Here is a 54,725-nt window from a genome sequence, read left to right as displayed (position 1 = left end):
AAGGCAATCCGACGAACCCGTTCGGCGGTGGCTACGGGGGCGGCTTTGGCGGCGGTCCCGGCGGGCAGCGTGGATTTGGCGGCGGCTTCGGCGCAGAAGACGGTATCGATCTGGAGGACATCTTCGGCGGTATCTTCGGCGGCGGCGCCGGTGGACGTGGTGGCGGCATGGGGGGCATGGGCGGCGGACGCGGCCGTGCGGCCCCGCGCGGCGCGAATGTGAACTACCGGCTTGCCGTGTCGTTGACCGACGCGGCGGAGCTGAAGCCGCAGCGCATCACCCTCTCCGACGGCAAGACGATCGACCTCAAGCTGCCAGCCGGTGTGGAGGACGGAACTCAGATGCGGCTGGCCGGCAAGGGCGAGCCCGGGCCCGGCGGCGCTGGCGATGCCACTGTCACCATCCAGGTCCAGCCTCACGCCTTCTTCAAGCGCGATGGCGACGACCTTCGCCTGGACCTTCCCGTCACCCTGGATGAGGCGGTGGCCGGGGCCCGGATCAAGGCTCCGACCGCGTCCGGCGCGGTGATGCTGTCAGTTCCGGCCGGCGCCAGTTCCGGCAAAGTGCTGCGCCTGAAGGGTCGCGGCATGACCCGCAAGGACGGCACGCGGGGCGACCAGCTCATCACCCTCCAGATCGTCCTGCCGGAGGCGGCGAGCGAAGCGGCAGCCGATCTCGCCCGCCGTCTCGAAGGCTGGCAGGACACGCGCGACGTACGCGGAAAACTTGGCGTCTGACGCGCCGACGCGCGCCGCCCCGGCGGAGCATGAACGCACCGACGCTTTGCGGCGGAAGCTGAAACACAACATTCGCCGCCGGGCCGGGCCGGGGACGCGCGTCTTTCGGGTAGTGATGCGCATTGCCGGCGGCACGTGGGACGACGGCTTCATTCACGCCGGGAACCTTGCCTACATGTCGCTGCTGGCGCTGTTTCCGTTCTTCATTGCCCTTGCCGCCATCCTGTCCGTGCTGGGAGAGCAGGACCAGATGGGCGCTTCCATCGACACGATTCTCCACACCCTGCCGCCGCGTGTCGCCGACGTGCTGCGGCCGGTGGCCTACGACGTAGCCGCAGCGCGGCACGGCTGGCTGCTGTGGATCGGCGGCTTTCTCGGCCTGTGGACGGCGGGCAGTCTGGTGGAGACGATCCGCGACATCCTTCACCGTGCCTACGACGTGAAGAAGCGCCTGCACTTTTGGCGCTCACGCCTCGTGTCAAGCGCGGTCATCTTCGGATCCGTCCTGCTGCTGCTCATCTCCCTGTCCTCGCAAGTGCTACTTTCCGCCGCCGAGACGATCCTTGCCACGCTTTTCCCAAGGCTCGGCACTCTTTCGGACCAGATGGCGGTCTCGACGGCAGTCAGCGCGGGCGGCATCTTCGTGTCGATTTACCTGCTGTTCTATCTGCTTACCCCATCCGACTATCAGGGGCGCGGCTACCTCAAATGGCCCGGCGCGGTCTTCGTGACAGCCTGGTGGCTGCTCGTCGCCTGGGCCCTCCCGAAAGTCCTGCAGAGCTTTCTCATGTATGACCTGACATACGGAAGCCTTGCCGGAGTGATGATCGCGCTTTTCTTTTTCTGGCTTGTGGGACTAGGGATGGTCATAGGCGCCGAACTTAACGCGGCGCTTGCGCAGGCAAACGAGGCGACAGTCGGCCCCGCAAGCCCGCCATCGACGGCCGACACGGCCTCACGGCCCAACGACGAATAGTTTACAGGAAGAAACGAATGACCGGTCTGATGCACGGTAAGAGGGGCCTCATCATGGGCCTTGCCAACGACAAGTCGCTGGCCTGGGGTATTGCGAAGAAGCTGCACGAACAGGGCGCCGAACTGGCGTTCTCCTATCAGGGCGACGCCCTCGCCAAGCGGGTGAAGCCGCTGGCCGCAAGCCTTGGCTCCGATTTCCTCATCGACTGCGACGTGTCGAGCATGGAGGCGCTCGACGCGGCCTTCTCCACCCTGGCGGAGCGCTGGGAGACAATCGACTTCGTCGTTCACGCGATCGGCTTCTCGGACAAGAACGAGCTGCGCGGCAAGTACGTCGACACCAGCCTCGACAACTTCCTGCTTACCATGAACGTCTCGGCCTATTCGCTGGTAGCCGTCACCAAGCGCGCGATGGCGATGATGCCGAACGGCGGGTCCATCCTCACGCTGACCTATTACGGCGCCGAGAAGGTCGTGCCGCACTACAACGTGATGGGCGTGGCCAAGGCCGCCCTCGAATCCTCGGTCATGTACCTTGCCAACGACCTTGGCCCGCAGGGCATCCGCGTCAACGCGATCTCGGCGGGACCGGTCAAGACCCTGGCGGCCAGCGGCATCGGTGATTTCCGCTACATCCTGAAGTGGAACGAGCTGAATTCGCCACTGCGTCGCAACACCACGATCGAAGACGTCGGCGGTTCGGCACTCTACTTCCTGTCCGATCTTTCCTCGGGCGTGACGGGTGAGACGCACCACGTCGATTCGGGGTACCACCTCGTCGGCATGAAGCAGGAAGACGCGCCTGACATTGCACTGGCCTGACCGGCGCCACCACGACGAAAGGGCCGGAGGGAAACTTCCGGCCCTTTGTTTTTCTGATGACGCTCTACGGGGTCTCCACGGCCCGGGCGGGGGCGATCGCCTCGATCTTCACCTTCTCGGGCGCTGTCGCCTTGACGAAGAGCTGCCACGACGAAATCGCGAGCACCGCCGCCAGCAGGGGCTGCAACACGCGGTCCGGGGCGTGCGTGGACAGATAGCTGCCAACCACGACGCCCGGGATCGAGCCGATCAGCAGGTTCGTCAGCAGGGTTCCGTCGACGTCCCCCATGATCCAGTGCCCGGTGCCGGCGATCAGCGCCAGCGGGACGGCGTGGGCGATGTCGGACCCCACGATCCGTGCGACCTGAAGCTGCGGGTACAGCACGAGCAGCACGGTAACGCCGATTGCACCGGCGCCCACGGAGGAGATTGAGACGGCAAGGCCGATGAGCGCGCCGAGCACGATCGTTCCGCCCACTTCTCGGCCCGCGGATCGGCGGGCGCTGCAATCATGGGCATGGCGAAAAAGCCACTTTCGCCCAATGACCGCCAGCGAGGTCAAGGCGAGAAGGCAGGCCAGCGATACCAGAATGATCTGCTCGGTTGATTCGCCCACCTTGCCGATCAGGGCCAGGGCCACCAGCGTGACGAGAGCGGCGGGGATGCTGCCAAGTGCCATGCGCCTGACGATCGTCCATTCCACCGTTTCCCGGGAGCCGTGAACGGCCGAACCGGCAATCTTGGTAAGGGCGGCAAAGAGAAGGTCGGTGCCGACTGCGGTCTTCGCGCTGACGCCGAACAGGAGCACCAGCAGCGGCGTCATCAGCGAGCCGCCGCCTACGCCGGTAAGGCCGACGAGGCCACCCACGAACAGCCCCGCGATAGCATGGTAGATGTCGATCGTTTCGGTTACGCCCAAGGCTCGCCCCTCCCGCACAGGGACATGCGCAGGGATGCGCCCGCTTCATGCCCCTTACCCCCGTCTTGCAGCCGGTTCCCCAACACAAGACAAGCAGGTTTAGCGTTTCAGCCGGGCAAGCCCAGCTTACTTGCGGGGTGACTCGCCCGGAGGAGGAAGCGGTGCGTCAGTACCTCCTTCGGCGGTGTCACGCTCAGCCTGCTGGCGCTGCTGCTGCTCGAAATAGGCCTGCTCGGCCTCTTCGACCCGGGCCTGCTCCGCCGCGGCCTGAGCGTCGATCGTCGAGAGCCGCTTCTCACGCTCTTCCTCGATCAGTTCGCTGAAGCGCACTTCCGAGCTGTTCGCCCTTTCGGCGAAGGCGCGGTTCACGAGCTGCTGCGTGCAGCCGAGAGAGCCGCCCGCCCCGACCGGGGAACAGCTGAGCGTCCCGAAGCGGCCCACCGTCTCGTAAGCCTGCACCTTGTTTGCCCAGGCTTCCGATTGAGGCTTGTCTATGCCTCGTAGCGGCTCGGGTATACGGTAGCGCTCTTCCTCCGGCTTGCGGGCACAGACGGTGATCTCCCCGGACGCCGACGTCGGGCACGGATCGTCACCGTAAACGATGAGCTGGTTCACCTTGTCACCGCCGGGATCGACCATCGCGCCTTCCTGGGCGAAGGCAGGCGCGGCCGCCAGCGAGAGAGCTACGATAGCGGCGGAAGCGAGGCGGCGGGTCATCGGTTGCTCCAACAGGTCAGATCGGCGATTTTTCCGCCCTGCCATAGGGAAGCGGCGGATTGAATGACAGCTTAAGGGAAGAACCCCGGGACGATCATATCCGTTCCGAAAGCTTTATGGCGACCCGGCAGCCCAAGCGGATGGCGTTGAACAGCACCGGGTAGGCCGGCGCCTTCTCCGCTCCGGCGGCAAGCGCGGCATCGCGATGCTCCCGCTCCTCGTCGCGGAACTTGCGGATCGTTGCGCCGAGTTCGGGATCTTCATCGCCCAACTCCTCAAGCTGTTCGGTGTAGTGCCGGTCGATCTCGGTCTCGATCGCCGCCGTACAGGCCATCGCCGCTTCGGGTCCGATCAGCGCGGTCGCCGCGCCAAGGACGTACCCGGCGGCAGACCAAACCGGCTGGAGCAGTGTCGGGCGCACGCCGCGCTCGGCGATCATGGCATCGAATTTGGCCTGATGCTCCGCCTCCTGCGAGGCCATGCTGGCGACTTCGGCCGAGTGCGGCGCGCGGGATCCCATCACCGCCAGCTGGCCCGCATAGATCCGGGTGGCGCCGTATTCACCCGCCTGGTCCACGCGAAGCATGCGCTCCTTGGTCTTGCTCATTGCCTTCACGTCATGCCTTTCCTTCACTGCGGGCGATGAGGCCGAAGATGGCCAGGGCGCCGGCCGTTGAGAACAGGAAGTTCCATCCTGCCAGAGAGACGCCCAGGACGCTCCAGGGTGCCACGTCGCAACGAATCACCGGCGCACTCATGATCGCATCCAGCGGATCGCCACCGGCCGCGAAGGTATCTGCGGTGCAGGCGCTCATCCCCTCCCACCAGCCGTATTCCACGCCGGCATGGAAGCCGCCGATCAGGCCGGAGGCCAGGATCGCCAGCGCGGCCACGGCCACGAGGGGCCGGGCCGGGCGCCAGAAGAACGCCAGCCCCGCCAGTACGATCGCAACCGCATGCGGGTAGCGCTGCCACCAGCACATCTCGCACGGATAAAGCCCGAAGACGTATTCGCTCACCAGGGCACCGCCGAGCAGGCCGACGGACAGACCAAGGGCGAGCGCGCGGGCGGCGCGCACGGGTGCGGCAACCGGAATAGGCATTCGCGACCCGACCGTCAGTTCTTCGTCGCGGCGGCGAAAGCGGGTTTGCCGCTGGTGCGCTGGAGCGTGCTGATGGCGTAGTGAAGCTGGAAGTCCTTGATACCCTGCTTTTCGAGCTCGGCGGCCGTGACCTTGAAACGGGGGTCGTCCTGCTTGTCGGTCTCCAGATCCTTGTCCTTGATCGCCGCCTCGTTGATGAGATGACCGCGCAGATCGGATTCGCGCACGGCACGCTCCGCCCTGGCCCGCGCATCCGGATCGGAAAGCTGGGGCACCTTGATATCGGGCGTGATGCCGCCTTCCTGCACCGAGTGGCCGGCGGGCGTGAAGTACCGCGCCGTGGTGAGCTTGATCGCGCTTTTCGAATCGAGCGGCAGGAACGACTGGACCGATCCCTTGCCGAAGGTACGCTCACCCATCACGACCGCGCGGCGCTGGTCCTGCAACGCCCCAGCCACGATTTCGGAAGCGGATGCGGAGCCGGCGTCCACCAGCACCACCACCGGCAGATCCTTGGCCGCATCGCCGCGGAACATGGATTCGGCGCGGTAGAACTGGTTCTCACTGGGATTGCGGCCACGTTGCGAGACGATATCCCCCTTTTCGAGGAACAGGTCGGACAGGGCCACTGCTTCGTCCAGCGAACCGCCGGGGTTGGAGCGCAGGTCGAGCACGAGGCCAGCCAGCTTGCCGCCGCCCTTCACCGCCGCCTGCTTCTTCAGGTCGGCGATGGCGGTGTTCACGTCGTTGCCGACATCGCGTGAGAACTCGTTCACGGAGATGACGCCGACGTTGTCCTTGTACTCCCACGTAACGGGTTCCAGCTCGATCACGCCGCGCGTGACCGTCACGTCGAAGGGCTCGTCGCGGCCGGGGCGGAAGATCGTCAGCCGGATCGACGTTCCGGCCTCTCCGCGCATCTTCGATACGGCTTCATCCAGGTCGCGCTCGTAGTAGAGCACGCCGTCGAGATGCGTGATGTAGTCTCCGGCCTTCAGCCCGGCCTTCTCCGCCGGGCTGCCCTTGAAGGGCGACACGATCTTCACGGCTCCGTCATCTTCCACGACCGAGAGGCCGAGGCCGGTGTACTTACCGTCGATCATCGTTTCCAGACGCTGAAGCGACTGGCCGTCCAGGTAGTTGGAGTGAGGATCGAGGCTGGCAAGCATGCCGTCGATCGCACCCTTGAGCAGCTTGTCGTCATCCACCTGGTCGACATAGTTGTCCTTGACGATCTGATAGATCGTGAAGAGCTTGTCGAACTCATGGCTGGTGCGCGAGTCCACCGCCGCAAGGCCGGATGTCGCGACGGGCACGACGGCCACGGCCGAGACCAGCAGCGCGGCGCGAAGGAAGGGGGCGATCTTCATCAGGCTGATGCCTTCTTCTTATTCGATCCGGCGCAAGACGCGCCGATCCGGTGTCATAGTTCCATCCTATCGCCCGTTGACCTTGAACGCCAGCGGAACGGCGGTGTCGCGGCACATATAGGAACGGCTCCGGAGGATGTCCTGAGGCTAGGAGAAGAATTCTGCGCCGCCCCCGCAGATGCGCCTGGTCAGCGCAAATCACAGCGATCGGACATACTGCAACGGGTTCACCGGCATCCCATCGTGCCGCAGCTCAACCATGACCCGCGGCGATAGCGGTCCGGCGGTCCCGATCGGAGAGCCGGCGACGACGCTTTCACCCACCTCCACCGCCGCCCGCGCAAGACCTGTGACAAGCGATGTCCAGCCGCTCGCATGCTCCACGATGACGATGCTGCCATAGCCGCGATAGGGTCCTGCGAAGGCGATCCGTCCGGCCGCCGGCGCAATGACCTGCGCATGCGCGCGCGGGACCAGCACCAGCCCTCTTGAACGCGCCTCCCCGGGAGCATCCTCTCCGAAACCGGTCAGCACACGGCCCGTCACGGGCAGCACATAGCTGGAGAGCCCTTCCGGCAAAGCATCGAAGTGTCCCGACCCTATGACCCGCGCCTCCTCCGGGCGAGCCGGACGCAATATGGGGCCGGGCAGAGCGGCGAGTTGCGCCCGTAGTCGCCCCTGCTTGCCTACTTCGGTCACGAGATCGCCCAGATCCCGCGCCTTCTCCGCAAGGGCAAGCGCACGCTCGCTCTCTCGCGCCGCGATGCCGCTCACCTTGCGCCCGTCGAGACGCTGGCGTGTCTCGATCGCGGCAAGCTGCTGGCGGCGTTCGCGCAGGACTGATTGCGCACGCACCAGACCCGCAGCGGCCGCCTTTGCCTGCTGCTCCAGGGCCCGCCCCTGCTCGATCGAGGCGCGAAGGCTTCGGGTACGCCGCTCCACCTCGGGCAGCATCGTGTCCAGCAGCGCGCGCATGTAGACCGCGTCCCTGACCGAACCCGGCCGCAGAACAGCGAGCAGCGGCGGCCGGCGGGAGAGGCGCTGCAACGAGGCCGTCAGCCGCGCCAGAGGTTCCTGCTTCTTCGCCAGCTGCCGCCGCAGGACGGCGCGCTGGGAGGTGATGAGGCGTAACTGCGCGTCCTGAACCGCGATCTGCGCATCGGCTTCCTGGATACGAGCGGCGACGGCAGCCGCTTCCCTGGCGGTGGCGTCCGCCTGCCGGGAAACGGCACGCGCCCTGTGCTCCAGTTTCTCGGCCCGGACGCGAGCGGCCGCCCCTTCCCGCTGCGCCGCGAGCATATCCTGCCGCGCCTGCCCCGCGCTTACGGACGGGTCGAGGACGACGAGCCCGCCCGGCTGCGTCATCGCCCGTGTGCCGAACACCACGCAACCGGCGACCGCAAGAGTCAGGACGAGGCGGGCGGCAGACTTCACGCCGCGTGATTAGGGCAGGCCGACTCGCCCGAAAAGAGAGGAAATGGAAATAGCGCTGCCATCAGCGTGGATGACGGGCCGCCAGAGCCACGCCGGCAAGGTTCTGCGCGCGGCGCACCCAGCGTATGCGAAACGGCGGCAGTTCACGAGCCAGCGCCACGAGCCGCGCCGCATGCGGCTGCGGCCCTCCCCCGGTCTTCAAAGCATGGTTGGCCTGCCGGACCACTTCCAGAGCGTCTCCCACGAAGTCCACCTCGCCGAGATTGTGGTCACGGCTCAGTTCGAGGGCGTGGATCAGTGCGCACCATTCCGCATCGCTGTTCGTACCATCCGCCAGACCGGTGAACACATGGGCGGTGCCGCGGATCACCACCGCAACCTCCACCGGCCCCGGGTTGGGGCGGCAGCCGCCATCGAAGTAGATCTTGAGCCTTCGTCCCACGCTTTCGCCCCTGGGTTTCACGTTGCGATTGGTGCGCGTCAGCCGGAACGGTGGTAGGGGTGCCCGGCGAGAATGGCCGTCGCCCGCCACAGCTGCTCGGCCAGCATGGCGCGGGCCATGAGATGGGGCCATGTCATCCGGCCGAAACACAGAAGATGGTCGGCACGGGCGCGGGCTTCGTCGCCGTGCCCGTCCGCCGCGCCGATCAGGAAGCGGCATTCCCGCACCCCTTCATCCCGCCAGCGGCCCAGCAGAGCGGCGAACTCCTCCGAGCTCATCGCCTTGCCGCGCTCGTCGAGCAGCACTTCGCGTACGGGGGTTTGAGTGGGGGGCGGCACCTTGCCGCCGACGTCCGGCAGTTCGCTGTGCCGGAAGGGCCATGTGATGCGCTTCGCATACCGATCGAGCAACTCGCCCTCTGGCGAACGGGCGATCTTCCCGCGAGCGATGATGTGAAGCAGCATAAGCCAGGACGCGGGGACGGAGCAGTGTCGCCCGCGTGGTTTCCTTTCAAAGACCGGCCGCGCCAGCAGCCGGGCAGGAGAATCAAACGCGTTCCCTTGCGGCGATCAGGCCGCGCCGGACGGTCCGTCGAAGCCCCACATCCGCTCAAGGTTGTAGAAGCTGCGCACTTCCGGACGGAAGAGATGTACGACCACGCTGCCAGCGTCGACGAGGACCCAGTCCGCAGCGGGAAGGCCTTCCACGCGCGGGTGGCCGAAGCCTGCGTCCTTCAGGCGTTCGCCCAGCTTCTGTGCCATCGCGGCAACCTGTCGGGTCGAACGGCCCGAGGCGATCACCATGAAGTCAGCGATGCTGGATTTGCCCTCGAGGTCGATAGTGACGAGTTCCTGTGCCTGGTCGTCATCAAGAGACCGAAGCACGAGGTTGAGCAACGGATCGTCGCTCTCGACTATCGCCGCGGGCGGGGTGGCGCCGGTTGAGTCCGGCTGTATCTGTGCCTGTGGCATTTGGGTTAGGTTCTGCTCCTTTCAAAATCGGCGAGACAGGATGGAAGCCACCCTGCCGCGTTCGATCGTATGCCGTGTAAGCCGGATATGCGGTAAGAAGGCCTGAAGGCCGTTCATTCCGCCGTCCCGGGGATGGGGTGGTGCGTGACTGCGTCCCGCGAAGGCCCTTTGCCGAACCTCCGTGCCCAGTCCGGATCTGCTCGGCGTAGTGCCGTGGCAGACCGCGTATCGGGGTCAAATCGCAATGTCACAAGCGCTGGTGCGCTCCACCTTTCCGGACCGCGAAGACTGGTCAGGGGTCTCCGGAATCTCCCCAGCCAGGCCATCGCGGGGCTCGCGAGGGCGACGCCATCATACCCCGGACGCGCGATTACCGCAATCGGCATGAGTCGGGCCAGATTCCGCCAGTCTCTCCAGCGGTGCAACTGAGCCAGATTGTCGGCTCCCATGAGCCAGATGAAGCGGCGTTGAGGGTAGCGGCGAAGAAGCGCGCGAAGAGTGTCTACGGTGTAGCGCGTGCCCAGTTCCCGCTCGATCGCGGTTGGCCGGATGCGGGCACGACGCGCCTGCGCGCGGGCGGAGGCGACGCGTGCCGGCAGCGGCGCCATGCCGGCCGCCGGCTTGAGCGGGTTCCCCGGTGACACCAGCCACCACACCTCGTCCAGCGCCAGCGCCTTCATGGTGAAAAGGGTGATTCGGCGGTGCCCACCGTGCGCGGGGTTGAAGCTGCCTCCCAGCAGACCCGTCACCGGGCCCCTGCGGATCTTTCCTGTCCTGTTCAACGATGGCCTCAGGGGCGGGTCTGGCCCGCACCGCGCACCTGCCACTTATAGGTGGTCAGTCCCTCCAGCGCGACGGGTCCGCGAGCGTGCAGCCGTCCGGTGGCGATGCCGATCTCCGCCCCCAGGCCGAACTCCCCGCCGTCAGCGAACTGGCTGGACGCATTCACCATCACGATCGCGCTGTCCACTTCGGAAAGGAACCGTTCGGCCGTTTCCGCATCGTCCGTCACGATCGCATCGGTGTGATGCGAGGAGTGCGCCGCGATGTGCTCCAGCGCTGCCTCCACCCCATCGACCACGGCGACGGACAGCACGGCATCGAGGTACTCGGTGTCCCAGTCCTCGCTCGCGGCGGGCCGGACGCGCGGATCGAGGGCCTGCGCCCGCGCATCGCCGCGCAGCTCGCAACCGGCGTCGATGAGACTGGCGATTACCGTCTCACTTGCGGGAAACTGGGTATCAAGGAGAAGCGTCTCCATCGCGCCGCAGATACCGGTACGCCGCATCTTGGCATTCAGCGTGACCTGGCGCGCCATCTCAGCATCGGCGGCGGCATGGACGTAAGTGTGGCAGATGCCATCGAGGTGAGCCAGAACCGGCACGCGCGCATCCGCCTGCACCCGCGCTACGAGGCTCTTGCCCCCGCGCGGCACGATCATGTCGATGAGGCCGGCGGCAGTCAGCATGGCGCCGACGACCGCGCGATCCTGTGTGGGTACCAGCTGGATCGCCGCAGGCGGCAGTCCGACGCTCTCCAGCCCTTCGGCAAAGGCGGCACGGATCGCGCGGTTGGAATTGAGCGCTTCGCTGCCGCCACGAAGGAGAACCGCATTGCCCGAACGCAGGCACAGCGCGGCAGCGTCGGCAGTGACGTTGGGGCGGCTTTCATAGATGATGCCGATGACGCCGATGGGGATGCGAACCCGCGACAGCTTCAACCCGTTGGGCCGTTCGCTCGCCGACAGCACTTCACCCACCGGATCGGGAAGGGTCGCCACCTGGTCGACCGCGTCAGCGATCCCGGCAAGGCGCGCGGGATCAAGGCGCAGCCGGTCGAGGAGCGCGGCCGAGAGGCCCTTCTCCTCCCCGGCGGCGATGTCTCGGGCGTTGGCGGCAAGGATGTCGCCCTCAGCACGGCGCAATGCCGCTGCGGCGGCGCGCAGGGCCGCTGCCCTTTCGGCATCGCTGAGCCGCGCGAGGACGCGCTGCGCCGCGCGCCCGTCCCGGGCAAGTTGTTCCACGAGCGCCTCCGGGGAGAGCGGCGCGGCGGTATCGGCGAGCGGAGCGATCGTGGTGGTCATAACGATCGGGTAGCATCGGGAAACGCGGCTGTCACCGACGCTTGGGTGGCCACCTGCGCGAGCCGCCCCCCGAGTCCCAACGAGCAGTTTTGACCATTACTCGAGAAGCCGGAAAGCACTTCGCAGCACCACAACGGATGTTTCCCTCAATTCACCCGACGACTACCGCGTTTCGGCGCGAAACAGCACTGGTTCGAGGCCAACCGATTCGCGTTCGATTTACACCGCTGCTAGCTGCGCGCCAAATTCACCACAGACAATTTGCCAGCGGGGTCGTTTTGCAGTTCACATCAGCCGGGATGCTTTTGCAGCGTCTCCGGACAGCATTCCCTGAACGTGAATTCATCATGCGTTCGCAGGGTCAGGTCCGTTTCCTTCGTGTCTCTCCACGCAGCCAGATGATCGCGGCCGGCGCCGTGCTGGGCCTTGCGGTTGCTAGCCTCGCTTCAGCGGCGGTGTCGCAATACTCCGCCCGAAGTGCCCTTGCCGACCTGAACCAGCGGGAAGCCCAGATCGCCCGGGCGGAAGGCGAGGTGCAGCGTTACCGTAAGGACATCAGGACTCTGACATCCGATCTCGCTCACCGGCAGCAGTTCATCGAGCAGATGATCGACGCTCATGTCGCCGAGATTCCCGAAGGGCAGCCCGACGCGCAGGTGACTCCCAAAACCCGCGCGATGGTGAATCGCGTGAGCACCGCCTTCCCTGACGCCAGCGCGCTGGCTCATATCGAGGCTGAACAGCTTGCGCTTGTGGAGCGCCTGACGGAGCACGCCGATGCGCGGTCCCAGGCCGCGATCGCATCCATCCGCAAGCTGGGACTCAATCCCCAGACGCTCCTGGCTTCCAGTCGCAAGGCCGGCCAGGGCGGCGAAGGTGGTCCGCTGGTGAAGCTCGCGACTCAGGCCGATGGCCGCCTCGACTCGCGCTTCGCCCGTATGGGTCGCAGCCTTGCACGAATGAGCGCGCTGGAGAACGGCCTCACCTCGGTGCCGCAGGTGAGCCCTGCGCATGTGGCCTACGTCTCGTCCAGCTTCGGCTATCGCTCCGACCCATTCACGGGTGGCGCGGCGTTCCACGCCGGGCTCGACTTCCCGGGGCCGATGGGTTCTCCCATCTACGCCGCCGCCAAGGGGCGGGTCACTTTTGCAGGCCAGAAGCACGGCTACGGCAACTGCATTGAAGTCACTCACGGTAACGGTCTCATGACCCGCTACGGCCATCTTTCCGGCTTTCGCACCCGCGTAGGCCAGGAAGTCGAAGCCGGTGCGCTGATTGGTGCGATGGGCAGCACCGGTCGCTCCACCGGTCCGCATCTCCACTTCGAGGTTCGCGTGAACGACCGTCCGGTCAACCCGCGGCCGTTCCTCGAAGCGGCACGTCTTCAGGGGGGTACCAACAGGGGTCAGAGGGAGACACACTAACATGGCCAAGGCTTTCATAAGCGCGCGCTCGACACCCGTCGGCTCAAGCTTCTCCATGCTCGGCGCCGACGTGACGGTGAATGGCGACATCACCGCCAGCGCCGACCTTCACGTTGACGGCAACGTACAGGGGGACCTGAGCTGCAACGCACTAATTCAGGGCGAAGGCAGCGAGATCCACGGCGCGATCCGTGCGCAGTCCGTTCGCATAGGGGGGCTGGTGCGCGGCTCTGTCTCGGCCCGCGACGTGGTCATCCTCAAGACCGCGCGGATCGAGGGTGACGTATCCTACGAGACGCTCACGATCGAACAGGGAGCTCGGCTCGACGGCCGGCTTTCGCCAGGCGCGACGCAGACGGCAGCGACCCCGATTGCTCGCCTGCCGAAGCTGGACGACGACCTGATCCTGCCGGCTGCGGCAGAGTAGAGGTTTTCAGTAGCTCAACGCTGGGCGAATTAGACCGAGCACAAAAAAAAGGGCCGCGGAAATCGACTTCCGCGGCCCTTTTTTGTCTTCGGCCTGCGTCGGCTTACTCGCCGCGGCTCTCGGCGGCCTCAGCCGCGCGCTTGGCCTCAAGCCAGGCAGCGACTTCCGCTTCCTGAGCGGCTTCGCTGGCGGCCCGCGAGGCGGCTTCACGCTCGGCACGAAGCTCGTCGATCAGGGCCTGACGGTCATCGACCAGGCGTTCGTCGCTCTGACGGTCCTCTTCGATGCCGGCCTTCTTGGCGGCCTTGGCCACCAGAGCGTCCAGTTCGCGCTGCGAGCACAGGCCCAGCGTCACCGGGTCCTTGGGCGTGATGTTGTTGATGTTCCAGTGCGAGCGATCGCGGATCGCCGCGATCGTGTTGCGGGTCGTGCCGATCAGCTTGCCGATCTGCGCGTCCGACACTTCGGGGTGGTTGCGCAGGATCCAGGCGATGCCGTCCGGCTTGTCCTGGCGCTTCGAGACCGGGGTGTAGCGCGGGCCCTTGGTACGGTTCTGCGCGAGCGGCACCTTGTGCATGCGCAGCTTGTACTCGGGATCGGCCTGTCCCTTCTCGATCTCTTCCATCGTCAGTTCGCCCGAGCGCACGGGATCACGGCCGGTGTACTTGCTGGAGGCAAGATCATCGGCCATCGCCTGAACCTCGAGCATGTGCAGACCGCAAAACTCGGCAATCTGCTCAAACGTCAGCGCGGTATTGTCGACCAGCCAGGAGGCGGTCGCGTGCGGCATCAGCGGAGTGGGCTGGCTCATGTCTCTATCTCCGGCGGAAACAATAAGGGCCGCCCCTTCGCGGAGCGGCCTCACCGGTACCGATTTAGGAAACTTTTGCCGGGGGAGCAAGCAAAAGGGGCGGGAATTTGCGTCGTGCTCCCGACAGGTTCCACGTGGAACGCGATTTTCCGCGCGAAGGAGTGCGCCGCCAACAGGCCTGGCTCATGCGACCGAGAGGACGATCTTGCCCACGTGATCTCCGGCTTCCATCCGGGCGTGCGCAGCCGCCGCCTCGGCCAGCGGGAACTGCACGTCCATGACCGGTCGCAGCAAGCCCTCCTCCACGAGCGGCCAGGCGTTTTCGAGGATCTCCCCTGCCACGAGCCCCTTGAACTCATCCGAACGGGGGCGCAGCGTGGAGCCAGTCAGCGTGTACCGCCGTGTCATCACGACCGCCATGTTCAGCTCCGCCTTCGCACCACCCTGCACCGCGATGGTCACATGCCGCCCGTCCGGCGCAAGGCACTTGAGATTGCGCGGAACGTAGCTGCCGGCCACCATGTCCAGCACGACGTCCACGCCGCGCCCCTGCGTGATGCGCGCGACTTCCTCCACGAAGTCAGTCGCCTTGTAGTCGATCGCGTGGTGAGCGCCGATCGCCAGCGCCGCCTCGCATTTCTGCGCCGACCCGCAGGTGACGATGACTGTCAGACCGAAATGACGACCCAGCATAGACGCCATCGTGCCGATCCCGCTCGTTCCCCCGTGGACGAGCAGCCACTCGCCCTCCCGCGCGTGTCCGCGCTCGAACACGTTGTGCCACACGGTGAACAGCGTTTCCGGCAAGGCTGCGGCCTGATCCATGCCCAGGCCATCCGGCACGGGCAGGCAGTGGCTGGCCTTGGCGATGCAGTACTGCGCATAACCGCCGCCGGACACGAGCGCGCACAGCGGCTCGCCCGGCACGAACTGCGTCACGCCCTCGCCCAACGCGGCGACAGTGCCGGAAATCTCCAGCCCCGGAATGGGCGAGGCGCCGGGAGGCGGAGGGTAACTGCCCCGACGCTGGACGACATCGGGGCGGTTCACCCCCGCATAAGCAACCTTGATCAGCACTTCCCCGGCGCCGGGCCGTGGCACCGGCAGGGTCTCGGGACGGAGGACTTCAGGACCGCCGGGGGCGTCGAAGCCCACCGCCGTCATCGTTGCGGGGAGGTCTGCTACCATGAGCTTCCCTGTGCCACAGGATCGCGGGTCTGGGGAACACCCTTTCCGCGCCCGCCCTTGCCGGCCATTGACTCGAAGGGGTTCCCGTTGGATGCTGCGGTGCAATGGACGACGATGATCGACCGCCGCTGCGGTCGTCCAAGAATGACTTGGGCGCTGCCAGCCTTCTCGCCAGCGAAAGCCTGGAGCGCTACTCGCTGGATGAACTCGACGCGCGACTTGCCCTCCTTGACGCAGAAATTGACCGCATTCGACAGCATCGCGAAACGTCGGCGGCCCATCGCCTTGCGGCGGAAGCCTTGTTCAGGCCCCGATCAGAATGACGGGCGCAGCCTTAGCCTGCCGCTCTAAAAGGTTGGTGAGGGGCAACCTCGCAAGACTATCGATCGTTTCCTATATCAAGACCCAAAGCATGGCTCGCCAATCTCCCCTGCGGGCCATTTACCTCCCGGGAGAGCCGTCCCTCACAATGAAGGTCGCTTAAATGCCAAGTTTCGCCCAAAGCCTTGAAAAGACCCTGCACTCGGCTCTGTCTCACGCGTCTGAGCGGAGCCACGAGTACGCGACGCTCGAGCATCTCCTGCTCGCGCTGATCGACGACAGCGACGCAGCCCAGGTCATGCAGGCTTGCGGCGTGGAGCTTGGCGACCTCGGAGACGTGGTACGTCAGTACCTCGATCAGGAATATCAGTCGCTCAAGACCGAGGAGAAGGGCGACCCCGCCCCTACCGCCGGCTTCCAGCGCGTGATCCAACGCGCGATCCTGCATGTCCAATCGTCCGGCAAGGACACCGTGACCGGCGCCAACGTGCTCGTCGCCCTGTTCTCCGAACGCGATTCGTATGCGGTCTACTTCCTGCAGCAGCAGGACATGAGCCGTCTCGACGCCGTCAGCTACATCAGCCACGGCATCGGCAAGGGCGGCAAGCGGGTCGAGGATCGCAGCCCGAAGGGGTCGGAGGAAACCCCGCCGACGCCCGAGGACAAGGCCGAGGCCAAAGCGTCCGCCAGCAAGAAGGACTCCGCGCTCGACCAGTTCACCGTCAACCTCAATGAAAAGGCGTTGTCGGGCAAGGTGGACCCGCTGATCGGACGCGGCCCCGAAGTGGACCGCACGATCCAGATCCTGTGCCGCCGTTCCAAGAACAACCCGCTCTACGTCGGCGATCCGGGCGTCGGCAAGACCGCCATCGCCGAAGGCCTCGCGCGCAAGATCGTCGAGGGCGAAGTGCCCGAAGTGCTGGCCGAAGCTGTCATCTACTCGCTTGACATGGGAAGCCTCCTGGCGGGCACGCGCTATCGCGGCGATTTCGAAGAACGCCTCAAGCAGGTCGTCTCCGAACTGGAGAAGATGCCGCACGCGGTCCTCTTCATCGACGAGATCCACACTGTGATCGGCGCTGGCGCCACCAGCGGCGGTGCGATGGATGCGTCGAACCTGCTCAAGCCCGCCCTATCGGGCGGGACGATCCGCTGCATCGGTTCGACCACCTACAAGGAGTTCCGCAACCACTTCGAGAAGGATCGCGCTCTGCTGCGCCGGTTCCAGAAGATCGACGTGAACGAACCCACCGTGGAGGATACGATCAAGATCCTGCGCGGCCTGCGCAGCGCGTTCGAGGAACACCACCGCGTCAAGTACACGCCTGACGCGATCAAGACCGCCGTCGAGCTTTCGGCCCGCTACATCAACGACCGCAAGCTGCCCGACAAGGCGATCGACGTGATCGACGAAGTGGGCGCGATGCAGATGCTGCTGCCGCCCAGCCGCCGCAAGAAAACCATCACCGCGCGCGAGATCGAAGCCGTGATCGCGACGATGGCGCGCATCCCGCCCAAGTCGGTTTCCTCGGACGACAAGAAGGCGCTGGAGAACCTTGAGCGTGACCTGAAGCGCGTTGTCTTCGGCCAGGACAAGGCCATCGGCGTCCTTTCCACGGCGATGAAGCTGAGCCGGGCAGGTTTGCGTGACCCGGACAAGCCGATCGGCTCGTTCCTGTTCTCCGGCCCCACCGGCGTCGGCAAGACCGAAGTGGCCCGCCAGCTCGCCACGATCATGGGCATCGAACTGAAGCGCTTCGACATGTCCGAGTACATGGAACGTCATTCCGTCAGCCGCCTGATCGGTGCGCCTCCGGGCTATGTCGGTTTCGACCAGGGCGGCCTGCTGACTGACGCGATCGACCAGAATCCGCATTGCGTCCTCCTGCTCGACGAGATCGAGAAGGCGCATCCTGACTTGTTCAACATCCTGCTGCAGGTGATGGACAACGGCCGACTGACCGATCACCACGGCAAGACGGTCGATTTCCGCAACGTTGTGCTCATCATGACCACCAACGCGGGCGCGTCCGACATGGCCAAGCAGGGCATCGGCTTCGGTGACACGTCCAAGGCCGACGCCGGGGACGAGGCCGTGAAGCAGATGTTCACGCCGGAATTCCGCAACCGCCTCGATGCGATCGTGCCCTTCGCTTATCTGGCCAAGGACACCATCAGCCGGGTCGTGGACAAGTTCATCCTTCAGCTGGAACTGCAGCTGGCGGACCAGAACGTCCACATCCAGTTCGATTCCGACGCCCGCGCATGGCTGGGGGACCGCGGTTACGACAAGCTCTACGGTGCGCGCCCGATGGGCCGCGTCATCCAGGAGAAGGTCAAGCAGCCACTGGCGGAGGAACTGCTGTTCGGCAAGCTGGCCAATGGCGGTGAAGTGCATGTTTCGGTCAAGGACAACGCGCTCAACTTCGAACTGACTCCGTCGCCTCCGAAGATGGCCAAGGCGAAGAAGAAGGTGCCCGTGAAGCAGGCGAAGAAGCCGGGCAATCATCCCGAGGCCAGCGCCGACGATTGATAGCGACGGCTTTGCCTGACGATTGACGATGGGGCGGGAACAAGGTGGTTCCCGCTCCATTTTCCTTGAATGGCCCGCGATTTCTCCTGGATCAGACCCGAGCCCTGGGGAATTCACGTCGTTCCTGCCGATTGCTGGATCGATCCGTCCCGGCCCGTCGACAGGGCCCTTGTCACTCACGGCCACGCCGATCACGCGCGCGGCGGCCACGGGTCCACTTTCGCCACGCCTGAGACGCTCGCAATCATGAAGCTGCGCTACGCCACCGAGGCAGGGGCAGTGCCTGTGCCTTACGGAGAGCGCATCGCCCTGCCGGGCGGCGTTGCCGCCACCTGGATACCTGCCGGTCATGTACTCGGGTCAGCCCAGATCCTCCTGGAGCATGCCGGAGAGCGCATAGTCGTAACCGGAGATTTCAAGCGCCGTCCCGATCCCACCTGTCCGCCGTTCGAAGTGACGCCCTGCGATGTGCTGATCACCGAGGCCACCTTCGGCCTTCCGGTCTTCCGCCATCCTCCGGTGGAACAGGAGATCGCCAAACTCCTTTCCGCCCTTGCCGCCAACCCCGAGCGCTGCGTCCTCGTTGGCGCTTACGCGCTGGGCAAGGCGCAGCGCCTGATCGCGGAGCTGCGCCGCGCGGGGCACCGCGACACGATCTGGCTTCACGGGGCGATGGAACGCATGTGTCGGCTCTACGAGGATTGGGGGATCGACCTCGGCCCGCTCAGGCTTGTGTCCGAAGCCGGAAAAGGTGAGTTGGCCGGTGCGATCATCGTCGCTCCGCCCTCTGCGCTCAACGACCGCTGGAGCCGCCGCCTGCCCGATCCGATTACGGCGATGGCATCAGGCTGGATGCAGGTCCGTCAACGCGCCCGCCAGCGCATGGTGGAGCTACCGCTCGTCATCTCCGACCACGCGGACTGGAACGAGCTGACGCAGACCGTGGTGGAGGTAAACCCGGCTGAGACGTGGATCACGCACGGCCGGGAGGAGGCGATGCTGCGCTGGTGCCAGCTGAACCAGCGCAAGGCGCGGGCTCTGGCGCTCGTGGGCTATGAGGACGAGGATGACTGAGAGCCGCCGACCGGGCGCGACGGCCCCCCTGCTCCGCGCCGCCGGCTCACCGCCTGAGACGCACCGGAGGGCCTTCCTCTGATGGAGGAGTTCGCTGCCCTTCTCGACGCGCTTGTCTACACGCGAAGTCGCAACGCCAAGCTCAAGCTGCTGGCCGATTACCTCCGCTCGACCCCGGACCCTGACCGGGGTTGGGCGCTGGCGGCGCTGACGGACGGGCTCGATTTCCCCGCCGTGAAAAGCTCCACCATCCGCAACCTGCTCATGGAGCGGATCGATCCGGTGCTGTGGACACTCAGCCGCGAATATGTGGGCGATTCGGCGGAGACGGCGAGCCTCCTGTGGCCTGAGCCGACCGAGGCACCTTCGCCCCCCACCGTTGCCGAAGCGGTGGACGCCCTCTCCCGCATGACGCGGGCCACTGTCATGGCCGAACTTCCCCGGCTGCTCGACCGGCTCGATGGCAACGGCCGCTACGCACTTCTCAAGCTTGCGACGGGAGCCATGCGCATCGGCATTTCCGCGCGCCTCGCCAAGACCGCGTTCGCACAGGCCTTCGATGTCTCGGTCGAAGACGTGGAAGAGCACTGGCACGGACAGGCCCCGCCCTACACCGCCCTGTTCGACTGGGCCGCTCACGGTGCCGAGCCGCCGAACGCCGATGACATCCCGCTCTTCCGGCCTTTCATGCTCGCGCACGGGCTGGAGGACACCCAGGTCGATCTCGCGGATTATGCGGCGGAATGGAAATGGGACGGCATCCGCGTGCAGGTGGTACGTGCTGGAGGCGCAACACGCGTCTACTCCCGATCGGGCGATGATATTTCAGCCACGTTTCCCGAAATCGCCGAAGCGCTCCACATCGACGCCGTGCTGGACGGAGAACTCCTTGTGCGGGGCGCACACCAAGGCGGAGAGGAAGGCGGCGCGGCCAGCTTCAACGCCCTGCAGCAGCGGCTCGGGCGCAAGACGGTCAGCAAGAAGATGCGCGAGGAGTACCCCGCGTTCGTCCGGCTGTACGATGCCCTGATTGTGGAAGGAAAGGATCTGCGCCCCCGGCCCTGGTCCGAACGGCGAATGGCCCTCGAAGCTCTCGTTCCGCAGCTTGACCCGGCGCGTTTCGACCTCTCGGCCGTGATTGCCGCTGCGGACTTCGCGGAGCTTTCGGCCATCCGCGAGCGCGCGCGGGACGACGCGATCGAAGGTGTCATGTTGAAGCGGCGGGACAGCCCTTACGTGGCGGGGCGGCGGACGGGATTGTGGTACAAGTGGAAGCGCGACCCGCTGCTGGTTGATTGCGTGCTGATGTACGCGCAGCGCGGTTCGGGCAAGCGCAGTTCCTTCTACTCGGACTATACCTTCGGCTGCTGGGATGGCGATCCGGACGAAGGCGCAGACCTGCTTCCCGTCGGCAAGGCTTACTTCGGGTTCACCGACGAGGAATTGAAGTGGCTCGATAGGTATGTGCGCAATCACACCGTCAACCGCTTCGGCCCCGTGCGGGAAACGGACAGGTCGCTGGTCTTCGAAGTCGCGTTTGATTCTGTACACGTCAGCAAACGCCATAAGTCCGGCGTGGCCATGCGTTTCCCCCGCATCAGCCGCATCCGCACGGACAAGCCCGCCCACGAGGCGGACCGCATGGACACCCTGCGCAAACTGATCCGAGATTGACGAGGATCAAGTTCCACGTGAAACGCCGCGGCTAGGAGGGCAGAACATCAACCTGCCCTTGGAGACCGCCGTGCCTGCCGATCACAGCGCCGATAGCGTCGACTTGCCCGACACCCCCTTTCACCGTCTTGGCGGCACGCCGGTCTTCGAGGCAATCTGCAACCGCTTCTATGACCTGATGGAACAGGATCCGGCCTACGCCGAACTGAGGGCGATGCATGCGCCTGACCTCGATCCGATTCGCCGCTCTTTCCCGAAGTTCCTCGCCGGATGGGCCGGCGGTCCGCGCGACTGGTTCGACTCCAATCCGGGACGTTGCATGGTCAGTCTTCACAAGCCCTTCGTCATCAACGCCGCAGTGGCGGCCCAGTGGGCCGAAGCGATGCAGCGCGCGATTGCCGATGTGGCGCCCCAACCGGCGGCGATGGCCGCCGCCATGGGTGAGGCGCTCGCCACTCTTGCGCGAGGAATGAGCCGTTAGGTGACGCGGAACTGCTTGTCGCGCGAAGTTGCGCCGCGCAGCAGTTCGAGACGAGAAGGCGCAATCCCCAGAGCCATGGCCAGCAGATCCCGCACCGCCGCGTTCGCCTTGCCGTCTTCCGGCCTGGCCCTGACCTTCGCCTGCAACCTGCCTTCGACGATCTCCAGCCCTTCGATTCTTGCGCCGGGCGTCACCCGCAGCGCCAGGCGCCCGGCGTCATCGATCAGCTGCCGGACCGCCTCAGCCGGTGGTATCGCCGCAGAGGGGCGCGCCATCAGCCCTTCAGCCCAAGCGCCTCGGCATGCAGTCCGGCGTTGACGACATAGCCCCGGACGCCCGCCTGGTTGGCTGCCACCGCCGCGTCATCCAGATCGCGCACGTATTTGGCGGGCCGGCCCATCCAAAGCTGCCGCGAGGCGATGCGCTTGCCGGTAAGTTGCGACCCCGCAGCGAGCATCCCGTCAGATTCGATGTGACTGCCGTCCATCACGATCGCACCGAGCCCGACGAAGGCGCGGTCCTCCAGAGTGCAGCCGTGCAGCATCGCCATGTGACCGATCAGCACGTCCTCGCCGATGATCGTGGGGTAGCCCTCCGGCCGTGAGGCTTTGGGGCTGTCGCAATGAACGACGGTCCCGTCCTGTATGTTGGTGCGCGCGCCGATGACGATGCGGTGAACGTCGGCCCGAATTACGCAGTTGTACCAGACGCTGGCGTCCGGCCCGATCTCCACATCGCCGATGATGCGGCAGCCCGGGGCGATGAAGGCGCTCGAATGGATGCGGGGCGCCTTGCCGTGGATGCTGGCGATGGTGATGTCGTGCCTGTCTGCGGCGGTTTCGACGGTCATGGGTTCCCTGTCATCCTGCTCCAGCGTACGTACGGGAGGATGGACGCGTGATCGTCCGTCCAGGGGTGCGACGCCCGCTCTTCCAGCACCGTCCATGGCGCATCGGAGCGGGCCCGCGCAAGCCCGTCCAGCACAGAGGCCTTGGCTGAAAGCGCGATCCAGCGCGAAGGCGCGTAGCGGCTCTCGTCGCTCGGCCGGTCCTCCCGGGAAAGCGCACGGAGCCCGTTCGCCTCGGCATTCGCACCGACCACGGGCGCAAGCTCGATGTAGCGGTTCGAGATATGCAGCAGCAGAAGCCCCCCGGGCGCCAGCACTCTGCGGTAGACCTGCAGAGCCTCGGATGTGAGAAGATGCATGGGAATGGCGTCCGACGAGAAGGCGTCGATGACCAGCACGTCCAGCGTGCGCGGCGGAAATTTCGTCAGCTCGAGGCGGGCATCGCCGAGGACGACGTGGGCATCGGGCGTACAGTCGCGCAGGAAGGTGAAACGGCCCTCGGTCGAGAAGCGCAGCACGACCGGATCGATTTCGAAGAAGGTCCATTGCTGTCCCGGTCGCGCCTGACAGGCGAGCGAGCCGGTGCCGAGCCCGACGACCCCGATGCGCGCGCCCGGTCCGATGATGTGCGGCGTGGCGGCCAGCGCTAGCCCTACCCCGGAAGTGGGGCCGTAGTAGGTAAGCGACTGCCTCGCCCGCGCTGCATCCAGCGCCTGCATCCCGTGCAGCGTCGTGCCGTGGGCGAGCGTGCGAACCTTTCGCTCCGCATCATCGCGCAAGGTGTAGATCCCGAAGTAGCTTCGCGTCCGGTCGCCATCCAAGGTCGCGCGCATGGTCCACCAGCCGCCCTGCGCAACCATCGCGACAAGCAGCACCACCACGAAGGCCCAGCGCCAGGCCATGACCATCACACCGACGCCCACGAGAAAGATGGTGAGGAGAAGCACGAGAAGATCGTTGTCGCCCTCTGCACGGCTCTGAAGCAGTTCCCAACCGAGGAAGAGTGCGGCCACCATCAGCAGGCCCAGAGCGATGCGCGCCATTCCCGGCTCGACGCCGTCCGAGTCCCGCCATCTCAGCAGCGGCTTCAGCGGCATCAGAAGTGCCGCCGCAAGGATAAGCAAGGGGTGCTCCCAGGCCCAGTCGAACGCCAGCGGCGCGATCAGCGCGGTGAAGAGGCCGCCCAGCGCGCCGCCCGCCGACGTGGTGAGATAGAACCGCGTCAGATGCTCGGGGCTCGGCCGCAGGTCGTAAAGACGCGAATGCAAAGCCGTCGCTACGCAGAACAGCAGGAGGCACGTTCCGCCTACGATCCACAATGTGCCCGAGCCATTGGACAGCATGGCGTAGCTTCCCGCGAAAAGCACGAAGAGCGGAGCGATGCGGGTGACGGAGCGCGCGTTGGTGCGGCCGTCCGCGAAAGCCACCACGAAGCTCAGAAGGTAGAGGCCGAGGGGAATGACCCACAGGAGGGGCATGGCGAAGATGTCGGTCGTCAGGTGCGTGGTGGTCGACAGCATCAAGCCGGAAGGAACGGCGGAAAGCACGAGCCACAACGCGACGGTCCGCCTGTCGATCGGAGCGCCGCCTGAACCTCGCGCTTGGGTGAAGCTTCGCGCCGTCTGTGCGGGCGCGTGCCAGCGGCTCAGGGCAGAGAGGCCGACCAGCAGCACCAGCAGGCCGAAGCCCGCTGACCATGCAAGGCTCTGCGCCCGCACGCTTAGCAGCGGCTCGGCCAGCAGGGGGTAAGCGATAAGTCCCGTGAAGCTGCCCAGATTGGACGCCGCGTAGAGCGCCCATGGTGCCCCGGCCGCCGGGTCCGCCGCGAACCACCTCTGCATGAGTGGCGCCTGTGCCGAAACGGCGAAGAACACCGGCCCGATGCTCGCCCCGAGCAGAAGCGGCACCCACGCCGCCTCCGGCAGACCTGTGATCGGAGGCAGGTCCACCAGAGCCACGGGCAAGGTCAGGGCTGCAAGAAGAAGCAGGGCCAGATGAATCGCGGCCTGGCGGCGCAAGGTGAACCGCCCCAGCCAGTGCGCATAGGCATAGCCGCCGAGCAGAAGCGCCTGATAGACCAGCATGGCGCTGTTCCACACGTTCGGAGCGCCGCCCAGCCGCGGCAGCGCCATGCGCGCGACCATGGGCTGAACCAGAAACAGCAGGAAGCTTCCCACTAGGATCGTCGCCACGAAGAGCCCCCGCCTTGCGCTCTTCCCGGCTGTTACCCCGTCCGTCGTTTCTTCAGCCGTTTGCCTCATGCCGGATATCGCCCCGTCTGTTCACGAACAGGAGACGTACCTGCCGGGGCTGCTCAAGAACAGGTCATTGCGCCGAAAACACCTCTTGCGCGCTGCCGAAAGGGCATGAGGCGGCGCGCCGATCGGCGGAACTTACCCGCGCAGCAGGCGTGCGGCGTGCGCGGCGTGGTAAGTCAGCACGCCGGAGCACCCTGCCCTCTTGAAGGCAAGCAGTGTCTCCAGCACCATCGCGTCCCGATCCGCCGCGCCTGCCGCGACCGCGTGCTCGATCATCGCGTACTCACCCGAGACCTGGTAGGCGAAAACGGGAATCTCGAAGGTTTCCTTCACCCGGCGGACGATGTCGAGATAAGGCAGCCCGGGCTTGACCATGACGCTGTCAGCGCCTTCGGCCAGGTCCATCTCGACCTCGCGCACCGCTTCCTCCGCATTGGCCGGGTCCATCTGGTAAGTCTTCTTGTCGCCCTTCAGCAACCCGCGTGAGCCGACGGCGTCCCGGAACGGTCCGTAGAAGGCCGAGGCATACTTCGCCGCGTAGCTCATGATCTGGACGTTGATGTGCCCGCCTTCTTCCAGCGCATCGCGGATGGCGCCGATGCGGCCATCCATCATGTCCGAAGGGGCGATGATGTCAGCGCCCGCGTTCGCCTGGTTGACTGCCTGCCCGACCAGTGCCGCCACCGTCTTGTCGTTCAGGACATAGCCGGCCTCATCGATCAGCCCATCCTGGCCGTGGCTGGTATAAGGGTCGAGCGCGACGTCGGTGAGCAGCCCGATACGGTCGCCCAGCGCATCGCGCACCGCGCGTATCGCGCGGCACATGAGGTTGTCGGGATTGAGCGCTTCGCGCCCGTCCTCGCTCCGGCGCTCCGGCTGGGTATGGGGAAACAGGGCCAGCACCGGGATGCCAAGGTCAACGGCCTCGCGCGCGCGCTCAACGATAAGGTCCACGGACCAGCGCGATACACCCGGCAGAGCCTCCACCGGCTGCTCCACACCGACGCCCTCGGTGATGAACAGCGGCCAGATGAGGTCCGCGGGGGTAAGCACGGTCTCGCGGTGAAGCGCACGGCTCCACGCGGTTGCACGGGTGCGGCGGAGGCGGGTGTGGGGATAAGTGCCGGTCATGCGCGGTGCTTGCCGGAAAACGGCGCTGCGTTCAATCGCACGCGCTTGCCAAGGCCGACGCGTGGCTTGCGTTCCACGCGCCTGCCCCTACGGCGCAAGCTTGTCGATCTCGCGCTGCGCCTGCGCGCTGCCGCTACCCTCGGGCGCCAGCGAGCCGAGTGCCGCCCCGGGTTCGACCGCCAGAAGAGCGTTCAGGCGGGCCTTGAAGGCGTCGCGCTCACGCCCGTCGATCTGCGGACGCTGGACCACGGCGATACCCGCCGGATTGATCGTCCGGCCGTTGCGGTACGCCTCGAAATGGAGATGCGGCCCGGTGGAGAGGCCCGTGGATCCCACGTAGCCGATGACCTGCCCGGCCCGCACCTGCCCGCCGTTGCGTACGGCTATGCGGCTCATATGCGCGTAGCCCGTACCCAATCCGCCCCCGTGCTGGAGCCGGACGTAATTGCCGTGGCCGCCATGACGCCCGGCATACGTGACGGTGCCATCCGCGACGGCATAGATTGGAGAGCCGTGACGCGCGCCGAAATCGATTCCGGCGTGCATGCGCATATAGCGCAGGATCGGGTGGCGCCGCGCGCCGTAGTTTGATGTGATACGCCCGGCGACGGGCTGGCCAATCGGCACGCTGCGAGGCTGTCCCACCGCGCTCGCGGCAAACATCGCCCTATCCTTGCCCCACCGCACCAGTTGCAGCCTGGGCTTCCCGCCCCGTTCCACCCCGGCGTAAAGCAGGTCGCCCACCTGCCGCTCGCCCTTCGCGGACCGGCGGTAACTCACGATCATGTCAAAGCCGTCCCCGGACCGCAGGTCGCCATCGAGGCTCAAGTACTTGTCGACGGCCTGGAGGTAGGACTGGATGGCGCCCACCGGTGCACCGGCGTTGCGGGCGGAGCGGTAGAGACTGGAGCCCACGGTGCCCCGGATCCGCAGCGGCGTGTCGTCTACCCGGATCGGGTGCTGCACCACGGCCAGGCCGCTACCCTTGCGCTCGATCGACAGGTCGAGGTCGAAGCGGGCGCGGAAATCCAGGCTCTCGAGAAGCCGCGCCTCGCCTTCGGCCGGGCGGCGGCCCAGCGTGATGTCGAATTGCGTGCCGGACGCGATGTCCCCGTTGGGAAGAACATGCGCGATCAGCTGCGCCACGCGAGCTGCATCACCCGCCCCGACGCCGGCCCGTTCCAGCAGCCGGCCGAGACTGTCCCCTTGCCCCAGCGTGGACACCAACTGCACCCGCGGGCGCTCGGGCGCATCCGCCAACGGACTGACGCGCGGAGTAGCGCCCATGTGGCGGCCACTGTCGGCGCCCAGCGCCAGCGGTGCGATGGACTGGCTGCGAAACTCCTCGCGCTCTTGCTGGCCAAGTGGCATCGCCGCTGCCGTTTGGACGCTGGTGAACCCGGGGCACAGCGCAATCGCGGCTGTTCCCAGCCCCAGCAAGGTCGCAAGGCCGCGCAACCAGGTGCGGCTCCCGATGTCGCTGGCAAGGTCCGGCGCCAGATCGACCCTGGCACACCAGGACTCGATGGCTGCCCGCAGGCTGGCGCCCCGGACCGGTTCTTCCTGAACGCTCGCGCTCGACGGAAAGGCAAGGATGACGGGCTCGTCGCATGCCGCTGCGCGTACCCCCGCAGCCCCTGACGGCCCACTTTCGTGGTCAATTTCCGCCCGTTCGGTGTGAGCGCGCTTGACGGCTTTGAACAAGATGCGCGGTTCCCTCGTAGCAACCCTTTTTCGGCCCGCGTGGTGGACCTCGCTGACTTTCCCTGCCCGGACAAGGTTACGAACATCCTAAGACTGTGGATTTGCGTGCGTGTTTCGGACGTTGCGTCCCTTGCGAGCGGCCGGTCGCAGTGCCACATCTATCGTCATAATGGTTCAGCACCGGAACGGTTCGGCTTTGAAGGATGCTCCTGGCGGGGTGAAGGCGGTTCTCGGGCCGACCAACACGGGCAAGACTCACCTCGCCATCGAGCGTCTCTGCGCACACTCCAGCGGCATGATCGGCTTCCCGCTGCGCCTTCTGGCGCGCGAGGTCTACGATCGCGTCGTGAAGATCAAGGGCGAGAGAAGCGTCGCGCTGATTACCGGCGAAGAGCGGATCGAGCCGAAGGAAGCCCGCTATCGGCTCTGTACCGTCGAAGCCATGCCCGTGGCGGAGCGGTCCATGGCCTTCGTCGCCATCGACGAGGCGCAGCTGGCGGCCGATCGCGAACGCGGCCATGTCTTTACCGATCGCCTGCTGCACGCCCGGGGACGCGAGGAGACGATGATCCTCGGCTCGTCGACTGTGGAGCCGCTGGTACGGGCGTTGGTGCCGCAGGCGGAAATCGTTACCCGTCCGCGCTTCTCCACCCTCTCCCATGCAGGCGCGAAGAAGCTCAGCCGCGTCCCGCCGCGCAGCGCCATCGTGGCGTTCTCGGCCGAGCAGGTCTACGCCATCGCCGAAATGCTGCGCCGCTTCCGAGGGGGTGCGGCGGTGGTGATGGGCGCACTCTCGCCCCAGACCCGCAACGCGCAGGTGGCGCTCTACCAATCGGGCGAAGTGGATTACCTCGTCGCCACGGACGCCATCGGCATGGGCCTCAATCTCGATGTCGAGCATGTGGCCTTCGCCGGGCTGTCCAAGTACGACGGGCGCCGCCATCGCCGCCTGACACCACCCGAGATGGCGCAGATCGCCGGACGCGCCGGTCGTCACCAGAAGGACGGTACGTTCGGCACGCTCACGGGCACCGGCGGGCACGACTCCGATTTCGAACCCGATGAGATCTACGCGATCGAGGAACATCGCTTCGCGCCTCTCACCAAGCTGTTCTGGCGCGACCCGGAACCGCGGTTCGACACCCTTGCCACGCTCATCGCCGATCTCGAGGCGCCCCCTTCCCGCCCCGAGCTTGCCTCCGCCCCCGAAGCCATCGACCTTGCCGTGCTAAAGCGCCTGGCGGATGAAGGCGCGGTGGCCGACACCGTGCGTGGCATCGGTCAGGTGCGCCGCTTCTGGGACGTCTGCCGCTTGCCGGACTTCCGCCAGCAGGGCGTGGAGACGCATTCGCGCTTCGTCGCGAGGCTTTGGCAGGATCTTCGCGCTGGAGAACTTGGGGCGGATTTCGTGGCGGCGCAGATCGCGCAACTTGATCGTACCGGCGGCGATATCGACACGCTGCAGGGTCGCATCGCCGCGATCCGGTCCTGGGCCTATATCGCACAGCGCCCCGACTGGGTGCTCGCCCGCGATGAGATGGCCGCCCGCGCCCGCGCCGTGGAGGCTCGACTTTCAGACGCACTTCACGGCAAATTGACGGAACGATTCATCAACCGCAGGACAGCTGTTCTGATGAAGAAACTTGGCCCGGACACCGGCCTCCTTTCGGTACGGCTCGAAGACGAGGAGGTGCTGGTCGAAGGCGAGCACATCGGCTCCCTGCGTGGCTTCACCTTCCAGGTCGATCCCGGTGCGCGGCTGTCGGACCGCAAGCTGCTTCTGGCAGCGGCGGAAAAGCACCTCGCGACTCTGCTGGGCAAGCGGGCGGACACGCTGGTGGATGCGGTGCACGAAGGCTGTGCCGACATCACACTGGAGAACGGCGCGCTCGTCTGGGACGGCCAGAAGCTGGCAACCCTGGCTCCCGGCCGCTCGCTGCTGACGCCGATCCTCGTTCCCGACCGCGCGCTGGATGCCGTACCCGGGCCGTCGCGCAAGGCGCTGGTCGCCGCGCTCGAGCGCTGGCTGGAGACGGCGCTTGCTCCCCTGGCGCCGCTCACCAAGCTGGACGAGGCAAGCCGCTCGACCGAGGCCGGTCCGGACTTGCGCGCCTTGCTCATCGCTCTGGTGGAACGTGGCGGGATCGCCGCCCGCGAAGGGTCCGGCGTCGATCGCCTCGACAAGCAGCGGCGCACTATGCTTTCCCGCCTGGGCGTGAAGGTCGGTGCGCTCGATCTCTTCGTCCCGGCAATGCTGCGGCCGCAGACCATCACGCTCTGGCGCCAGCTGGCGCGCGTGGCCGGAAAGCAGGACGGTGCAGCGCCCGACCCCGCGATGCCCCCCGCCCTGCCCGCCGGCAGCCGTCGCCCGCCCGCCGGCTACCGCAACCTCGGCAAACAGTTCCTGCGTCTCGACATGGCCGAGAAGCTGCTGCGCGAGGCGCACGATGCACGCGGCGGCGAGAAGCACGCCGGCGAGAAGCGCGCTGGCGAGAAGCGCGGCACCTTCGCACTCGATCCTGCGCGCGCCGTATCCATGGGTTTGACCACCGCGAGTTATGCGCGCCTGCTCAAGCTGGCTGGCTTCCAGGCTATCGTGCCGCGTGCGCTTGCCGAGGGCCAGCACGGCCCACCGGCTCCCGTCCGCTGGCGCTGGCGTCCCTCTCGCCGGCACACGGATGCAGAGCCTGCAGCCCAGGTGCGGCGGGACAGCGCGTTCGCGGCGCTTGCGGACATGGTGCGGTGAGGGTCGACAAGCTCCTCTGGTTCCTCCGCCTCGCGAAGACGCGGCCCGTCGCGCAGACCATGGCCGAGGAGGGCCACATGCGGCTCAACGGGCGGCGGATCGACCGGGCACACCAGAAGATCGCGGTCGGCGATGTGCTCACCCTCTCCATAGGTGGCACTGTGAAGGTGATAGAAGTCCTTTCTTTGCCCCTGCGCCGCGGACCCTATAGCGAAGCGCAGGGTTGCTACAGAGTGCTTGACGGCAGGGCCATCGATCCCATAGCAGCGCCGCCAACCAACTGACGCGTGAAGGAAGGAAAGCGCACTCATGACGTACGTCGTCACCGACGCCTGCATCAGGTGCAAGTACATGGACTGCGTCGAGGTCTGCCCCGTGGATTGCTTCTACGAGGGTGAGAACATGCTGGTCATCAACCCCAGCGAATGCATCGACTGCGGCGTGTGCGAACCGGAATGCCCGGCGGAGGCGATCCTTCCCGACACCGAAAGCGGTCTCGAGCAGTGGATGGAGCTGAACGCCAAGTACTCGGCGGAATGGCCTAATCTCACGTCGAAGAAGGACGCGCCTGCCGACGCCGACGAGATGAAGGGGGTCGAGGGCAAGTTCGAGAAGTTCTTCTCGCCCGAACCGGGCGAGGGCGACTGATTTTTTCTGCAGAAAGCAGCCCGTCCGACGGAGACTGCTTTTTTCGAACATTCAGAACCGCGTAGCAGGGCAGAACCCTGCTGCCGCAGTGAGCCGGGAGGCGCGAAAACGAAAAGGTTTCCGCGCCTCTGGCTTTTTTGCCATATCGGTGCTATATAATCGCTCAACTGCCCGGGCTTCTGCCCGTTCGGCAGGCATTTTCAGTGCGAGGCAGGGTTCGAAAGAAGACGGTTGGGGAGAAGAGTCTGACCGGACGGCGGAGACAGCACGTCTCCATGTCGCACCCTCCGGTTTATCTCCCGATTCGAAACGAACGGCAACCCTGCAGGTGAAAGGACGATACATGGCAACCAGGGCCGACGCCTTCGATGTTGGAGATTACGTCGTTTATCCTAAGCACGGCGTAGGCCGTGTGATCGAGCTGCAGAAGCAGGAAATTGCCGGGATGCAGCTCGAGCTTTATGTTCTGCGGTTCGAAAAAGAGCGGATGACGCTGCGCGTACCGGTGAACAAGGTCGAATCCATCGGGATGCGCAAGCTGTCCTCCGACAAGACCCTGCGCGAAGCCCTGGACACGCTCAAGGGCAAGCCCAAGGTCAAGCGCACCATGTGGTCGCGCCGCGCGCAGGAGTACGAAGCCAAGATCAACTCGGGTGATCTGGTTTCGATCGCCGAGGTGACCCGCGACCTGTTCCGCGCGGACGACCAGCCGGAGCAGAGCTACTCGGAACGTCAGATCTTCGAAGCCGCATCCTCGCGTCTTGCGCGCGAACTCGCGGCGATGGAAAAGACCGACGAGCCGGCAGCGCTCAAGAAGATCCTGGCGATCCTCAACGAGTACGCACCCAAGTACTACGACAGCGCCGAAACCGCCTGACACAGGCGTTCCACGTGGAACCAGGAGGCCGCTTCCCCCGAAGCGGCCTCTTCGTTTATGAGCGCCCCATCGGCGCTTGCGCCGGCATGAGGCCAAGGAAGGATACTGGAATGATCCGCCGCTCTACGATCGTGCTGACCCTGGCATCTGCCTTCATGCTCTCCGGCTGCGTCCGTACCGCCGCCAGCATCGTCACCGCACCCATCCGCGTGGCAGGCAAGGCTGTCGACTGGACCACGACCAGCCAGTCCGAAGCCGACGAGAAGCGTGGGCGCGCCTTGCGCAAGCGCGATGAGGAAATCGGCAGGCTGGACAAACAATATCAAAAGCACATGCGTCAGTGCGACAAGGGTTCGGAAGAGGCTTGCGAGCGCGCCCGGGACGTCTACGCGGACCTGCAGGACCTGCGCTCGCGCCCGATCTGACGCCTCAGTGCACTGGTGGGTCGACCGGCGGTACGGTGGCAATGGGCGCGACCGGCTCCCTCGGCTCGCGCGGGGGCAGGGCGTTTTCCGGGACCTCGTCGATCTGCATGGCCCGCGTGGGAACCTTGGCCAGATTGCGTGCGGTGACCCGCACCTGACCGCCTTCCACGACAATTTCGTTGAAGCTGGGCGGGGTCGAGCGGATCCGCTTCGACAACGTGCCGGCGCCGATCATCCGCAGCGGACCGGCCGCCGTTTGCTCCGTGAGATCGAAGGCGTCATGAACATGCCCGGAGAGCACACCCATCACCTTGCGGCCGGCGAGCGCTTCCATCGCGCGCGTCCCGTTGATGGTCAGCAGCTTGCCATCCGCTCGCCGCTCGGTCAGCGGATGATGGCAGGCGACGAGGATCCGCGTTCCTGAAGGAAGGGCGTCTATCGCATCCAGGGTGTGACGGAGAGCGCGCTCCGTCACCCACCCGTTCGACCAGGGAAACCGCTGGTACTGGGCACGCGTGGTCGTGCGAAGCGGTACGATGGCCAGATCAGGCAGGTCCAGCTCCGTCTCCACCAGCCGCTCGATTGCCTTGAACCGCTTGTACGGCGCGAAGAAGCGCTGGTAGAGATTGAAGTAGGGAATGTCGTGATTGCCGACTTCCACCGTCACGGGCACCTTGAGGGCCGTGATCCACTCACAGGCTGCCCGGAATTCCGGATGGCGCGCCCGCATGGTGAGATCGCCGGTTATCGCGATCGCGTCCGGCTTTTCGGTTTCGATGCAGCTCTTCACCCAGTCCAGCGCACGGGTGTCTTCCAACCCGAAGTGAATGTCGCTGATGTGAAACAGCCGCAATGGACCATTGCGCATCACTGCGGCTTGCCCGTGCATTACGTCTCGAACTCCTTCGTCGTGACCAGGTCCACCTCGCAGGTGCCCAGCTCGAATTCTTCTTCTTCGGCCCCGTCGAAGGGCTCGCCATCTATCAGCAAGCCCATCTGTTCGCCTGCGGGGCAGACCAGCCGCAGGCGTGGATGCCGCCCCAGGTCGTCATGCGGGCCGTCGCGAAAGTTGCGGTTGAGCAGCGCGATGCCTTGCCCGGCATAATCTGCAAGGGACTCCGCGTAATAGCCGCTGGCGTGCAGCCCATCCTCGTGCGGGACCACCGTGATCGCCGCATAGCCTTCCTCCCGGCCGCAATCGATTCCGGCGCAGTGAACCTTGGGGCCGGCGGTGGATTGCACGATGGCTTCGCGGGTGGAAGCCACGAAATCGATGACGTTCAACGCCCGCATCGCCTCGCGCACCTCGTTCCACACCGTACCGGGCCCGGCCAGCGCGCCGGTGAGCCCGATCCCGTGGCGGGACCGGATCACGCTGGGACGGACGGTACGCAGCGATCCCGTCAGCCGCCCGACGATCTCGGGAGCGGGCACTTCGCCATGCATCCGCTTGGCCAGCAGGTTCATCGTCCCCCCGGGCAGCACCAGCACGGGCTTGTCCCAGCCGCAGGCCTTCATGACGATGGAGTGCGTGGTGCCGTCTCCACCGAACACGGCCAGCATCTCCACACCCGCGGCGTCCAGATCCGCCGGGGAGGGCGCCGGGTCGTCCGGGAACCGCAGGAGGCGGTCGACGGTCATTCCGGCGCCTGCGAAAGCCTGGACAAGCTCATCGACGGCCGCATCGTTGTTGCTGCCGCTGGCCGCATTGCAGACGAGCCAGACTTTGGACGGTTTCGTGCCGCGTGCAGGTGTCATGCGCCAAAAAGCCTCCGATGCCCTGCGAAGTTCCCGTAGCCTTGGACGTTCATACCCGACCGGTGAAGATCAGCCACGCCGACAGCGTATTGAGGCCGCTGTAGAACACATAGACCAGCGCCCAGCCGGTCGATCCCGCCGCCACCATCACAAGCGCGCCGAGCAGCATCACGAACTCCACGATGAGGCTGAGCCTGCCGCCCAGTGTTTGGAAGAACCAGGGCACCTGCATCAGCATCGGATGATTGCTGTCCAGCACCGCCCTGTGCGCGGCGAAATTGAGCACCCCAAGGCAGAAGACGATGATCAGCGGCAGCATGCGGGCGCAATCCTAGCGCGGGAATCGCCGCAGCGCCACGGGTGAGGGCGATTCGTCCCTGACGGATGCCGTCGCCCGCCATCTTCCATGTCGTTCGTCGGCTGCAAACGTCACTTGTCCGGCGCGCTTTGCCTTTGTCGATCCCCCTCGGCTGAAAATCGACCTCCGGATGCTGGGCCGCCCCGGGTGGTGCACATGACACTCATCGAGCCGGACGGAACCTTCTTCCCCAAGGCTCACACCATGAGGAGGAAAGCATCATGTTCAAGACCCAAGCCATCGTCGCCGCCGCTGTCTGCACCGTCAGCCTGTTCGCCGCGCCCGCCGCTTTCGCGAAGTCCATTGAAGTGACTTACGGCGACCTCGACCTGACGACCGCATCCGGCCAGGCCGAACTGGACAAGCGGATCACCACCGCCGCGCGCAGGGTCTGCCGCGTCGACCGCCCGACCACTGGAACGCGCATCGCCGGCATGGTCGATCACGCCTGCTACGAGCAAGCCCTGTCGAACAGCCGCGAACCGGTTGCCACCGCGATCGCCCGGGCCGACGACGGCACCCGTCTCGGCGGCTGAGCCCCCCTTTCACCGAGGTCCCAAAAAGAGAAAAGACCCGGAAAAACACTTGATGGCGGGCTTAACGGCCCGCCATTTTCTTTACCGCCGGAAGATAGGTCCGGCCGATGCGCAAGGCTTCTCCGTCAAGCGTTTCCGCCGACCACACGCCCAGGCCTTCGTGACGAAGACCCGTGACATGGCTTCGCTGCAGAATGCAGCTGCGGTGAATGCGGATGAACTGCTCCGGATCGAGCCGCTCCTCCAGACTGGTGATCGTCTGGAGCAGGAGATAGCTCTGCGACCCGACATGGAGCCGGACGTAATCCCGCTCCGCATCGATGCGCTGCACCTCGGCGGCGGCAACGCGGACCAGTTCCGAACGGTGCGGCACCCAGAACTCCTCCAGCCACTCGCTGCGCGAAGGCTGCGACCGCTCTCCCCGGCGTGACACCACGCGCCCGACCGCCCTTTGCAACCGATCCGGGGCCACCGGCTTCAGCACGTAGTCCACAGCGTCGAGATCGAACGCCTCGACGGCGAATTCGTCGTGCGCCGTGACGAAGATCACCGCCGGTGCGTTCGCCCTCCCGCCCAGGTTGCGCGCGACAGTCAACCCGTCTGTTTCGGGCATCGTGAGATCGAGCAGCACGAGATCGGGCGAGAGTGCGTCGATCAGGCGCAGCGCGGCCTGCCCATCGCTTGCGGTCCCGATGACGGACACGCCCTCGATCCTTGCGCAGATCACTTGCATGCGCTCCACCGCCAGCGGCTCGTCGTCGACGATGAGGGTACGCAACGGCCCTCCGGCGTTCTGCGGCTCAGACATTCCCGGCCTCCAGCGGCATGCGCAGCACCGTTGCGAAGCCGCCCCCGGGCAGCTTGCCGAAGGTGAGAGTGCCCGCCTCTCCGTAGCGCGCGCGGAGACGATCGCGCACGTTGGCAAGGCCGATGCCGCAGCCTTCCGCCCGGACTTTCGGATCGCGGCTGCCGCCCGGTCCATCGTCATGGACGGTAATCACCAGCTGGCCGCCTTCGCGGCGCGCCTCGATGGCGATCGTGACGGGTTGCTGCGTGGCGGCAACGGCGTACTTCACGGAGTTCTCAACGATGGGCTGCAGGATCATGCCGGGAACTTTCGCATCGCGCACGGCCTCGTCAACATCGATATGCGTGAGCAATCGATTGGGGAACCGTACCGCCTCGATCGCGAAGTAGAGCCGCTGCAGCTCGATCTCGTCAACCAGGGACAAATCGTTGGTGGGATCCCCGGACAGCGTACGCCGATAGAAGGTGGAAAGGGTCTGGATCATCTCTTCCGCGTCGTCCTGCCGCCCGACCATGACGAGGGCCGAAAGGGAATTGAGCGTGTTGAACAGGAAGTGCGGATTCACCTGATAGCGCAGGGACCGCAGCTCCGCCGCCTCCGCAGCGCGTCGGTATTCCCCCTCCCGACGCTCGGCGGCGCGGGCTTCCTCGGCTTTGGCCAGGGCAAAGTAAAGCGCGGCCCATGCCAGCACGAGGAAGTATCGGCCAAACGCCGTGTCGGCGATGGCTGCCCAGTGCCCGATGTTGTAGCCGAGGAACGATCCGGTCTTGATCGTTATGGCCGCGCCCCGCTCTGGCGGCGCCTCCTCCGTCGGCGGGGCCGGGGGCGGCGGCGGCTCTTCCGATGCCCCGGGCAGGGGCGGAGCGGGGGGAGCGGGCGGATTGATCTTGGGCAGGTCCACCAGGATGTTGCCCGCCTCGTCACGCGATATGCGCACGTTCCCCGCCTTCATGGCCGCGACATCCTCCTCGTCACCATAGGCCCTGTGCTGAAGATCGGCGAAGATGACATCGTTCACGACGCTGAGCGCCAGCGAGAGCGGCAAGGCGCCGACCAGCACGATCGCCAGCCGGGCCCCGCCGGACTTGCGCTCCAGCAGCTGGAGAAGGGGCCATACGGCGGCCATCACCAGCATGGACACGATGCAGATCGTCAGGCGCCGCGACAGGATCGGCCAGTCGAGGTCGAACCCCATGACGAGACCGCGCAGGCTCGCAACGATGAAGTAGCAGGCCCACAAGGCCGCCAGTGACAGGAGCACGGTCCGCGCAGGGACGCGGGGGAAGGATGCAGCGTGGGACATTCTACCGGGTCTAGCGCGAAAACGCTTCACCGCACCAGCGCATCGGTCGGACGAGGTTTGTTGTTGGTCGAAGGGTGAGGAGGAGGGCAGCGCCGTGGCTCCAGACCGGTGCCGGAGCCACGGAGCCATCATCAGACCAGCAGTTGCTCTTCCGCGATCCTCGCCTTCCACACCGGCGGGGCCAGCGTGTGGACGTTGTTGCCCTCGCTGTCGACGGCGACGGTCACGGGCATGTCCTCGACGGTGAACTCGTAGATCGCTTCCATGCCGAGGTCCTCGAAGCCGACGACCTTGGCTTCCTTGATCGCGCGCGAGACGAGGTAGGCCGCGCCACCGACGGCCATCAGGTAGGCGGACTTGTGCTTCGCGATCGACGCGGTCGCTGCCGGGCCGCGCTCGGACTTGCCGATGCTGGCCAGCAGGCCGAGGTCAAGCATGGTGTCGGAGAACTTGTCCATGCGCGTCGCGGTGGTCGGGCCCGCCGGGCCGACGACTTCCTCGCGCACCGGATCGACCGGGCCGACGTAGTAGATCACCCGGCCCCTGAAATCGACGGGCAGTTCCTCACCCTTCGCCAGCATGTCGGCGATGCGCTTGTGCGCGGCGTCACGGCCGGTCAGCATCTTGCCGTTGAGCAGCAGGCGATCGCCCTGCTTCCAGCCCTGCACTTCTTCGGCGGTCAGCGTGTCGAGGTTGACGCGCTTCGCTTCCTTGCTGGGCTTCCACTCGACCTTCGGCCACTCGTCCAGCTTCGGGGTTTCGAGGAAGCTCGGGCCCGAACCGTCGAGCGTGAAGTGCGCGTGGCGGGTGGCGGCGCAGTTGGGGATCATCGCGACCGGCTTGCCCGCGGCGTGGCACGGCCAGTCGAGGATCTTGACGTCGAGGATGGTGGCAAGGCCGCCAAGGCCCTGCGCACCGATGCCGAGCGCGTTGACCTTGTCGAAGATCTCGATGCGCAGCGCCTCTATGTCGTTCTGAGGGCCGCGCTGCTTGAGCTGGGCCATGTCGATCGGCTCCATCAGGCTCTGCTTGGCGAGCTTGACGCAGTGCTCAGCGGTGCCGCCGATGCCGATGCCCAGCATGCCCGGCGGGCACCAGCCCGCGCCCATCTGCGGCAGCATCTCGATCACCCAGTCGACGATGGAATCGCTCGGGTTCATCATCTTGAACTTGGACTTGTTCTCCGAGCCGCCGCCCTTGGCCGCGACGTCCACCGAGACCTTCGAGCCCGGCACCATGCTGACCGACAGCACGCACGGCGTGTTGTCCCTGGTATTACGGCGGGTGAACGCGGGATCGGCCAGCACCGAGGCGCGCAGGCGGTTCTCGGGGTGGTTGTAGGCGCGGCGCACGCCGTCATCGACGACGTCCTGCAAGCTGCGATCGGACTCGAGGCGGCAGTTCTGACCCCACTCGATGAAGACATTGACGATGCCGGTATCCTGGCAGATCGGGCGGTGCCCTTCGGCGCACATGCGGCTGTTCGTCAGGATCTGGGCGATGGCGTCCTTCGCCGCCGGGCCTTCCTCAGCCTCGTAGGCGTCGCCGAGCGCGCGGATATAGTCCATCGGGTGGTAATAGCTGATGTACTGCAAGGCATCGGCGACGGACTCGATGAGGTCCTCTTCGCGGATGGTGACCATTTCTGCCATGGAAAATGCGCTCCGTTTCTTGTCCCGTGCGGGCGGATAACGTCGGATTTGCGCCGCTCCATAAGGCGGGCGGGGGTGATCGTCAAAGTGCTTGATCGGATCGACCAGTGTCGTCGCATAGGGCTTGGCCTGAGAGGCCGCTTGGCATAGAAGCGCGGCATCAGTGCCGTAGCCGCGAGTGCAGCGTATTCCCGCTTCTTTCGCGAGCGAGTGAGGAAATACGCAGATGACCCTGACCGAGGACCGGTCCGCCCACGCCAGCACCTTCGAAGAAGCCCGCCGGACCATGATCTCCAGCCAGCTGCGCACCAGCGGCGTGAATGAGCCGTGGGTGCTCGAAGCGATGGCACGGGTGCCGCGGGAGAATTTCGTCCCGACCGAACTGCGCGATGCCGCTTACATCGACCGCGCGGTGCCGCTGGGCAACGGCCGCTCGCTTGCCGCTCCTCTGGTTCAGGGCATGATGCTGAGCGAAGCCGCGCCCTCCGTGGAGGACAAGGCGCTGCTCGTTGGCGACGGGGGAGGCTATCTCGCGACGCTGCTTCGTCCGTTCGTCGGCTCGCTTTCCGCTGTCGCTCCGGAAGCGGCGGCAGACGCCGGTGACGGAGATTACAGCCTCATCGTGATCGACGGCGCAATCGAAGTGCTTCCGGACGCCCTGTGCGCGCGTCTGGCCGAAGGGGGCCGCGTGGTGACCGGTCTGGTCGAGCGCGGCGTAACCCGTCTCGCTGCCGGCACCAAGGCGGCCGGCGCCGTCACGCTGTTGCCGCTTGCGGAAATCGGAATTCCGGCTCTGCCCGAATTCGCCGCTCCCAAACGCTGGAGCTTCTGAACATGGCCCGGTTCGCTAAGCGCGCCGGGCTTCTCGCGGGGGGATGTCTGATACTGACGGCGGCGGGCGCTCCTGCGCAGGCCGACACTCTGCGCGATGCCCTGGTTTCGGCATATCAGACCAATCCGACCCTGGAGGCGGCGCGCGCCCAGCAGCGCGCAACCGATGAAGGTGTGCCGATAGCCAGGGCGCAGGGGCTGCCCAACGCCTCTGCGACCGGCACGTACACCCGCTTCCTCAAGCAGAGCGAAAACTCGTTCAACGCGCCGACCCAGGTGTTCACCGCCGATGGCCAGATCGGCGTACCGATCTATTCGGGTGGCGCGGTCAAGAACGGCATCAAGGCCGCGAAGATCCGCGTCGCCGCCGGCCAGGCCGACCTCCGGGCGACAGAGGCTTCGGTTTTCTCGCAGGTCGTTGCCGCCTACATGGACGTGATCCGCACCGAAGCGATCGTCGGACTGAACCGCAAGAACGTCTCCGTGCTGCGCACCAACCTCGAGGCGACGAGCGATCGCTTCGAGATCGGCAATCTCACCCGCACGGACGTGGCCCAGTCCCAGTCCCGCCTTGCCGTCGCGCAGAGCGACTTGCTGACGGCGGAGGCGAATCTCGCCGCCGCTCGCGAAACTTACATACAGCTCGTCGGCCATGCGCCCGAAACCCTCGAGCCGCCGCCGCCGCTGCCCGGCCTTCCCGCCGATGCCGACAACGCCTCGGCGATGGCGCTGGATTCAAACCCGGACCTGATCGCCGCCCGGGAACGGAGCCGCGCCGCCGACAAGGACATCGATGTCGCCGGTGCCGGTCGCCTGCCGACGCTGAGCCTGTTCGGTCAGGGCAGTTACAACAACTACTTCAACACCCTGGCCCGGGGTGTGCCGAGTTCCGGCGTGTCGCAGACCGACACCGCCGCGCAGGCCGGTGCCCAGCTCTCCATTCCCATCTTCCAGGGTGGACTGCCGGCGGCCCAGCGCCGCCAGGCACAGGCCAACGCATCGGCGGCGCTGGAGCAGGAGATCGCTACGGAACGCGACGTCATCGCGCAGGTGCGCTCCGCCTTCACCGCCTACGTCGCCTCCAACGACCTCATCCGTTCCTCGCAGGTTGCGGTCGATGCCGCCGCGCTCAGTCTTGAAGGCGTCCGCGCGGAAAACTCGGTCGGCAGGCGCACGGTGCTGGACATCCTCGATGCCGAACAGGAACTGCTCAACGCCCAGGTCACTCTCGTGACGGCGCGGCGCGACGCCTATGTGGCCGGCTTCACGCTCCTCGCCGCCATGGGCAGGGCCGAAGCCCGGGACCTCAACCTGGACGGAGGCGTTCTCTACGACCCGAACGTCAACTATGAACGGGTGCGTGGCAAGTTCTTCGACTGGGACGATGACGATGCGCCGGTCGTGCGGTCGACCAGCACCATTGACACGCCTGTCCAGGACGGCAAGATTCCCGCTTCGCAGGAGCCGTGATCCCGTTTAGGGGAACGGCTTCGTATGCGCTGAACGGGGACAAGGCACAGATGCGTCAGAACGGTGAACCTTCGGTCGAGGAGATCCTCCAGTCGATCAAGCAGGTCATCGCGCGCGACAGCCGCCTTGACACCCGCACCAGCCGGACCGAGCGGCTGACGCGCGATGCCGAAGCCCTGTTCGAGGGTGAGGACCTGGAGGAGGACGATGTCCTCGAATTGCCGGAAACGGCGCAGCTCCCCTCGTCGCCCGAACCGGAAGAGGCGCCGTTGCTGCATGACCATGCACGCGAATCGATGCGCGAATCGCTGGCGGCCCTCGCCATGCTGTCGGAACCGGGCGCACAGCCTCAGATCGTGCGTTCCGGGGAAACGTCATTGGAATCGCTGACCCGCGAACTGCTCCGTCCGGCGTTGGCCGACTGGCTGGATCGCAACCTGCCGCAGATGGTGGAACGTCTGGTCGCTGCGGAAATCGCGCGCATCGTCGGCAAGAAGGGTTAAGCCACCTGCGGCTCAAGGGTGGACCTTCGCCGGTCCGCTTCCTACCTTGCGGGCATGCCGAAGCCTGATCCCGCGCTGCTCGACCCCGCACGCTACCCGTTCTTCTCCGAGATCGAACCGCGTTTCGCCGATCTCGACCTGAACATGCACATCAACAACGTGGCGATGGCCGCCTATCTGGAAGACGGTCGCGTGCGGTTCCACCGCGCCTGCGGGTATCGCGACATTCTGAGCGGTTTCTCCTCCATGATCGTCAGCCTGGGGATCGAATACCTCGGGGAGGGTCACTATCCCGATACGCTGCAGGTCCACAGCGCGGTGGAGCGGGTGGGGCGCTCCAGCCACGGCCTCGTGCAGCTGCTGCGCCAGAACGGCCGCCTGGTGGCCTTCGCGCGCTCGACAATGGTCGCCGTAGGCGAGGATGGGCCGGAGGCGCTCCCCCCCGACTTTCTTGCGGGCGTGGAGGAATGGAAGCTGCGGTCATGACAAGCGCCCACGATATCCACAAAGCCGAGGAAGCGCTGGCCAAGGCGGGCGGCACCGGCATCAGCCGCCACATCTTCATCTGCGCCGAACCCCAGAAGGGGGAGTGCTGCTCGCCGGAAAAAGGGCGTGCGGCCTGGAAGTACCTCAAGAAGCGCCTGAAGCAACTGGGGCTGGACGGCAAGGGCGGCGTCGCGCGTACCAAGGCCGATTGCCTGCGTGTCTGTTATGCGGGCCCCGTGGCGGTCGTCTGGCCCGACGGCGTCTGGTATCACTCCTGCGACGAGGATGTGCTGGAACGCATCATCCAGCAACACCTGATCGGCGGACAGCCTGTCGAGGAGTACCGGCTGCGGCCGCGACAGGACTGAACCGGCTACTTCGCGCCCTCATCCTCCAGCGGGTCGATGACGGATTCGTCATGGCCAGTGCCGCTCGACAGGAACGCCAGACCCATGAGGGCGGAGGCGAGCAGCATCGTAAAGCCGATCCCCAGCGCGGTCGCGATGTAGAAGTGAATCGAGACCATCCCGTTCGACCGGTAGAGCAGGATCATGGAGCCGATCACCAGGCCCACGGTGATCGTCATCATCCAGCGCATGATGCGCCGATAGCGCGCCCAGGCATGAGCGGCCTTGTGCGGTTGCTCCAGCGGCGAAGGTGGCGGCGTTTTCATGCCGTCTATCTGGTCCCATTGCCCCACGGCCGCAAGCGCCAAGCGCAGCGTGGCATGCCACGACCGGCTGTGATACCCTGCCGCTGGCGGGGCCGCTGCGGGGAACAGATGCTCCTTCAACACATGGAGAGCTGACGATGACCATAGGTCGCATTATCGAAGGCCGTACGGAAGTGATCACCTGCGACGCCGGCACAACCGTGCGCGACGCCGCCGCCCTTCTGGCGGAACGGCGCATCGGTGCCGTTCCGGTGATAGAGGATGGCGGCTTGGCCGGTATCTTCTCGGAGCGGGACGTCATCTACAAGCTGCGCGAGGTCGGACCTGACGTGCTCGACATGCCGCTCAAGAGTGTCATGACGGTCACGCCCGTCACCGTGACACCCGAAACCTCCGTCATGGGTGCGCTTTCCCTCATGACACGCCGGCGCATCCGCCATCTGCCGGTGGTGAAGGACGACCGCATGGTCGGCATCGTCTCCATCGGCGATCTGGTCAAATATCGAATGGACAAGATCGAGCACGAGGCCGAGGCCATGCGCGACTACATCCAGACCGCCTGAGCACCGGCTGCGCGCGGCGGGCGGGGCTTGCCCCTTGCTCCGAAAGCGAGCCCTTTCCCACGCTGCACCGCTGCCAGCGCCGGGTGCGGAACTTGCCGCACGCGGTCCACGCGCCTACATCGGAAGGCATGGACCAGCCCAATCTTACACTCAGCCCGTCAGCCGCCGCCCGCGTGGCGACCATCGCCAGCAAGCAGGGCAAGCCTGCAATCCTGCGGCTTGCGGTGGAAGGCGGCGGCTGTTCCGGCTTCCAGTACAAGTTCGAGCTCGCCGATGGACCGGAGACGGATGACAGCGTTGCTGAAACCGATGGCGTGAAGCTCGTCGTCGACGCGGTGAGCCTCGATCTGGTTCAGGGATGCGTCGTCGATTACGTCGAATCGCTCGGTGGCGCGGCGTTTCGCGTCGAGAATCCCAATGCGGCGGCAGGCTGCGGCTGCGGATCCAGCTTCTCCGTATGAAAATCGCGACCTTCAACATCAACGGGGTGAAGGCACGTCTTCCCCGTCTTCTGGAGTGGCTGGACGAAACGCGGCCTGCGGTCGCCTGCCTGCAGGAGATAAAGACCCAGGACGAGGGGTTCCCGATCGCCGAGTTCGAGAAGCTTGGTTACAAGGGTATCTGGCACGGACAGAAAGGCTTCAACGGCGTTGCCATCCTGGCCGACGGCGAGCAGCCGGTGGAAGTGCAACGCGGCCTTGAAGGTGAGCCTGAGGACGAACACTCCCGGTATCTCGAAGCGGACGTCTTCGGCGTGCGGGTGGTGTGCATCTACCTTCCCAACGGCAACCCGGTCCCGGGACCGAAGTTCGATTACAAGCTCCGGTGGATGGAACGGCTGCGGCGCCGCATGACCGCTATTCGCGACGAGGAGGTTCCCGCGATTGTCACTGGGGACTACAACGTCATTCCCACGGATCGCGACGTCTGGTCACCCGGCGCCATGGCGGCGGACGCCCTCATGCAGCCAGGATCGCGCGACGCCTATTTCCGCCTGCTTGGCGATGGCTGGACCGACGCCGTGGCGACGCACAACCCGCGTGGCGGGGTCTGGACGTACTGGGATTATCAGGCCGGTGCCTGGCAGCGCGACCACGGGTTCCGCATCGACCATTCGCTGCTGTCGCCGGAACTGGCCGACCGCCTCGTCGCCTGCGGCGTCGACAAGGTCCATCGTGGCCGCGAGAAGGCGAGCGATCACGCTCCGGTTTGGGTTGAACTGAAGCCTGCCTGAAGCGGCGGCACCCTCCCGCCGAATGCTAGCGGGAGGGTCTTGCCTCAACGATAGAAGATGTGATTGTCGACCTGCGCCAGCTTGGTCAGCCGCCAGTTCGGCGATACGCGCTTGGCATGGAAGAACAGCGCGCCGGGCGCCTCGCTCTTCCAGATTCCTTCGTCGGCGATCTGCGCGATCGCCACGGCCTCCTGCCAGTCCTGCGAGCCTTCCCGCACGGCCGGCATCGAGTGGCCCCGCACGAACGAGAACTGCGAAGGCTGCATCACCACGCCGCAATAGCTTGTGGGGAAGCGGCCCGACTTCGCACGGTTCACGATAACGTGACCCACGGCCAGCTGGCCTTCGAGCGACTCGCCCCGGGCTTCGAAGTAGATCGCGCCGGCGAGGCAGCGCATGTCCCGCGACATGCCTTCCGGTGTCGCCTGCTGCGACACCAGATCTTCCAGAGAGTCTGCGGTCGAATTTTCCGCGTTCGGGGCCGGAGCGGCGGGGATCGCCTGCACAACCGGTTCGGAGACGAACTGCGGGGTGGGCTTCTCTTCTGTCAGCACCGGAATAAGGTCCGATGCCGCCGCGCCAGAACCCGAGGCGCCTAGGAGAGCGGTAAGAACCGTCGCGGCCAGCGCCGCTGCGCTCGCCCACTCAACTTTTGTTCGCATCTACTCGTGATCAAGTGCGGTGAACCAGTCCGACACAGGGTGGAACGAAACGCCACGCATGGCGTTTACTATCCGTTGAACCTGCCGACGATTCCCCGTCTGCGTGCTAGCCGGACTGCCGGAGTGCTGTCCATGCCGCTTTCGCGCTTGCGAAGGGGGCTTTAGGCTGTGCGTCGGGCAAGTCAACCCGCGTCCGGATCGGCACCGATGAAGCGTTCAGCGCCTGCGGCATCAAGTTCCACCACCCATATATCGGGGTCCTGCCGCTTGCGGCGATCGAGGTATTCCTGAAATTCGTATGGGTTTGCAGGATCTTGGCGGTGGGTGCAGACCCAGGCTCGGGCGCCGTCCAGCTGAGGCATTCGCTCGAAAAGCCGCGTCTTCCCGCCGTTGTGCGTCAGGACGGCAAGGATCGTCCCGGCGTCCTGCTCGCCTTTGAAAAGAACGGTTGCGAAGCCGCCTTCGACGTTCACCCGCCGAATCAGGGCGGACACTTCCAGATGAGCAGGGAGGCGCCCGTCCACCGCGTCGCTTTCAGGCTTGGGGGGCGACGTAGCCGGGCAGGCTGGACAGGGCGATACGCGAGCGCATGAACGTCCCTGTCCCGCGGCCGCATTCGTCGCCTTCCTCATCGGTGAGCCAGGACTCGGCCACGAGCACGCGGCGCCGCCCACTCACCCAGCGGCCTTCGGCCACGATGCGTCCGCCCTTGATAGGCTTGCTGAGGTGCATATTGAACGAGGTGGTCAGCAGGAAACGGTCAGTCACGTGGGTGTTGGCCGCGTAGAACGCCGCATCGTCCAGCATCTTGAAGTAGATCGTCCCATGCGCCGCCCCGGCGGCATGGAAGCAGCCCGGATCAACCTCGAAAGTGATCCTTGAATGCCCGTCGCCCACGATCTGCAGCCTCGACTCGAAGAGCTGGTTTACAGGTGCCGAGGCATAGAGCCCCTCAAGGGCACGCCAGTGCAGCTGGGCGCCTTCGGGATCGACAGAGCCGTCCGCCACGGCGTCAGGCGGCATCGCGATCGATGACGTTGCTGAGGAGGCTGTAGAGCGCTTCGGGGCTGGGGGCGGCCGTCAGCGCTTCGTGCATGCGTTCGTCGCGCATCATACGCGAGATTGCGGCCAACGCGTGAAGGTGCGTGGCCCCGGCGCCCTCGGGCGATAACAGACCGAACACGAGATCGACCGGCATGCCGTCCGCAGCGTCGAATTCGACAGGGGAGCTGAGCCGCATGAACGCGGCCGCCGGCCGCGTCAGTCCCGCCATGCGGGCATGGGGAATCGCGATGCGCCGCCCGAATCCCGTGCTGCCAAGCCGCTCGCGCTCGACGATACGCGCCAGGACGGCCTGCTGGTCAAGGCCGTAGACGGTAGCAAACCGGCCCGCGAGCTGGTCCAGAATGATGTCTTTGCCGTCCGCGTCGGCCATGAATACGGCCTCGGGTAACAGCGTGAAAAGCGCGCTCATCGTGTTTCTAATACTAGACCGATTGCCAAAGTTGCATGCCCCTAAACCCCCGGCGAAAAACCGGGGGTTCTTGTTTTTCGTCTTGTACTAAGACGCGGTGCGCGAAAGCGTCAGTGCGGCTCGACCCAACCAATCGAGCCGTCGTCGCGGCGATAAACCATATTATGCCGGCCGGTGCCAGCGTTTTTGAAAAGCAACGCAGTCGTGTTGCGCAGGTCCAGCATCATCACGGCGTCCGAAACAGTGGCTTCCGGAACGTCCACCCGGGTTTCCGCGATGACGACGGGAGCGTCCGTTTCTTCGGCTTCGTCCTGGTTACTTGCCTGCTGTTCCTCGAAGATGGTGTACGCCGCTTCTTCGACCGCACTGGCATAAGCGGTCTGCTCCGAACGATCCTTCAGGCGGCGCTTGTAACGGCGCAACTGCTTGTCGATCTTTTCGGCAGCCTGATCGCAGGCCACGTGAGCGTCCTGCGCGATGCTGCTGCCCTTGAGCACGAGGTTCTGCATGACGTGCATGATGACGTCGCACCGAAAGGCACCCGCCGGCGCGCGGCCGAAGGTGACCTGTGACGACAGCGCCCGGCTGAAATACTTCTCGGCGATCGCCGTGAGCTTCTCGCTGGCGTGAGCCTGCAGGGCCTCGCCAGTTTCAACCTGGTGACCGGAGACGCGGATATCCATGGGCGGTTTCTCCTTGTGCTAGAGTTCAGGCACCCCAGAGCGGGGTATCGACCGATTTGAGAAACTCCGCGTGCGCAGCAAGTTCCCCTGCGGTGGCCACGTGGGGACGTGGCTGACGAAATATACGGGTTCTTTGTGGTAGAACCTTGATTTCCGTCACGATCTCAATGTTTTCTGCAACCAGTTCCAAGCCGATCTGGCGGCCGCCTCGCAATTCCACATAGACGTGAGCCAGCAGTTCCGCGTCAAGCAGCGCCCCGTGCTTCGTGCGGTGGCTACGGTCGATCCCGTAACGGGTGCAGAGCGCATCAAGCGACAGCTTCGCGCCGGGATGACGGACCTTGGCCAGCGCCACGGTGTCGACCATCCGGCTCAAACAAACGGGCGGGAAGTTGCACAGTCCCAGTTCGGCGTTGATGAAGTTGAAATCGAACGTCGCGTTGTGCGCGATCATCGGGCTGTCGCCGATGAAGTCGAGGAAATCCTGCGCCAGGGCGGAAAAGAGCGGCTTGTCGGCAAGAAAAGCGTCGGACAGGCCATGCACCGCTTCGGCTTCGGCGGGCATGGAGCGCTGCGGGTTGAAGTAGGCATGGAAGCTTCGCCCGGTCATCACCCGGTTGATCATTTCGATGCAGCCGATTTCCACCATGCGATCCCCATTTCTGGGGTCAAAACCAGTCGTTTCCGTATCGAAGATGATCTCTCTCATCTCTCTCCATATCTGCCTCGGCGCGGTGGTGCGCAAGGGGCCGGAGAGGATTATTGCGCTCGTCTCAACGCCTCTACGATCCCGGCCACCTGTTTGCGGGTTTCCTCCAGCGAAGTGCCCGTATCGACGATGTGATCGGCACGCGCCCGTTTCTCGCTATCGGGCACCTGGAGAGCCAGGATCTGCTCGAACTTCTCTTCCGTCATTGCCGGCCGGGCGAGCACGCGCGCGCGCTGGACGGCCGGCGGCGCGGAAACGACGATGACACAGTCGAACCCGCGCGTGCCGGTCTTCTCGTAAAGAAGCGGGACATCGAAGACGACGAGGGCGGCTGCGGAATTGTCACGCAGGAAATCGCCGCGCAGCGCCGCCACAGCGGGATGAACGATGGCCTCGAGCACCGAGAGCCTGTCCTTGTCCCCGAACACCGCCGCCCCGAGCTTCTGCCGGTCTACTCCGCCAGGGCCGGTGGTGCCGGGAAAGGCCTGCTCGATGAGAGGCACCAGCGCGCCGTGCGGCCCCTGCAGTTCGTGGACTGCCGCGTCCGCGTCGAACACCGGCACATCGAGCTCACGCAGCATGGCCGCAACAGTGGACTTGCCCATGCCGATGGAACCGGTGAGGCCGACAATCTTCATGGGCATCCCTTCAGCCGAGGATCAACTGCCGCAGCGCCTCATCCCGGCCGCGCGGCGGACGCACGCCGAAGAAGTGTGTAAACGCGAGATCGGCCTGGCCGATCAGCATCGCCAGTCCGTCAATCGTCTCGAAACCCTGCGCACGCGCCGTCTGCAGGAATGCCGTGTCGACGGGGCTGGTGACGATATCGTAGAACACGCTTCCGGGCGGGGCGTGGCTGATGTCGAAGGCGAGGGGGGGCTGGCCTGCCATCCCCAGCGGGCTGGCGTTGATGACAAGGTCCATGCAGCCTTCGCGATCATCGAACGCGAAGTCGGTGACGTCTGCGAAATGATCGAGGGCGATCGCGTGATGTTCGCCCTTGGGCGCGAGTTCATCAAGCATGGCTCGGGCCTTGCCGGGATCACGGCCGGCGAGGACGATCACAAAATGCTCTTTCGCCAGCGCTGCGACGATCGCCCGGGCGGCGCCGCCCGTGCCCAGTACACGTGCCATGCGGAACAGGTGAGTCTGTGCCAGGTCGCCGCGCAGGGGCTCGAGGAATCCGGGGGCGTCGGTGTTGTACCCGGTGAGCGTCCCGTCGCTCTGCCGCACGACGGTGTTCACAGCTCCGATCGCTTCCGCGAGGGGATCGAGGCGGTCCAGCAAGGGCAATATCGCCAGCTTGTGCGGCATCGTGACATTGCACCCGCGCCAGTCGGGATCGGATCGGCGTTCGGCCAGATAACTTTTGAGATCATCGAGACGTACGAGGCAATGCTCGTACCGCCCGTCGAGTCCAAGTTCGTCCAGCCAGAAGCGGTGTATCGCCGGGGATTTCGATTGGGCGATCGGATCACCGATCACCTCGGCATAGGGTATGCTCATCGTGTCAGGACTCCGAGATTGCGCAGCGCCGCCTGCACCATCAGCAACGGCATGCCAAGGATGGTGAAGTAGTCTCCGCTGATCGCCTCGAACAGTTGCACGCCGCGCCCCTCGATGCGGAACACGCCGACACAGGCCGCCACCTCGGGCCATTCCTGGTCAAGGTAGCGCTGGATGAAGGGTTCGGACAGCTGGGCCACCTGAAGGTGCGCGACCGCGGTATCAGCCCACAGGACCTCCTCACCGCGCGTGAGCGCGGCGGCGCTGTGCAGTTCCATGACCTTGCCGGAGAAGTACCGCAGATGCGCGGCCGCCTCGTCCCGGCTGCCCGGCTTATCGAATCGGCGGGCGCCGCAGGAAACGAGGGAGTCGCTGCCCAGCACGATAATGTCGGGTGTTCCACGTGAAACATGAAGCGCCTTGGCCCTGGCCAGCGTGAGTGCAACCGCCTGCGGCTCGGCACCCTCCATTTCGCGCTCGATTGCCCGCTCGTCGACGGCGGCGGGTTGCGCACGGAAGGGAATGTCCGCGGCTTCAAGCATGGCGCGCCGGGAAGCGCTCTGCGAGGCAAGAATGATCATGACGGCTCGTTCTGTATCTGGCGTGTGGCTTCAGATCGGCTTGGGACCCACGGGTTCGCTGAAGCCGGTGGCCTTACGCTCGTTGTAGAGGTTGATGACCGCCGCTGCCGTCTCCTCGATCGAGCGCCGCGTAACGTCGATGACCGGCCAGGAATTGTCTGCGAACATGCGGCGAGCGTAGCGCAGTTCACTCTCCACCTTGTCGCTCGCCACATAGTCGGTGTCCGGCGACTGGCTGAGTGACAGCAGGCGATTACGGCGGATCTGGATGAGGCGATCGGGCGCAGTCGTGAGCCCCACCACGAGAGGGTGCTTGAGGCCGAACAGCAAAGGCGGGGGCGGGCTTTTCACGACAATCGGGATGTTCGCGACCTTGTACCCCCTGTTCGCAAGGTAGATCGAGGTCGGCGTCTTGCTGGTGCGCGATACGCCTGCAAGGACGATGTCCGCTTCCTCCCACTCTTCCCACAAGACCCCGTCATCATGCGCGATCGTGAACTGGATCGCATCCACGCGCGCGAAGTAGGCGTCGTCCAGCCGGTGCTGCCGGCCCGGGCGCCCCTTGGCTTCCTGCCCCAGCAGGGCTTCGAGAGCGTCGGTCACCCCATCCAGCACTGCGATCGCAGGCAGGCCGAGCGCCTGGCATCTCTCCTCGAGGCGGTGGCGCGTCTCTTCGTTCACCAGGGTGAAGAAGACCAGTCCCGGGTTCGAGGCGATCTCGCCCATGATACGGTCGAGGTGCTGCTGCGAGCGTACCATCGGCCAGAAGTGCCGCAGCACATCGCTGTCATCGAACTGCGCGAGTGCGGCCTTGGCGATCATCTCCAGCGTTTCGCCGGTGGAATCAGACAGGAGATGCAGGTGAAATCGCGCCATGCCGGCTTCAGGGCCTCCCGGGGAACGGCTGTGGACAGATTGCCGCATAAACCATGGGAGCGTTCCGGTGACAACTCGCATCGCCGTTTTCCTCCCCGTTTCCGGGATTCAACGAGTCATGTTCTGGACAGGAGCGCTGACTCTGCCCACACCCTGTGGACAAGGCGAACAACCTTTCGTTGACTCAACTGAGTCCGAGAGTCGCATCTGACTCTTGCACCTGTTCAACCGGGTACAAATCGGGCAATGCCGCGCCGTCCCCGATATCCACAGGGCCAACAGACTCCATCATCCTTTATCCAGAATCTCTTTTTTTTGTTGGGACGTGACGCGATGCCCGGAATTCTCCTCGACACACTGCGCGGTACGAACACGAAGCACAGACCGATCTGGCTCATGCGCCAGGCGGGCCGCTACCTGCCCGAGTACCGCGAACTGCGCGCCGAAAAGGGGGGATTCCTCGCGCTCGTCTACGATACGAACGCCGCCGCCGAGATTACGTTGCAACCCCTGCGCCGTTTCGGATTCGACGGTGCGATCCTGTTTTCCGATATCCTCATCGTGCCCTATGCGATGGGACAGGACCTGCAGTTCCTTGCCGGTGAAGGTCCGAAGCTTTCGCCCCGTCTCGTTGACACGGCCTTGAAAGCGCTGACTCCGGTGTCCGAACGACTTTCCCCCATCTACGAAACCGTCCGGAAGGTTCGCAGCCAGCTGGGCCCGGACAAGACGATGCTTGGCTTCGCAGGTTCGCCGTGGACGGTGGCGACCTACATGGTGGCCGGAGAAGGCAGCCGCGACCAGCATGAGACCCGTGCCATGGCATACCGGGATCCGGCTGCTTTCGAGGCGATCATCGACGGGGTGATTCAGGTGACCGTGGAATACCTGTGCGGCCAGATCGAAGCAGGTGCCGAAGCGGTACAGCTTTTTGATTCCTGGGCGGGCAGCCTTTCGCCGGTGCAGTTCGAACGGTGGGTGATCGGTCCCAACGCGAGGATTGTTTCCGCCGTAAAAGCCCGGCACCCCGAGACTCCGATCATCGGCTTCCCGAAGGGGTCAGGGGAAAAGTTGCCGGCCTATGCCCGCGAAACAGGGGTGGACGCTGTCGGCATCGACGAAACGATCGATCCCCTTTGGGCCGCGCGTGAACTGCCGCAGGGGCTTCCCGTGCAGGGCAATCTCGATCCGTTGCTGCTTCTTTCCGGCGGCGATGACCTCGACAGCCAGATCCATGCCGTGCTGGACGCGTTCGCCGACCGTCCGCACGTGTTCAACCTCGGCCACGGCATCGGGCAGCACACGCCGATCGAGAATGTGGAACGGCTGCTTGCCACCGTTCGCGCATGGCAGCGTTGAGACGGCAGCATCGACCCGCTAGGAAGGCGCAATGGAAATCCTGCAGAGTCTCTACCTCTGGCTCAAGGCCGGGCACGTCATCTTTGTCATCTTCTGGATGGCGGGCCTGTTCATGCTGCCCCGCTACTTCGTCTACCATCAGGAATCGGACCCGGGTTCGGCGGAGGAGGCCCGCTGGATCGATCGCGAGGCAAAGCTAAGGAAGATCATCCTCACTCCGGCTCTCGTGCTCACGTGGGTTCTGGGCGTACTTACGGCGCTCGCGATCGGGGCATTCAGCGAAGGCTGGCTCCATGCCAAGCTGCTCTTCGTCCTGGTGCTGTCCGGGTACCACGGGTGGCTCGTCGGCTATTCGAAGAAACTTGCGCGCGGCGAACGGCCATTGACCGGCCGCAAGCTGCGCATGCTCAATGAAGTGCCGGGGCTCGCCGCAGTGGTCATCGTGGTCCTTGTGGTGGTCAAGCCCTTCTGATTTTTCACAAGGCGCAACGGGCGTGAGGGCCAGGCGGTCGCAGGTCGGCCGCCCGGAAGCTTCGCTCCGGCGCATTCAGCGCGTCCGGGTCGGATTGACTCGTTGACCGGCGCCCGCTCCCGCAGTATTTCGATGCCGTTCCGGCATTAGGGCACGAGCCCGTTCTCCTGCCTGGATCCGCTTTCCCCAAGCCCTCCGATCCCGCCGGCCGACCTTCAAAAATCCACCTGGAATTCCAGCAAATGCACCTGAAAGAACTTAAGAAGAAATCATCGGCCGAGCTGGTCGAAATGGCTGAGGAACTGGGCGTCGAAGGCGCATCCACCATGCGCCGGCAGGACCTCATGTTCGGCATCCTCAAGGAAGTGGCTGAAGACGGCGAGGAGATCGTCGGACAGGGCACCATCGAGGTGCTTACCGATGGCTTCGGCTTTCTGCGCAGCCCAGAGGCCAACTACCTCGCAGGCCCGGACGATATCTACGTCTCGCCCAACCAGGTCCGCAAGTGGGGCCTGCGCACAGGCGACACCGTGGAAGGCGAGATCCGCGCGCCCAAGGACGGCGAGCGCTACTTCGCCATCACCAAGCTGATCAGCGTCAACTTCGACGATCCCGACGTCGTTCGCCACCGCGTGAACTTCGACAACCTGACGCCGCTCTATCCCGACCAGCGCCTCAAGCTCGACAGTCTTGACCCTACGGTCAAGGACAAGTCGGCGCGTGTGATCGATCTCATCTCGCCGCAGGGCAAGGGCCAGCGCGCGCTGATCGTCGCGCCGCCGCGCACGGGTAAGACCGTCCTGCTGCAGAACATGGCCAAGGCCATTACTGACAATCATCCGGAGGTCTTCCTGCTGGTGCTGCTCGTCGACGAGCGTCCCGAGGAAGTCACCGACATGCAGCGCAGCGTGAAGGGCGAGGTCATCTCCTCCACCTTCGACGAACCCGCGCAGCGCCACGTCCAGGTCGCCGAAATGGTGATCGAGAAGGCCAAGCGCCTCGTCGAGCATAAGCGCGACGTGGTCATCCTGCTGGACTCGATCACTCGCCTTGGCCGCGCCTACAACACCGTCGTGCCCTCGTCCGGCAAGGTGCTCACCGGTGGTGTCGACGCCAACGCCCTGCAGCGCCCCAAGCGCTTCTTCGGTGCGGCCCGCAACATCGAGGAGGGCGGTTCGCTCTCGATCATCGCCACGGCCCTGATCGACACCGGCAGCCGCATGGACGAAGTCATTTTCGAAGAGTTCAAGGGCACGGGTAACTCCGAAATCGTCCTTGACCGCAAGGTGGCGGACAAGCGCATTTTCCCGGCGCTGGACGTGGGCAAGTCGGGCACCCGCAAGGAAGAGCTGCTGGTACCCAAGGACCAGCTGACCAAGATGTGGGTCCTGCGCCGCATCCTCATGCAGATGGGGACGGTGGACGCGATGGAGTTCCTGCTCGACAAGATGAAGGACTCCAAGACCAACGAGGACTTCTTCGCGACGATGAACCAGTAAGGCGGGGGGGAACAGTCTTGGACATTCTCACCATCCTTGCCGCTGCGGCTCCGAGCATTCAAAGCCCGGCCGAAATATGGCAGCACATCGTCACTGACTTCTCGAACATCGGCACCCCTGCCGCGCTGTCCGCGTTCATCCAGGTCCTGATGATCGACGTCGTCCTAGCAGGCGACAACGCGATCGTCGTGGGTGCGCTGGCAGCGGGCCTGCCGCCGGAACAGCGCAAGAAGGTCATCGCGATCGGTGTCATCGCGGCGCTCGTCCTGCGTGTCGGTTTCGCGCTGGTCGTCACCTGGCTGCTCGGCATCGTCGGTCTGGTGTTCGCCGGTGGTCTCCTGCTGCTGTGGGTGGCGTGGAAGATGTACCGCGAGCTGCACCACGCGCCGGCGGGCGAGCTTTCGCAAGGATCGCCGGAAATAGAGGGTGACGAACATTCCGGCGTACGGCCCGCCAAGAGCTTCGCTTCTGCAGCCATCTCGGTGGCCGTCGCAGACGTCTCGATGTCGATCGACAACGTGCTGGGCGTGGCTGGCGCCGCGCGCGACCACCCGGGCATTCTGATCGTCGGTCTCGTCGTCGCCGTC

Annotated in this window: 63 protein-coding genes (2 of these 63 running past the window's edge); 28 read left to right on the top strand and 35 right to left on the bottom strand. The window is 65.4% G+C overall.

Annotated features, from left to right (window positions below):
* The 3 genes in view from C2R25_RS11360 to fabI are tightly spaced (at most 17 nt apart) and all read left to right on the top strand, a layout consistent with a single transcriptional unit that may run on beyond the window.
* Positions 1-737, top strand: the 3' portion of a protein-coding gene (locus tag C2R25_RS11360) for a DnaJ C-terminal domain-containing protein (protein ID WP_103729280.1). Its footprint begins 217 nt before the window's first position; 737 of the gene's 954 nt are visible here — the last part of the coding sequence; the start codon falls outside the window, past its left edge; the stop codon is at positions 735-737.
* Complete coding sequence (locus C2R25_RS11355) at positions 727-1,713, top strand: YihY/virulence factor BrkB family protein (RefSeq protein WP_103729279.1); 987 nt, start codon at positions 727-729, stop codon at positions 1,711-1,713. The genes C2R25_RS11360 and C2R25_RS11355 overlap by 11 nt, the downstream gene beginning before the upstream one ends.
* A 17-nt stretch (positions 1,714-1,730) precedes the next feature.
* Positions 1,731-2,534 carry an enoyl-ACP reductase FabI gene (fabI, locus tag C2R25_RS11350; protein ID WP_103729278.1) on the top strand — a complete coding sequence of 268 codons (804 nt, stop codon included), beginning with the start codon at positions 1,731-1,733 and terminating at the stop codon, positions 2,532-2,534.
* Between the two features lie 64 nt (positions 2,535-2,598).
* Here fabI and C2R25_RS11345 read toward each other — a convergent pair whose 3' ends face one another.
* From C2R25_RS11345 to C2R25_RS11295, 11 genes are all read right to left on the bottom strand, one after another.
* Positions 2,599-3,453 carry a sulfite exporter TauE/SafE family protein gene (locus tag C2R25_RS11345; protein ID WP_103729277.1) on the bottom strand — a complete coding sequence of 285 codons (855 nt, stop codon included), beginning with the start codon at positions 3,451-3,453 and terminating at the stop codon, positions 2,599-2,601.
* A 126-nt stretch (positions 3,454-3,579) separates the two neighbouring features.
* Positions 3,580-4,170 (bottom strand): hypothetical protein, encoded by a 591-nt coding sequence (locus C2R25_RS11340; protein ID WP_103729276.1) that lies wholly within the window; start codon positions 4,168-4,170, stop codon positions 3,580-3,582.
* Positions 4,171-4,264: 94 nt separating this feature from the next.
* Positions 4,265-4,777, bottom strand: a complete 513-nt coding sequence (locus tag C2R25_RS11335) for a demethoxyubiquinone hydroxylase family protein (RefSeq protein WP_103729335.1) — start codon at positions 4,775-4,777, stop codon at positions 4,265-4,267.
* A gap of 10 nt (positions 4,778-4,787) precedes the next feature.
* Entirely contained in the window at positions 4,788-5,273 is a 486-nt protein-coding gene (locus tag C2R25_RS11330) for a disulfide bond formation protein B (protein WP_103729275.1), read from the bottom strand.
* 14 nt (positions 5,274-5,287) lie between these two features.
* Positions 5,288-6,643, bottom strand: a complete 1,356-nt coding sequence (locus tag C2R25_RS11325; protein ID WP_103729274.1) for a S41 family peptidase — start codon at positions 6,641-6,643, stop codon at positions 5,288-5,290.
* A 198-nt stretch (positions 6,644-6,841) separates the two neighbouring features.
* The gene (locus C2R25_RS11320) at positions 6,842-8,077 is read right to left on the bottom strand and encodes a murein hydrolase activator EnvC (protein WP_233203922.1); all 1,236 of its coding nucleotides are present in this window, start codon (positions 8,075-8,077) and stop codon (positions 6,842-6,844) included.
* A gap of 61 nt (positions 8,078-8,138) precedes the next feature.
* Positions 8,139-8,540, bottom strand: coding sequence for a ribonuclease HI (locus C2R25_RS11315; RefSeq protein WP_233203921.1), 402 nt, complete (start codon positions 8,538-8,540; stop codon positions 8,139-8,141).
* Positions 8,541-8,557: 17 nt separating this feature from the next.
* The gene (locus C2R25_RS11310; RefSeq protein WP_103729272.1) at positions 8,558-8,983 is read right to left on the bottom strand and encodes a 23S rRNA (pseudouridine(1915)-N(3))-methyltransferase RlmH; all 426 of its coding nucleotides are present in this window, start codon (positions 8,981-8,983) and stop codon (positions 8,558-8,560) included.
* 105 nt (positions 8,984-9,088) lie between these two features.
* Positions 9,089-9,490, bottom strand: a complete 402-nt coding sequence (rsfS, locus tag C2R25_RS11305) for a ribosome silencing factor (protein ID WP_199183814.1) — start codon at positions 9,488-9,490, stop codon at positions 9,089-9,091.
* A 113-nt stretch (positions 9,491-9,603) separates the two neighbouring features.
* Entirely contained in the window at positions 9,604-10,284 is a 681-nt protein-coding gene (locus C2R25_RS11300) for a nicotinate-nucleotide adenylyltransferase (RefSeq protein WP_369825705.1), read from the bottom strand.
* Positions 10,281-11,573: a glutamate-5-semialdehyde dehydrogenase gene (locus C2R25_RS11295; protein ID WP_103729271.1), complete on the bottom strand. Its 1,293-nt coding sequence runs from the start codon at positions 11,571-11,573 to the stop codon at positions 10,281-10,283. Before C2R25_RS11295 ends, C2R25_RS11300 begins: the two co-directional genes overlap by 4 nt.
* A gap of 347 nt (positions 11,574-11,920) precedes the next feature.
* On the opposite strand from C2R25_RS11295, the gene C2R25_RS11290 reads away from it, so the two are divergent.
* The gene (locus tag C2R25_RS11290) at positions 11,921-12,997 is read left to right on the top strand and encodes a M23 family metallopeptidase (protein WP_103729270.1); all 1,077 of its coding nucleotides are present in this window, start codon (positions 11,921-11,923) and stop codon (positions 12,995-12,997) included.
* Between the two features lies 1 nt (position 12,998).
* Positions 12,999-13,424, top strand: coding sequence for a polymer-forming cytoskeletal protein (locus C2R25_RS11285; protein WP_103729269.1), 426 nt, complete (start codon positions 12,999-13,001; stop codon positions 13,422-13,424).
* 103 nt (positions 13,425-13,527) lie between these two features.
* On the opposite strand, the gene C2R25_RS11280 is transcribed toward C2R25_RS11285, so the two are convergent.
* Together C2R25_RS11280 and C2R25_RS11275 are read right to left on the bottom strand one after the other, a co-directional pair.
* Positions 13,528-14,235: a DUF1013 domain-containing protein gene (locus C2R25_RS11280; protein ID WP_103729268.1), complete on the bottom strand. Its 708-nt coding sequence runs from the start codon at positions 14,233-14,235 to the stop codon at positions 13,528-13,530.
* A 183-nt stretch (positions 14,236-14,418) separates the two neighbouring features.
* The gene (locus C2R25_RS11275) at positions 14,419-15,423 is read right to left on the bottom strand and encodes an NAD(P)H-quinone oxidoreductase (RefSeq protein ID WP_103729267.1); all 1,005 of its coding nucleotides are present in this window, start codon (positions 15,421-15,423) and stop codon (positions 14,419-14,421) included.
* A gap of 104 nt (positions 15,424-15,527) precedes the next feature.
* Here C2R25_RS11275 and C2R25_RS11270 point away from each other — a divergent pair, with 104 nt between their 5' ends.
* The 5 genes from C2R25_RS11270 to C2R25_RS11250 all read left to right on the top strand — a co-directional run bounded on the left by C2R25_RS11270 (position 15,528) and on the right by C2R25_RS11250 (position 21,506).
* The gene (locus tag C2R25_RS11270) at positions 15,528-15,746 is read left to right on the top strand and encodes a DUF1192 domain-containing protein (protein WP_103729266.1); all 219 of its coding nucleotides are present in this window, start codon (positions 15,528-15,530) and stop codon (positions 15,744-15,746) included.
* A gap of 161 nt (positions 15,747-15,907) precedes the next feature.
* Entirely contained in the window at positions 15,908-18,277 is a 2,370-nt protein-coding gene (gene clpA, locus C2R25_RS11265) for an ATP-dependent Clp protease ATP-binding subunit ClpA (protein WP_103729265.1), read from the top strand.
* Positions 18,278-18,346: 69 nt separating this feature from the next.
* Positions 18,347-19,351 (top strand): ligase-associated DNA damage response exonuclease, encoded by a 1,005-nt coding sequence (locus C2R25_RS11260; RefSeq protein WP_103729264.1) that lies wholly within the window; start codon positions 18,347-18,349, stop codon positions 19,349-19,351.
* Positions 19,352-19,432: 81 nt separating this feature from the next.
* Positions 19,433-21,025, top strand: coding sequence for a cisplatin damage response ATP-dependent DNA ligase (locus C2R25_RS11255; RefSeq protein WP_103729263.1), 1,593 nt, complete (start codon positions 19,433-19,435; stop codon positions 21,023-21,025).
* 70 nt (positions 21,026-21,095) lie between these two features.
* Complete coding sequence (locus tag C2R25_RS11250) at positions 21,096-21,506, top strand: globin (RefSeq protein WP_233203920.1); 411 nt, start codon at positions 21,096-21,098, stop codon at positions 21,504-21,506.
* Here the strand turns inward: C2R25_RS11250 and C2R25_RS11245 are convergent.
* From C2R25_RS11245 to C2R25_RS11225, 5 genes are all read right to left on the bottom strand, one after another.
* On the bottom strand, positions 21,503-21,781 hold the full coding sequence (locus C2R25_RS11245; protein ID WP_103729262.1) for a DUF167 domain-containing protein: 279 nt from the start codon (positions 21,779-21,781) through the stop codon (positions 21,503-21,505). The genes C2R25_RS11250 and C2R25_RS11245 overlap by 4 nt on opposite strands.
* Entirely contained in the window at positions 21,781-22,356 is a 576-nt protein-coding gene (locus C2R25_RS11240) for a gamma carbonic anhydrase family protein (protein WP_103729261.1), read from the bottom strand. Before C2R25_RS11240 ends, C2R25_RS11245 begins: the two co-directional genes overlap by 1 nt.
* Entirely contained in the window at positions 22,353-24,614 is a 2,262-nt protein-coding gene (locus tag C2R25_RS11235; protein ID WP_103729260.1) for a spermidine synthase, read from the bottom strand. Before C2R25_RS11235 ends, C2R25_RS11240 begins: the two co-directional genes overlap by 4 nt.
* Positions 24,615-24,746: 132 nt before the next feature.
* Entirely contained in the window at positions 24,747-25,742 is a 996-nt protein-coding gene (gene hemB, locus C2R25_RS11230) for a porphobilinogen synthase (protein ID WP_103729259.1), read from the bottom strand.
* An 87-nt stretch (positions 25,743-25,829) separates the two neighbouring features.
* Positions 25,830-27,446 (bottom strand): M23 family metallopeptidase, encoded by a 1,617-nt coding sequence (locus C2R25_RS11225; RefSeq protein WP_233203919.1) that lies wholly within the window; start codon positions 27,444-27,446, stop codon positions 25,830-25,832.
* 169 nt (positions 27,447-27,615) lie between these two features.
* Between C2R25_RS11225 and C2R25_RS11220 the strand changes: the two genes are divergently transcribed.
* From C2R25_RS11220 to C2R25_RS11200, 5 genes are all read left to right on the top strand, one after another.
* On the top strand, positions 27,616-30,192 hold the full coding sequence (locus C2R25_RS11220) for a helicase-related protein (RefSeq protein ID WP_103729257.1): 2,577 nt from the start codon (positions 27,616-27,618) through the stop codon (positions 30,190-30,192).
* Positions 30,189-30,476, top strand: a complete 288-nt coding sequence (locus C2R25_RS11215) for an RNA-binding S4 domain-containing protein (protein ID WP_103729256.1) — start codon at positions 30,189-30,191, stop codon at positions 30,474-30,476. The genes C2R25_RS11220 and C2R25_RS11215 overlap by 4 nt, the downstream gene beginning before the upstream one ends.
* Before the next feature lie 25 nt (positions 30,477-30,501).
* A complete protein-coding gene (gene fdxA, locus C2R25_RS11210) occupies positions 30,502-30,840 on the top strand; it encodes a ferredoxin FdxA (protein ID WP_103729255.1) in 339 nt (112 codons plus the stop codon).
* 343 nt (positions 30,841-31,183) lie between these two features.
* Entirely contained in the window at positions 31,184-31,717 is a 534-nt protein-coding gene (locus tag C2R25_RS11205) for a CarD family transcriptional regulator (RefSeq protein WP_103729254.1), read from the top strand.
* A gap of 110 nt (positions 31,718-31,827) precedes the next feature.
* Positions 31,828-32,142, top strand: a complete 315-nt coding sequence (locus C2R25_RS11200) for a hypothetical protein (RefSeq protein WP_103729253.1) — start codon at positions 31,828-31,830, stop codon at positions 32,140-32,142.
* Between the two features lie 4 nt (positions 32,143-32,146).
* On the opposite strand, the gene C2R25_RS11195 is transcribed toward C2R25_RS11200, so the two are convergent.
* Genes C2R25_RS11195 through C2R25_RS11185 form a run of 3 tightly spaced genes read right to left on the bottom strand, consistent with a single transcriptional unit; the run spans position 32,147 to position 34,219 of the window.
* Complete coding sequence (locus C2R25_RS11195; protein ID WP_233203918.1) at positions 32,147-33,031, bottom strand: metallophosphoesterase; 885 nt, start codon at positions 33,029-33,031, stop codon at positions 32,147-32,149.
* Positions 33,031-33,900 (bottom strand): diacylglycerol kinase family protein, encoded by an 870-nt coding sequence (locus tag C2R25_RS11190; protein WP_103729251.1) that lies wholly within the window; start codon positions 33,898-33,900, stop codon positions 33,031-33,033. The genes C2R25_RS11195 and C2R25_RS11190 overlap by 1 nt, the downstream gene beginning before the upstream one ends.
* Before the next feature lie 49 nt (positions 33,901-33,949).
* Entirely contained in the window at positions 33,950-34,219 is a 270-nt protein-coding gene (locus tag C2R25_RS11185) for a hypothetical protein (RefSeq protein WP_103729250.1), read from the bottom strand.
* Between the two features lie 260 nt (positions 34,220-34,479).
* On the opposite strand from C2R25_RS11185, the gene C2R25_RS11180 reads away from it, so the two are divergent.
* Positions 34,480-34,794, top strand: coding sequence for a UrcA family protein (locus tag C2R25_RS11180; RefSeq protein ID WP_103729249.1), 315 nt, complete (start codon positions 34,480-34,482; stop codon positions 34,792-34,794).
* 61 nt (positions 34,795-34,855) lie between these two features.
* Here C2R25_RS11180 and C2R25_RS11175 read toward each other — a convergent pair whose 3' ends face one another.
* The 3 genes from C2R25_RS11175 to C2R25_RS11165 form a co-directional block, all read right to left on the bottom strand.
* Positions 34,856-35,602: a LytTR family DNA-binding domain-containing protein gene (locus tag C2R25_RS11175; RefSeq protein ID WP_103729248.1), complete on the bottom strand. Its 747-nt coding sequence runs from the start codon at positions 35,600-35,602 to the stop codon at positions 34,856-34,858.
* A complete protein-coding gene (locus C2R25_RS11170; protein ID WP_103729247.1) occupies positions 35,595-36,905 on the bottom strand; it encodes a sensor histidine kinase in 1,311 nt (436 codons plus the stop codon). The genes C2R25_RS11175 and C2R25_RS11170 overlap by 8 nt, the downstream gene beginning before the upstream one ends.
* 131 nt (positions 36,906-37,036) lie before the next feature.
* The gene (locus tag C2R25_RS11165) at positions 37,037-38,557 is read right to left on the bottom strand and encodes a fumarate hydratase (protein WP_103729330.1); all 1,521 of its coding nucleotides are present in this window, start codon (positions 38,555-38,557) and stop codon (positions 37,037-37,039) included.
* Between the two features lie 226 nt (positions 38,558-38,783).
* Between C2R25_RS11165 and C2R25_RS11160 the strand changes: the two genes are divergently transcribed.
* From C2R25_RS11160 to C2R25_RS11140, 5 genes are read left to right on the top strand one after another with little or no spacing between them, the layout of a single operon-like run.
* The gene (locus C2R25_RS11160) at positions 38,784-39,389 is read left to right on the top strand and encodes a protein-L-isoaspartate O-methyltransferase (RefSeq protein ID WP_103729246.1); all 606 of its coding nucleotides are present in this window, start codon (positions 38,784-38,786) and stop codon (positions 39,387-39,389) included.
* Positions 39,390-39,391: 2 nt separating this feature from the next.
* A complete protein-coding gene (locus C2R25_RS11155) occupies positions 39,392-40,858 on the top strand; it encodes a TolC family outer membrane protein (protein ID WP_103729245.1) in 1,467 nt (488 codons plus the stop codon).
* A gap of 50 nt (positions 40,859-40,908) precedes the next feature.
* Positions 40,909-41,361: a DUF2497 domain-containing protein gene (locus tag C2R25_RS11150; RefSeq protein ID WP_103729244.1), complete on the top strand. Its 453-nt coding sequence runs from the start codon at positions 40,909-40,911 to the stop codon at positions 41,359-41,361.
* Positions 41,362-41,415: 54 nt separating this feature from the next.
* Positions 41,416-41,847, top strand: coding sequence for a thioesterase family protein (locus C2R25_RS11145; protein ID WP_103729328.1), 432 nt, complete (start codon positions 41,416-41,418; stop codon positions 41,845-41,847).
* The gene (locus C2R25_RS11140) at positions 41,844-42,215 is read left to right on the top strand and encodes a ferredoxin (RefSeq protein ID WP_103729329.1); all 372 of its coding nucleotides are present in this window, start codon (positions 41,844-41,846) and stop codon (positions 42,213-42,215) included. The genes C2R25_RS11145 and C2R25_RS11140 overlap by 4 nt, the downstream gene beginning before the upstream one ends.
* 5 nt (positions 42,216-42,220) lie before the next feature.
* Here the strand turns inward: C2R25_RS11140 and C2R25_RS11135 are convergent, their stop codons facing one another.
* On the bottom strand, positions 42,221-42,520 hold the full coding sequence (locus C2R25_RS11135) for a hypothetical protein (protein WP_103729327.1): 300 nt from the start codon (positions 42,518-42,520) through the stop codon (positions 42,221-42,223).
* A gap of 137 nt (positions 42,521-42,657) precedes the next feature.
* Here C2R25_RS11135 and C2R25_RS11130 point away from each other — a divergent pair, with 137 nt between their 5' ends.
* The 3 genes from C2R25_RS11130 to xth all read left to right on the top strand — a co-directional run bounded on the left by C2R25_RS11130 (position 42,658) and on the right by xth (position 44,317).
* The gene (locus C2R25_RS11130; RefSeq protein ID WP_103729243.1) at positions 42,658-43,083 is read left to right on the top strand and encodes a CBS domain-containing protein; all 426 of its coding nucleotides are present in this window, start codon (positions 42,658-42,660) and stop codon (positions 43,081-43,083) included.
* A 128-nt stretch (positions 43,084-43,211) separates the two neighbouring features.
* Complete coding sequence (erpA, locus tag C2R25_RS11125) at positions 43,212-43,544, top strand: iron-sulfur cluster insertion protein ErpA (protein ID WP_103729242.1); 333 nt, start codon at positions 43,212-43,214, stop codon at positions 43,542-43,544.
* Positions 43,541-44,317, top strand: coding sequence for an exodeoxyribonuclease III (gene xth / locus C2R25_RS11120; protein ID WP_103729241.1), 777 nt, complete (start codon positions 43,541-43,543; stop codon positions 44,315-44,317). The genes erpA and xth overlap by 4 nt, the downstream gene beginning before the upstream one ends.
* A gap of 44 nt (positions 44,318-44,361) precedes the next feature.
* Here the strand turns inward: xth and C2R25_RS11115 are convergent, their stop codons facing one another.
* The 10 genes from C2R25_RS11115 to C2R25_RS11070 all read right to left on the bottom strand — a co-directional run bounded on the left by C2R25_RS11115 (position 44,362) and on the right by C2R25_RS11070 (position 50,808).
* A complete protein-coding gene (locus C2R25_RS11115; RefSeq protein ID WP_103729240.1) occupies positions 44,362-44,979 on the bottom strand; it encodes a cell wall hydrolase in 618 nt (205 codons plus the stop codon).
* Positions 44,980-45,161: 182 nt separating this feature from the next.
* Positions 45,162-45,503 (bottom strand): DUF1491 family protein, encoded by a 342-nt coding sequence (locus C2R25_RS11110; RefSeq protein WP_103729239.1) that lies wholly within the window; start codon positions 45,501-45,503, stop codon positions 45,162-45,164.
* Between the two features lie 10 nt (positions 45,504-45,513).
* Complete coding sequence (locus C2R25_RS11105) at positions 45,514-46,002, bottom strand: PaaI family thioesterase (protein WP_103729238.1); 489 nt, start codon at positions 46,000-46,002, stop codon at positions 45,514-45,516.
* Entirely contained in the window at positions 45,992-46,453 is a 462-nt protein-coding gene (locus C2R25_RS11100) for a PTS sugar transporter subunit IIA (RefSeq protein ID WP_103729237.1), read from the bottom strand. Before C2R25_RS11100 ends, C2R25_RS11105 begins: the two co-directional genes overlap by 11 nt.
* 110 nt (positions 46,454-46,563) lie before the next feature.
* A complete protein-coding gene (hpf, locus tag C2R25_RS11095; protein WP_103729236.1) occupies positions 46,564-47,136 on the bottom strand; it encodes a ribosome hibernation-promoting factor, HPF/YfiA family in 573 nt (190 codons plus the stop codon).
* Positions 47,137-47,161: 25 nt separating this feature from the next.
* Positions 47,162-47,845 (bottom strand): DNA polymerase III subunit epsilon, encoded by a 684-nt coding sequence (gene dnaQ, locus C2R25_RS11090; protein ID WP_103729235.1) that lies wholly within the window; start codon positions 47,843-47,845, stop codon positions 47,162-47,164.
* Positions 47,846-47,895: 50 nt separating this feature from the next.
* Positions 47,896-48,483, bottom strand: coding sequence for a dephospho-CoA kinase (coaE, locus tag C2R25_RS11085; protein WP_103729234.1), 588 nt, complete (start codon positions 48,481-48,483; stop codon positions 47,896-47,898).
* Positions 48,484-48,493: 10 nt separating this feature from the next.
* On the bottom strand, positions 48,494-49,351 hold the full coding sequence (gene aroE / locus C2R25_RS11080; RefSeq protein ID WP_103729233.1) for a shikimate dehydrogenase: 858 nt from the start codon (positions 49,349-49,351) through the stop codon (positions 48,494-48,496).
* Entirely contained in the window at positions 49,348-49,932 is a 585-nt protein-coding gene (locus tag C2R25_RS11075; RefSeq protein WP_103729232.1) for a nucleoside triphosphate pyrophosphatase, read from the bottom strand. The genes aroE and C2R25_RS11075 overlap by 4 nt, the downstream gene beginning before the upstream one ends.
* 30 nt (positions 49,933-49,962) lie before the next feature.
* Entirely contained in the window at positions 49,963-50,808 is an 846-nt protein-coding gene (locus C2R25_RS11070) for a pyruvate, water dikinase regulatory protein (protein WP_103729231.1), read from the bottom strand.
* Between the two features lie 333 nt (positions 50,809-51,141).
* On the opposite strand from C2R25_RS11070, the gene hemE reads away from it, so the two are divergent.
* The 4 genes from hemE to C2R25_RS11050 all read left to right on the top strand — a co-directional run.
* The gene (hemE, locus tag C2R25_RS11065) at positions 51,142-52,167 is read left to right on the top strand and encodes a uroporphyrinogen decarboxylase (protein WP_103729230.1); all 1,026 of its coding nucleotides are present in this window, start codon (positions 51,142-51,144) and stop codon (positions 52,165-52,167) included.
* 31 nt (positions 52,168-52,198) lie between these two features.
* Entirely contained in the window at positions 52,199-52,639 is a 441-nt protein-coding gene (locus C2R25_RS11060; protein WP_103729229.1) for a CopD family protein, read from the top strand.
* A 242-nt stretch (positions 52,640-52,881) separates the two neighbouring features.
* The gene (rho, locus tag C2R25_RS11055; protein ID WP_103729228.1) at positions 52,882-54,138 is read left to right on the top strand and encodes a transcription termination factor Rho; all 1,257 of its coding nucleotides are present in this window, start codon (positions 52,882-52,884) and stop codon (positions 54,136-54,138) included.
* A 17-nt stretch (positions 54,139-54,155) separates the two neighbouring features.
* A protein-coding gene (locus tag C2R25_RS11050) for a TerC family protein (RefSeq protein WP_103729227.1) crosses the window boundary here: on the top strand, positions 54,156-54,725 show its 5' portion. It continues 156 nt past the right edge of the window; the window shows 570 of its 726 coding nt (coding positions 1-570); it begins with the start codon at positions 54,156-54,158; the stop codon falls past the right edge of the window.

It is taken from the genome of Novosphingobium sp. HII-3 (assembly GCF_002916655.1).
Lineage (GTDB): Bacteria > Pseudomonadota > Alphaproteobacteria > Sphingomonadales > Sphingomonadaceae > Novosphingobium > Novosphingobium panipatense.
Note: the sequence above shows the minus strand (reverse complement) of the source record. Positions and strands in the feature narration are given on the sequence as shown.

Coding starts and splice junctions, on each gene's coding strand:
- C2R25_RS11160 (WP_103729246.1), top strand. CDS start 38,784: ATGACCCTGACCGAGGACCGGTCCGCCCACGCCAGCACCTTCGAAGAA.
- C2R25_RS11275 (WP_103729267.1), bottom strand. CDS start 15,423: ATGGTAGCAGACCTCCCCGCAACGATGACGGCGGTGGGCTTCGACGCC.
- hpf (WP_103729236.1), bottom strand. CDS start 47,136: ATGGATATCCGCGTCTCCGGTCACCAGGTTGAAACTGGCGAGGCCCTG.
- C2R25_RS11340 (WP_103729276.1), bottom strand. CDS start 4,170: ATGACCCGCCGCCTCGCTTCCGCCGCTATCGTAGCTCTCTCGCTGGCG.
- C2R25_RS11240 (WP_103729261.1), bottom strand. CDS start 22,356: ATGACCGTCGAAACCGCCGCAGACAGGCACGACATCACCATCGCCAGC.
- fabI (WP_103729278.1), top strand. CDS start 1,731: ATGACCGGTCTGATGCACGGTAAGAGGGGCCTCATCATGGGCCTTGCC.
- C2R25_RS11190 (WP_103729251.1), bottom strand. CDS start 33,900: ATGACACCTGCACGCGGCACGAAACCGTCCAAAGTCTGGCTCGTCTGC.
- C2R25_RS11170 (WP_103729247.1), bottom strand. CDS start 36,905: ATGTCCCACGCTGCATCCTTCCCCCGCGTCCCTGCGCGGACCGTGCTC.
- C2R25_RS11255 (WP_103729263.1), top strand. CDS start 19,433: ATGGAGGAGTTCGCTGCCCTTCTCGACGCGCTTGTCTACACGCGAAGT.
- C2R25_RS11245 (WP_103729262.1), bottom strand. CDS start 21,781: ATGGCGCGCCCCTCTGCGGCGATACCACCGGCTGAGGCGGTCCGGCAG.
- C2R25_RS11070 (WP_103729231.1), bottom strand. CDS start 50,808: ATGGCGCGATTTCACCTGCATCTCCTGTCTGATTCCACCGGCGAAACG.
- C2R25_RS11185 (WP_103729250.1), bottom strand. CDS start 34,219: ATGCTGCCGCTGATCATCGTCTTCTGCCTTGGGGTGCTCAATTTCGCC.
- erpA (WP_103729242.1), top strand. CDS start 43,212: ATGGACCAGCCCAATCTTACACTCAGCCCGTCAGCCGCCGCCCGCGTG.
- fdxA (WP_103729255.1), top strand. CDS start 30,502: ATGACGTACGTCGTCACCGACGCCTGCATCAGGTGCAAGTACATGGAC.
- C2R25_RS11060 (WP_103729229.1), top strand. CDS start 52,199: ATGGAAATCCTGCAGAGTCTCTACCTCTGGCTCAAGGCCGGGCACGTC.
- C2R25_RS11140 (WP_103729329.1), top strand. CDS start 41,844: ATGACAAGCGCCCACGATATCCACAAAGCCGAGGAAGCGCTGGCCAAG.
- hemE (WP_103729230.1), top strand. CDS start 51,142: ATGCCCGGAATTCTCCTCGACACACTGCGCGGTACGAACACGAAGCAC.
- aroE (WP_103729233.1), bottom strand. CDS start 49,351: ATGAGCATACCCTATGCCGAGGTGATCGGTGATCCGATCGCCCAATCG.
- C2R25_RS11155 (WP_103729245.1), top strand. CDS start 39,392: ATGGCCCGGTTCGCTAAGCGCGCCGGGCTTCTCGCGGGGGGATGTCTG.
- dnaQ (WP_103729235.1), bottom strand. CDS start 47,845: ATGAGAGAGATCATCTTCGATACGGAAACGACTGGTTTTGACCCCAGA.
- C2R25_RS11145 (WP_103729328.1), top strand. CDS start 41,416: ATGCCGAAGCCTGATCCCGCGCTGCTCGACCCCGCACGCTACCCGTTC.
- coaE (WP_103729234.1), bottom strand. CDS start 48,483: ATGAAGATTGTCGGCCTCACCGGTTCCATCGGCATGGGCAAGTCCACT.
- C2R25_RS11135 (WP_103729327.1), bottom strand. CDS start 42,520: ATGAAAACGCCGCCACCTTCGCCGCTGGAGCAACCGCACAAGGCCGCT.
- xth (WP_103729241.1), top strand. CDS start 43,541: ATGAAAATCGCGACCTTCAACATCAACGGGGTGAAGGCACGTCTTCCC.
- C2R25_RS11175 (WP_103729248.1), bottom strand. CDS start 35,602: ATGTCTGAGCCGCAGAACGCCGGAGGGCCGTTGCGTACCCTCATCGTC.
- C2R25_RS11075 (WP_103729232.1), bottom strand. CDS start 49,932: ATGATCATTCTTGCCTCGCAGAGCGCTTCCCGGCGCGCCATGCTTGAA.
- C2R25_RS11130 (WP_103729243.1), top strand. CDS start 42,658: ATGACCATAGGTCGCATTATCGAAGGCCGTACGGAAGTGATCACCTGC.
- C2R25_RS11150 (WP_103729244.1), top strand. CDS start 40,909: ATGCGTCAGAACGGTGAACCTTCGGTCGAGGAGATCCTCCAGTCGATC.
- C2R25_RS11330 (WP_103729275.1), bottom strand. CDS start 5,273: ATGCCTATTCCGGTTGCCGCACCCGTGCGCGCCGCCCGCGCGCTCGCC.
- C2R25_RS11220 (WP_103729257.1), top strand. CDS start 27,616: ATGGTTCAGCACCGGAACGGTTCGGCTTTGAAGGATGCTCCTGGCGGG.
- C2R25_RS11295 (WP_103729271.1), bottom strand. CDS start 11,573: ATGACCACCACGATCGCTCCGCTCGCCGATACCGCCGCGCCGCTCTCC.
- C2R25_RS11205 (WP_103729254.1), top strand. CDS start 31,184: ATGGCAACCAGGGCCGACGCCTTCGATGTTGGAGATTACGTCGTTTAT.
- C2R25_RS11115 (WP_103729240.1), bottom strand. CDS start 44,979: ATGCGAACAAAAGTTGAGTGGGCGAGCGCAGCGGCGCTGGCCGCGACG.
- C2R25_RS11260 (WP_103729264.1), top strand. CDS start 18,347: ATGGCCCGCGATTTCTCCTGGATCAGACCCGAGCCCTGGGGAATTCAC.
- C2R25_RS11335 (WP_103729335.1), bottom strand. CDS start 4,777: ATGAGCAAGACCAAGGAGCGCATGCTTCGCGTGGACCAGGCGGGTGAA.
- C2R25_RS11100 (WP_103729237.1), bottom strand. CDS start 46,453: ATGAGCGCGCTTTTCACGCTGTTACCCGAGGCCGTATTCATGGCCGAC.
- C2R25_RS11195 (WP_233203918.1), bottom strand. CDS start 33,031: ATGCACGGGCAAGCCGCAGTGATGCGCAATGGTCCATTGCGGCTGTTT.
- C2R25_RS11270 (WP_103729266.1), top strand. CDS start 15,528: ATGGACGACGATGATCGACCGCCGCTGCGGTCGTCCAAGAATGACTTG.
- C2R25_RS11165 (WP_103729330.1), bottom strand. CDS start 38,557: ATGGCAGAAATGGTCACCATCCGCGAAGAGGACCTCATCGAGTCCGTC.
- hemB (WP_103729259.1), bottom strand. CDS start 25,742: ATGACCGGCACTTATCCCCACACCCGCCTCCGCCGCACCCGTGCAACC.
- C2R25_RS11180 (WP_103729249.1), top strand. CDS start 34,480: ATGTTCAAGACCCAAGCCATCGTCGCCGCCGCTGTCTGCACCGTCAGC.
- C2R25_RS11280 (WP_103729268.1), bottom strand. CDS start 14,235: ATGAGCCAGCCCACTCCGCTGATGCCGCACGCGACCGCCTCCTGGCTG.
- C2R25_RS11325 (WP_103729274.1), bottom strand. CDS start 6,643: ATGAAGATCGCCCCCTTCCTTCGCGCCGCGCTGCTGGTCTCGGCCGTG.
- C2R25_RS11290 (WP_103729270.1), top strand. CDS start 11,921: ATGCGTTCGCAGGGTCAGGTCCGTTTCCTTCGTGTCTCTCCACGCAGC.
- rsfS (WP_199183814.1), bottom strand. CDS start 9,490: ATGCCACAGGCACAGATACAGCCGGACTCAACCGGCGCCACCCCGCCC.
- clpA (WP_103729265.1), top strand. CDS start 15,908: ATGCCAAGTTTCGCCCAAAGCCTTGAAAAGACCCTGCACTCGGCTCTG.
- C2R25_RS11105 (WP_103729238.1), bottom strand. CDS start 46,002: ATGCCGCCTGACGCCGTGGCGGACGGCTCTGTCGATCCCGAAGGCGCC.
- rho (WP_103729228.1), top strand. CDS start 52,882: ATGCACCTGAAAGAACTTAAGAAGAAATCATCGGCCGAGCTGGTCGAA.
- C2R25_RS11235 (WP_103729260.1), bottom strand. CDS start 24,614: ATGAGGCAAACGGCTGAAGAAACGACGGACGGGGTAACAGCCGGGAAG.
- C2R25_RS11310 (WP_103729272.1), bottom strand. CDS start 8,983: ATGCTGCTTCACATCATCGCTCGCGGGAAGATCGCCCGTTCGCCAGAG.
- C2R25_RS11200 (WP_103729253.1), top strand. CDS start 31,828: ATGATCCGCCGCTCTACGATCGTGCTGACCCTGGCATCTGCCTTCATG.
- C2R25_RS11285 (WP_103729269.1), top strand. CDS start 12,999: ATGGCCAAGGCTTTCATAAGCGCGCGCTCGACACCCGTCGGCTCAAGC.